This is a genomic window from Tistrella arctica, from assembly GCF_039630945.1.
GTDB classification, from domain to species: Bacteria; Pseudomonadota; Alphaproteobacteria; order Tistrellales; family Tistrellaceae; genus Tistrella; species Tistrella bauzanensis.
The window spans coordinates 338,324-395,994 of record NZ_JBBKTV010000006.1 but is presented as its reverse complement, the minus strand read 5'-3'; the positions used below and the strand labels follow the sequence as shown (position 1 = coordinate 395,994).

Sequence of the window (57,671 nt, the reverse complement as noted above, 5' to 3'; positions counted from 1 at the left end):
GATGGCGGCCAGCGGCGTGCCCGGGCGCGCGGCATCGGGAGGCAGCCCCAGCAGGTCCAGATATTGGCGGTTGCAGGCGATCAGGAACAGGTCCGGATCGAAGATCGCGATGCCCTGACCCAGTGCCGAAAACGCACTGTCGAGCAGCGCGCCGCGGGCGGTGGCCTCGGCGGTGCGCAGCGCGACTTCGTCTTCCAGGCTGCGGGTGTTGCGATCGAGCGCCGCACGCATCGCCTCGATGCCCGCGGCCAGTTCCACAATCTCACGCGCCCCCCCCACCATGGGCAGGGGGGCGGTGATCCGCCCCGGCCCCAGATCGGCGACCGCCGCATGCAATCGCGCGACCGGCGCCACGATGCGCGTGCGGAGGAAGGCGAGCGTCAGCGCCAGCACCAGAACCATCGCCGCCAGCAGGGCAAGGTCGGTTGCCCGCCCGGCCGCCCAGTCGGTGCGGATGTCGGCGACGCTCAGGCCCGCCGCCACCACCAGCGGCCGCCCGGGCACATCGGCGGTGCCATAGATCCGTGCCACCCCGTCATCGGGATCGGTCATCGCCACGGCCGGGTCGATGCGTGCCGGATCGACCCAGGCGCGCCCAAGGCCGGCGGGATTGGCCGCCGCCACCGGCGGGGCGCCGCTGGCCGGGATCGCGTCGGGGGCGAGCGGCAGATCCTCGTCGGCGCGCGGCGGATTCTCGTCGTCGCGCGGCGGGCGCCCATCGGGCACGGCGCCCAGCTTGCGGCCGTCGCCATCCAGCAGCAGCAGCCGGCCGGCATCGCCCACATCGACCGAGCGATAGACCCGGATGAAATAGGCGGGATCGACCGCCGCCCCGACCACACCGATCAGCCGGCCATCCGTGCCGCGAACCGCGCGGGCCGTCGGCACATACCAGGCCCCGGTGACCTCGCCCAGAACCGGCGGATCCATCAGCAGCCCGCCGGTGCCGGCAATGGCGCGGGCGAAATAGGTGCGGTCGGCGACCGAAATCAGGGGTGCCGGAAAGCCATGGGTGAGCTGGACGACCTGGCCCGCGGGATCGACCAGCCACAAGGCCTTGATCTGCGGCGTGTCGGCGGCGATGCGGGTCAGCCGGTCGAACCATGTCCGGCTCCGGCGGTCGGGCAGGCTGTCCTGCGCGCGGATCTGGTCTTCCACCCGCGCCATTTCGATGTCCACCGCATCCATGGAGCGGGCGGCATGTTCGGCCAGCAGCAGGGCGAGCCCGGTGGCGCGGCGGCCGGCATCATGCATCGCGGCGGTATGCGAGCGCCATCCCTGCATCATCACCAGCCCCGCCAGGATCGCCCCCACCACCACGGCCGCGACGGTCAGCGATCGAACAAGGGTTGCCGGGCGGTCGTGGTGCATGGCGGGTTCGGGGTCCGATGGCGGATGAGCGGTGGCACGGGGCGGTTGCGGGCGGTTCCGGGGTGGCTCTGTCGCGCGACAAGTGTGGCATGTAAAATCGCAGGGCGCGAGTGGCGGCAACGTCACACGGCAGCCCTGCCCCCCAGGATGGCGTCAGCCTGTCGGGACGGGGCGTCGGGACGGGCCGCTCGCCACAGCGCGCGAGCTCAATGCATGCAGGCACTTGACCCGGAGGCGCCTGCGCACGATATCTGGAACCAGACGCCTGAGAACGCGCCGGGCATTGATTGAGCGCGTCCCGTTGACGGGAGGTCGATCGCCATGCAGGTGTCGCCGAACGCCGCCTTTCTGAACGCCCAGACCGTGGCGCCGATGCAGGTCGCGGGCTATGCCGACCGCGATGGCCGCCAGACGATCGAGGCCGTCCCCGCCGCGGGCAAGGTCGAGGCCGATGCCGAGCGCAACCGCCCGCCACTGCCGACCAGCGGCCGCGGACAGGTGGTCGACATCATCGCCTGACCAACCCCGGTTGCACCTGACGGACCGGTCATGGCCGGCCTGGACCACGCATGTCGACAACGCCGCCATCCATCCGGATGGCGGCGTTGTCGTATGACGCGCATGGCCGCCTGTGGCGCTGTCGCGGGCGGGGCCATGCCGGGTGCGCTTGACCGGCCGCGCGGGCCGTGGTCATCCTTGTGCCAGCACGCGCGTGGCCGGCTGTGGCCCCGCGCCCGCCATGCCGGCGCCCATCGCGGGGAGACCCGTCGCGGGGAGAGTGGGGCGACCGGCCGAACCGTCACCGGATGGCGGCATCAACGATATCAGGGAAGGGCGTCAGTTCATGACCAGTCTCACTCGTCTGCGCAGCCTGCGCGGCACCCGTGTCGCGGCATCGCTTGCCGCGCTGGCCATTGCGGGTCTGGCCGCCGGCTCCGGCGTCGCCGCCGAGACCAAATCGGTCGCGATCACCCAGATCGTCGAGCATCCGGCGCTGGATGCGACCCGCCAGGGTGTGCAGGACGCGCTGAAGGCGGCCGGCTGGGAGGTCGGCAAAAACCTGGAATGGGATTATCAGAACGCCCAGGGCAATGTGGCGACCGCCGGCCAGATCGCGCGCAAATTCGTGGGCGACGGCCCGGACGCCATCGTTGCCATCGCAACCCCCTCGGCCCAGGCAGTGGCGGCCGCCACCCGCGACATCCCGCTGGTGTTCTCGGCCGTGACCGACCCGGTCGGCGCCAAGCTGATCAGCAACATGGAGAAGCCCGGCGGCAATGTCACCGGCGTCTCCGACCTGTCGCCGATGGGCAAGCATCTGGAACTGATCACCCGCATCACCCCCAATGCCAAGCGGCTGGGCGTGATCTACAACCCCGGCGAAGCCAATGCCGTGGCGCTGGTCGATCTGATCGAGAAGACCGCCGGCGATTACGGCATGACCGTGTCGAAGGCGGCCGCCACCAAGTCGAGTGACGTGCTGACTGCGGCCCGCTCGCTGGTCGGCAAGGTCGACGTCATCTATGTGCCCACCGACAACACCGTGGTCTCGGCGATCGAGAGTGTGGTGAAGGTGGGCCAGGATGCCGACATTCCGGTCTATGCCGGCGATACCAATTCGGTCGGCCGTGGCGCCATCGCGGCGGTGGGCTTCAATTATTACGATGTCGGCTACCAGACCGGCGAGATGGTCGCCAGGATTCTGGGCGGCGCCAATCCGGGCGACATTCCGGCCTCGACGGTCGAGAAGCTGGAACTGTATCTGAACCCCGGTTCGGCCAAGGAGATGGGTGTCACCATCCCCGAGGCGGTGATCGCCGATGCCAAGGAAGTCGTGAAGTAAGCGACGCCCGACAACAGGCATGCCGGCCGAACGCCGCCATGGAGGCTCCATGGCGGCGTTCGCGGTTGGGGGCCGGCGATGGCCGCGGCAATCGCGGAGGTTTCATCATTGGATGACGCATCGGCGAATTGGTTTCATTCGTTCTACAGTTCTGGTATGGGTTTCGCGGGCGGCTTGCGGTGGTTCGGGGGATCGGCTACCACTGCCTGAAGCGCCGCCCCGGATCGGAGCGAGACGCGGAGATCGGGGGATATCCGCGCCGGGGCGTGTTCTGTTCCGGAAAACATGGCAGACGGGAATGCCTGCAACATGGTGCATGTGAGCTATCCGGTGCGGATCTGCGCCGGCAGCCCCGGGGGAGGGGTGCTATGAGCATGATCGCCTGGATGGGCGCGATCGAGACCGGTTTCGTCTTTGGGCTGGTCGCTCTGGGCGTGTATCTGTCCTTTCGCATCCTGGATTTTCCCGACCTCACGGTCGATGGCAGCTTCCCGCTGGGGGCGGCGGTTTCGGCGACGGCGATCGTCAATGGCTGGGATCCGTTTCTGGCGACGGCGATGGCGTTCCTGGCCGGCTGCGTCGCGGGGTCGATCACCGCCTGGCTGAACGTCAAGCTGAAGATCCTGAACCTGCTGGCCAGCATCCTGATGATGATCGCGCTGTATTCGATCAATCTCAGGATCATGGGCCGTCCGAATGTGGCGCTGTTGGGCGAGACCACGGTGTTGACGCCGTTCGAGGCGCTGGGCCTGCCCTATTACCTGATGACACCGCTGGTCTTCGGCGTGGTGGTGATCATCGCCATGCTGCTGCTGGTGCGGTTCCTGAACAGCGAGATGGGCCTGGCGATGCGCGCCACCGGCGCCAATGCCCGCATGGCCCGTGCGCAAGGCATCAACACCGCCGCCATGACCCTGACCGGCATGGCGCTGTCGAACGGGCTGGTCGCCATCGGCGGCGCGCTGTTCGCCCAGTCGCAGGGCAGCGCCGACGTCACCATGGGTGTGGGCACCATCGTGGTCGGGCTGGCATCGGTGATCGGCGGCGAGGCGGTGATGTCGACCCGCACCATCGGCCGGGCGGTGCTGGCCTGCATCGTCGGCGCCATCCTGTATCGGGTGGCGGTGGCGCTGGCGCTGAATGCGGGCTTCCTGGGGCTGACCGCATCCGATCTCAATCTGGTCACCGCCGTGCTGGTGGCCGCGGCCATGGTGCTGCCAAGGATGCTGGCCCAGCGCCGGCGTCCGGCTGCGCGCGGGAGATCCTGATCATGATCGAGGCACGCGGCCTGCACGTGACCTTCAACCCCGGCACGCCGCTGGAAACCCGCGCTCTGCGCGGGCTGGACCTGACCATGGCCGAGGGCGAATTCGTCTGCGTGATCGGATCGAACGGCGCCGGCAAATCCACCTTCCTGAACGCATTGTCGGGCGAGGCCTCGGTTGATGAGGGCCGGATCGTCATCGACGGCACCGACGTCACCCGCTGGCCGGCGCGACGCCGCGCCGGGCTGATGGCGCGGGTGTTTCAGGACCCGATGGCCGGCACCTGCGAAAAGCTGTCGATCGAGGAAAATCTGGCGCTGGCCTTCGCGCGTGGCACGACGCGCGGCTTGGGCCGCGCGGTGCGCGCCGACCGCCGCGACCGGTTCCGCGCCGCCCTGAAGCGGCTGGATCTGGGCCTGGACAAGCGGCTCGGCGACCGGATGGGGCTGTTGTCGGGTGGTCAGCGCCAGGCGGTCAGCCTGCTGATGGCGACCTTGCAGCCGATGAAGATCCTGCTGCTGGATGAACACACGGCGGCCCTTGATCCGCGCACCGCCGATTTCGTGCTGGGGCTGACCCGCGACATCGTGGCGGAGGGCCGGTTGACCACGCTGATGGTGACCCACAGCATGAAGCAGGCGCTGGAGATCGGCTCGCGGACCGTGATGCTGCATGAGGGCCGGGTGGTGTTCGACGTCTCAGGGCCTGAGCGCGAGGGCCTGAAAGTCGAGGATCTGCTGGAGATGTTCAAGCGGGTGCGCGGCGAGGAACTGTCGGACGACGCGCTGCTGTTGGGCTGAACACTTGAACCGCCCCGGCGGCGCTGTCACTGTTGTTGTCTGATCGTCCGTTACCGTTCCGCCCGCCGGAGGCACCGTCCCTTGGAATTCTGCTCAGCCTGCGGCGGCCGCATCGCCCGGCGTATCCCGCAGGGCGACAGCCGCCCGCGCCATGTCTGCACCGCTTGTGGCACGATCCATTACCGCAACCCCAACATGGTGGTGGGGGCGGTGTGCGTGTGGGACGACCGGGTGCTGCTGGCCCGGCGGTCGATCGCCCCGCGCGAGGGTTTCTGGACCGTGCCGGCGGGCTTTCTGGAGCTTGAGGAAAGCACCGCAGATGGCGCGCTGCGCGAGGTGTTCGAGGAAGCCGGCGCGCGCTGCACGGTCGACCGGCTGCTGGCGGTGTATGACATCCCGGAAATCCATCAGGTCCAGATCTTCTATCTGGCGACCATGACCCGCCCTGAGATTTCGGCCGGGATCGAGAGCGTCGAGGTGGGGCTGTTCACCTGGGACGAGATCCCGTGGGACGAGTTGGCCTTCCCGACGGTGAAGGCGGTGCTGAAGGACTGGCAGCGCCTGCGTCATGGCGAGGCCGTGGGCCGGCGCGATTTCATCCGCCCGAAGCCCCCGGTGACCCTGCCTGACGATCAGAAAACCCCCGAGCAGGCCACCGACCCCGAACGCCCCAGTGAGCCGGTCGCAGAGACCGAGACACCGCCGGCGATGGCGTGAACCGCCCGCGGTTGAAACGCTACATCAATCGAACGCTTTATCAAAACAGAGTTTCAGACAAGCCACTGTCTGGCCGGGTGAGACAAATCCTGTGCATGATCCAGAGGTGGAGAAGCGGGTGGCATTGACCGCCCGCCCCGGATCACCCGCGGAGGAAATGTCTGATGTCTTGTTATACGAAACAGTTGCGGCGGCTTGGCCGCGGCGTGTCGCTGGCCGTGCTTGCCCTGGCGGCACCCGGCGTGGCAGCGGCGCAGAGTGGTGCGGCGCCGATCGCCGAATGGCAGCTTGATACCGTTATCCAGCCCTCGCCCTTCCGGGGCGTGCACGGGCTGGCGGTGGCGCCCGACGGATCGGTGCTGGGTGGCAGCGTCGTCGGGCAGCAGATCATTGCCATCGACCCCAAGACCGGCGCCAGCCGGGTGATCGTCGACCGGCCGGCCGGTCAGGCCGACGACATCGTGATCGGGCCGGATGGCCGGATCGTGTGGACCGCTTTCCTGTCGGGCGAGGTGCGCGCGACGCCGGGCTCGGCACTCACCGGCGGCGGCGCGCCGATCCAGGTACTGGCGACCGGCCTGCCGGGGATCAACTCGCTGGATTTCGATGATGGCGGGCGGTTGTATGCGACCCGGGTGTTCCTGGGCGACGCGCTGTACGAGATCGACCCGACCGGCGCCACGCCCGCGAAACAGCTTCTGGAGGGCATGGGCGGGCTGAACGGCTTCGAGATCCAGGGCCGCACCCTGCGTGGGCCGCTGTGGTTCAAGGGCGATCTGGCGGAGGTGAACCTGGACGCGCCGGCGGTGACGGTGATCGCCAGCGGCTTCAAGGTGCCCGCGGCCGCCAATCTTGAGGCCGACGGCCACCTTCTGGCGCTGGACACGGTGACCGGCGAGGTGAAGCGGGTCGACGCGGCCACCGGCACCGCCACCGTGCTGACCACGCTGAACCCGGCGCTGGACAATCTGGCGGTGGCGCCCGACGGCACGATCTATGTATCGAACATGGCCGAAGGCGTGATCTATGCCATCGATCCCAAGACCGGCAACCACAAGCCGATCAACACCGGCGGTCTGGCGGTGCCCGGCGGTCTGGTGGCGGTGACCACGCCCGGTGGCGGCACGGTGCTGCATCTGGCCGATCTGTTCGCCTATCGGACCATCGACGGCGACAGCGGCAAGGTGGCCGATGTGGCGCGCGCCTATGCCAGCAACCTTGAGAACCCGATGAACGCCAATGCCGATATGGGCCGCATCCTGCTGTCGAGCTGGTTCGCTGGCGGCGTGCAGATGTTCGATCCCGCGACCGGGGCGGAGCTTGGCCATGTCAACGGGCTGGCGGCGCCGATGGACGCGCTGATGGCCGATGACGGGCACCTGCTGGTGCTGACCGCCGGTGGTACCATTCAGCGCGTGGCCCTGGATGGCGGCGCCGCACCGGCCGATCAGGCGCCGGTGGTGGAGCATCTGGCGATGCCGACGCGGATGATCTGGTCCGGTCCGGAGCGCAGGTCGGTCTATGTGGTCGAAACCGGCGCTGGCCGGATCGTGGAAGTGCCGGTCGACGGGCAGGCGCTGCGGGCGGTGGCCGGTGGGCTGGATGCGCCCGAGGGCCTGGCCATGCTGCCCGATGGCCGGCTGGTGACGGTGGAAACCACCACCGGCCGGGTGCTGGCGCTGGACCCGGCCACCGCCACCGGCGAGTTGATCTCGACCGGGTTGAAGGGCCGCGTGGGGCTGATGGGCACCGCCGGCATGCCGCCCGCCTATATCCCCACCGGCATCGCGGTTGACGACAAGGGCCGGGTGTTCATCGCCGGCGACAATGACGGCAGCCTGACGCGCCTGACGCCGCGCTGACCAGCCGCCGCCGCGCCCCGACAGCGGGCGCGGCGCTCAATCCTGGCCGTCGGCGATATCGCCGGCGGCCACACTGTGCCGCTGGATCAGCGGCACCTGCGACATGCTGAACACCAGCGTCAGCGGCATGATGCCGAACAGCTTGAACCCGACCCAGAAATCGGTGGAGTAGTTCCGCCACACGACTTCGTTGATGATCGCCAGCAGCAGGAAGAACAGCCCCCAATTGCGGGTGATCTTCAGCCAGCCGGCATGGTCGAGCAGGAAAGCCCAGCCGACCAGCGGCTTCAGCAGCGGCCGGCCGAAGGCGAGCCCGGCCAGCAGGATCACGCCGAACAGGGTGTTGACCACGGTCGGCTTGATCTTGATGAACAACTCGTCGTCGAAGGCCAGCGCCAGGCCGCCGAAGCCCAGCACGAACACGCCCGAGACCAGCGGCAGGATCGGCACCCGCCGCTCACGCAGCCACGACACGGTCAGCGCGATGGCGGTGGCGGCCATCCAGCCGGCGGTGCCATACATCAACCCGAAGCGGGCATTGAGCACGAAAAACACCACCAGCGGCCCGGCTTCCAGCGCCAGCCGGGTCAGCCCGGCGCCGGCGCCGACCGGGGCCTGCTGCTGCGTTGTCTTGGGCTCGGTCATCGCTCCGGTCCTTCCAGTCCGACCAGGGCGCGGGCGAAGGCGCGGGCCTCGAACGGCTTCAGATCGTCGATCCCCTCACCCACGCCCACGGCATGCACCGGCAGGCCGAACCGATCGGCCAGCGCCACCAGAACGCCACCCTTGGCGGTGCCGTCCAGCTTGGTCAGCACCAGCCCCGACAGCGGCACCATCGACTTGAAGGTCTCGACCTGATTGATCGCGTTCTGGCCGGTGGTGGCATCCAGCGCCAGCACGATATCGTGCGGCGCACTGGCGTCGACCTTGCCGATCACCCGGATGATCTTCTGCAACTCGGCCATCAGCCCGGCCTTGTTGTGCAGCCGGCCGGCGGTGTCGATGAACACGATGTCGGCACCCTCGCGCCGGGCACGCTCCACGGCATCATAGGCAAGCCCGGCCGCATCGGCGCCGGTCTCACGTTTGAACACCGGCACGCCGGCGCGCTGACCCCAGATTTCAAGCTGTTCGACCGCAGCGGCACGGAAGGTGTCGCCGGCGGCCAGCAGCACGCGGCGCCGGTCGGCGACCGCGGCGGCGGCCATCTTGCCCAGCGTGGTGGTCTTGCCGGTGCCGTTGACGCCAACCATCACCACCACCCGCGGTCCGCTTTCGGCACGGCTGAAGGCGAGCGGGACGGCCACCGGTTCCAGAATCTTGGTGATCTCGTCGGCGAGCAGCCCCTTGATCTCGTCGAGCCCCAGATCCTGACCATAGCGGCCCTTGCCCATCGCCGCCGTGACCTTGGCGGCGGTGACGGGGCCCAGATCGGCCTGGATCAACAGCTCTTCCAGCTCTTCCAGGGTCTCGGCGTCGAGCTTGCGCTTGGTGAAGATCCCGGCCAGACCGTCGCCGATCCGGCTGCTGGTCTTGCGCAAGCCCGCCTTCAGGCGCGAAAGCCAGCCGCCCTTGCCCGTCTGCTCCTCGCTCAAGCGGTTGCCCTCCCTGGGATGTGCCGGTCCGTGGCATGGTGGTGGTCGGGGTGGCCGGCGCCAAGGATGTCACCGGCCAGGGTTTCGGTATCGGCGCCGGTGACGCGGATGGTGGTGATGCTGCCGGCCAATGCCGGGTCGACCGGCCGGTTCAGCCGCACCAGGGCGAAGCCCTCGCTGCGGGCGGTCGCCGGGGTTTCGATCAGCACCGGCAGGTCGTGGCCGATCTGGCCGTCCAGCCAGCGGGCAAGGCCCCTGGCGCCGGCTTCACGCAGCAGGCGGGCGCGATCGCGCCGGATGGCCACCGGCACCTGCGGCATGCGCGCGGCCGGGGTGCCGTTGCGGGCGGAATAGGGGAAGACGTGCAGATGCACCAGCCCCATATCGTCGATCAGCGTCAGGCTGTTCTCGAACATGGCGTCGGTTTCGGTGGGGAAGCCGGCGATCAGGTCGGCGCCGAACACGGCATCGGGGCGGATGCGGCGGACCGCGTCGGCGAAGGCGACCGCCTGGGCACGGCTGTGGCGGCGCTTCATCCGCTTCAGGATCATGTCGTCGCCGGCCTGCAGCGACAGATGCAGATGCGGCATCAGCCGGGGCTCTTCGGCCAGCGCCTGCATCAATTCCGGGTCGATCTCGGCTGAATCGATCGACGACAGCCTGAGCCGCGCCAGATCGGGCACCAGCCGCAACACCCGGCGCACCAGATTGCCCAGGCTGGGCCGCCCGGGCAGATCGGCGCCATAGGAGGTGATGTCGACCCCGGTCAGCACGATTTCGGCATAACCGCGCGCCACCAGCTCGCGCACCTGCGCCACCACCTCGCCCACGGCCACCGAACGGCTGTTGCCGCGGCCATAGGGGATGATGCAGAAGGTGCAGCGATGATCGCAGCCGTTCTGGACCTGCACGAAGGCCCGCGCGCGGCCGTCCAGCCCCTCGACCAGATGGCCGGCGGTGTCGCGCACGGCCATGATGTCGTCGACGAAGATCCGGGCCGGTTCGGTGCGGCCGATGAAGGCCGGCACCGGCGTGGCCGTGGCGCCGGGGATGGCGGCGGCTGTGGGCACAGGTGCCGCGCCGGCCGCCGTCAGGGCCTGATTGAAGCGCTCGGGCTTCAGCTTGTCGTCGTTGCCGAGCACGGCATCGACCTCGGGCATGCCGGCCCAGGCGTCGGGGGCGATCTGGGCGGCGCAGCCGGTGACGATGATCCGGGCATCCGGATCGTCGCGGCGCGCGCGGCGGATCGCCTGTCGGGCCTGACGCTCGGCCTCGGCGGTGACCGCACAGGTGTTGAACACGATCGTCCGCCGGCCATCGGCCGCGTCGTCACCGGCGGCGGCACTGCCATCCTCTGCCGATATCCGGGCATGACCGCGCATCACCTCGCTTTCATAAGCGTTGAGGCGGCAGCCGAAGGTGATGATCCGCAGCGGATCGTCGGTCTGGTCGGTCATGACGGCAAGCGATCGGAAGCGTGTGGGGGGCGGAAGGTGCGCGGGGGATCGGACATCCGCGGGAGATCAGGCGAGCAGCGACGGGTCGAGTGTCCCCTCGAAGCTGGTCGCGACCGGCCCCGACATCAAGACGCGATTGTCATCGGTCCAGGTGATGGAAAGCGGGCCCCCATCCAGCACCACCTGAACCGTGCGGCCGGTGAGGCCGCGGCGGATGGCGGCGATGGCCGCGGCACAGGCACCGGTACCGCAGGCGGCGGTGATGCCGACGCCGCGTTCCCACACCCGCATGCGGATACGGTCGGGGCCGATCAGGTGCGCCACCTCGACATTGGTGCGCCGGGGGAAAGCCGGGTGATGTTCCAATGGCGGGCCCAGCCGTTCAAGATCGACGGCTTCGGCATCGTCGACGAAGAACACCACATGCGGATTGCCGACATTCACCGCCACCGGATCGGTCAGCGGACCTTCCGACACGCCGTCAAGATGCAGGGTATCGGCCGGCCCGGATAACGGGATCTGCTGCCAGTCGAGCCGCGCCGGCCCCATATCGACCGTGATCAGCCCTGCCGCCGTGCCTTCGCTGTCGGCACTGGCCAGAAGATGGCCGGCGGCGGTGGCGATGGTGGCGCGGGCAAGTCCGGTTTCGGCCATCAGCAGAAAGCCCACGCAGCGCGTGGCATTGCCGCAGGCCTCGACCTCGCCGCCATCGGCATTGTGGATGCGCATCACCGCATCGGCGCCACCCGCGGCGAGCGGGTCACCCTCGGCCGGATCGATCAGGATGAACTGGTCGCAGCCGACCCCCAGCCGCCGGTCGCTGATCCGGCGGATCTGGCGGGCGTCGAGCACTAGGCCGCGGGCGGGGCCGCTCCGCCGGTCGATGACCACGAAGTCGTTGCCGAGCCCGTGCATCTTGAGGAACGGGATCCTGTTCATGACTGCGATCTTATAGGACCGCCCCGAAAGCGCGTCCAATCAATTCGGGCCATGGATTTCAGCCGCTTGACCGGTGATTTCATCGGGAACGGCCCCGGCTTGCGGCTCCACCGGCTCCTCGGCCGGCAGCAGGCAGGTGACTTCGGCGCCGCCACCCGCGGCATCGCCGATCAGGATATGGCCGCCGTGAAGCTCGATCAGGCTGCGCGCCAGCGGCAGGCCCAGCCCGACGCCGGCCTTGCGCTCGCCCCGCCGCCGGCGCCAGAAGCGCTCGAACACCTGCTCGCGTTCGTTCTCAGGGATGCCCGGGCCTTCATCGGCGATGGTGATGGCAACCATCACGGGTGCATCGGTGTCGGCAACGGCCTCAGCAACGGAACCGGGCGCCGGTTCGGTGCCGGGGGCGACGAGCCGGGCCTGTATCCGCACATGGCTGTCGGATGGCGTGAAACGCAGGGCGTTGCCCAGCAGATTGTACAGCGCCTGACGCAGCCGGAGCCCGTCGGCCATGATGACACCGGTCTGCGCCGGACAATCGAGGTCGATGGTGACCGAGGCGGCGCGGGCGCGCTGGCGGGCCAGATCGGCCACCGATCGCAGCAACTGGCAGACATCGACCGGGCGGCGGGTGAGGGTGACGTCGCCGGCATCGATCGAGGCCAGATCGATCATGTCGTTGATCAGCACCAGCAGGTGTTCCGAGGCATGAACGATGTCTTCGGCATAGCCGCGCTGGCGCAGGTTCAGGGTGCCGGCCATCTCGCTGGCCAGAAGCTGGGCGAAGCCGATCACCGAATTCAATGGTGTGCGCAACTCATACGAGACATGGGCCACGAATTCCGATTTCAGCCGGTCGGCTTCCGCCAGGGCGGTGGCGCGATCCCGCAAGGCCCGTTCCACCCGGATGGTATCGGTGACATCGTCGATTGAAATCAGCGCCGCGCCATCGGGCAGCGGCGTGCCGGCGACCAGGAAGAAGCGGTCGCCCTTGAGTTCCAGCATGACCTCGCCACGCTTGCGTTCAGCCAGGGCGTCGGTGACCACGCCGCGCAGCAGGCTCACATCTTCCGCGCGCGCCATCAGCGGCCGCGCCGCCTGGGCCACCCGTTCCAGCGGCGCCTCGGCCAATCCACGCCCGGGATCATGGCCACGCCCGGGATCATGGCCACGCCCGGGATCAAGGCCACGCCCGGGATCCAGCCCGCGCCCGGGGTCAAGATCCAGCAGCCGGCTGAAGGTGGGGTTGACCAGACCCAGCCGGCCATCGGCACCGATCACCGCCAGGCCTTCGGCCAGACTGTCGATGGTGGCGCGCTGGACCGCGATCAGGGTGTTGTACGACCGCTCCAGCGCCAGCCGGTCGCTGACATCCTCGTAGATATGCACCAGACCGCCCTGGCGATGGGGGGCGATGATCACATGCAGGGTGCGGCCGTCGGGCAGATGGACCAGTTCCTCCATCGGCGCGAACAGGCTGGTATAGAAGGCCAGACGCTCGCGTTTCCAGGCAGGGAAATTGACCACTTCCGGCAGGCGTCGGGCTTCCCGCAGCCGCTCCAGCACCTCGGCCTCACGCGGGCGCTGGTCAAGGAAGGCGGCATCCATCTGCCACAGCCGGGCAAAGGCGCCGTTCCAGAAATTCAGCCGGGTGTCGGCGCCATAGACGGCGATCCCACTGGTGACGCTTTCGAACGCCTCGATATAGCCGGCCTCGGCGCGTTCGAGCTCGGCTTCGGCTTCGGCGAGGGCGGTGGTGTCGAGGGCGAGACCCACGGCCGGACGCTCGCCCGCGGGCGGCAGTTCGATCACCTCGAACACCCGGCGGTTGCCATGGGTGACCAGGGCACGGCGTTCGCGCAGCGGCTTGCCGCGATCGCGGGCGTTGCGCGCCAGGGCGCGGGCCTGGCCGATCAGGGCGCGGGTGGCAAGCTCGGGCCCGCCGCCATCATCGTCCATCGGCCCCAGGCTGTTGAACGCGGCATTATGGCCGGCGATCTCGTTGCCGACCCCGCGCCACCAGACCGGCAGCGGCAGCGCATCGAACACATGGGTCAGCAGGTCCGCGCGGGTCGACGCGGCGTGGAATTCAAGCCGGGTGATTGAATGCAGGCGGCGCTCCGCGGCGAGTTCTGCCTCGGCGCGGTGGGCCCGGTCAGACATCTGGCGGAAGCGGGCCCGGGTTCTGAACACGATCATGACGAGACCGGCACAGAGGACGACGAGCGGTGCTATGACGATCAGATCCATGGGCCAGAGTGTAGGCCATGCGCGCGCACGGCCGCAATCACGGCCACGATGGCCATGGCAGATCGGGAACCTGAACGCAGATCGCCGCCGCGGGGGCGATCCCCGCGGCGGCGAACTGGCTGGAGTGACGGGTGCCCGACCCGGGCTGCGGCGGTCAGTAGCGATAATATTCCGGCTTGAACGGGCCCTCGGCGGGAATGCCGATATAGGCGGCCTGTTCGGCCGACAGCTTGGTCAGCTTCACGCCCAGCTTTTCCAGATGCAGCGCCGCGACCTTCTCGTCGAGATGCTTGGGCAGGGTGTAGACCTTCTTGTCATAGGCGGCGGCGTTGGTCCACAGCTCGATCTGGGCCAGCACCTGGTTGGTGAAGGACGCGCTCATCACGAAGCTGGGATGGCCGGTGGCGCAACCCAGGTTCACCAGCCGGCCCTTGGCCAGCAGGATCAGGCGCTTGCCGTCGGGGAAGCTGATCTCGTCGACCTGCGGCTTGATCTCGTTCCACTCGTAATTCCGCAGCGCCGAGACCTGAATCTCGCTGTCGAAATGACCGATATTGCAGACAATCGCCCGATCCTTCATGTCACGCATGTGATCGAGGGTGATGATGTCGAGATTGCCGGTGGCGGTGACGAAGATATCGCCCTGAGGGGCGGCCTCTTCCATGGTGGTGACCTGATAGCCGTCCATGGCGGCCTGAAGCGCGCAGATCGGATCGATCTCGGTGATCAGCACCCGGGCGCCCTGGCCGCTCAGCGCCTCGGCCGAGCCCTTGCCGACATCGCCATAGCCGGCCACGACCGCGACCTTGCCGGCCAGCATCACGTCGGTGGCGCGCTTGATGCCGTCGATCAGGCTTTCGCGGCAGCCATAAAGGTTGTCGAATTTCGACTTGGTGACGCTGTCATTCACGTTGATCGCCGGGCAGGCCAGCTTGCCGGCCTTGGCCATCTCATAGAGACGCAGCACGCCGGTGGTGGTCTCTTCCGAGATGCCACGGACGTCCTTGATCAGATCGGGATACTTGTTGTGCATGATCAGGGTCAGGTCGCCGCCATCGTCCAGGATCATGTTGGGCGACCAGCCGTCGGGCCCCTGAATGGTCTGCTCGACGCACCACTCATATTCCTCTTCCGTCTCGCCCTTCCAGGCGAAGACCGGAATGCTGGCCGCGGCGATGGCGGCCGCGGCCTGATCCTGGGTCGAGAAAATGTTGCACGACGACCAGCGGACCTCGGCGCCCAGCGCGATCAGGGTCTCGATCAGCACGGCGGTCTGGATGGTCATGTGCAGGCAGCCGGCGATGCGGGCGCCGGCCAGCGGCTGGGCCGCGCCATATTCGTCGCGCAGCGCCATCAGGCCCGGCATCTCGGTTTCAGCCAGCGAGATTTCCTTGCGGCCCCACTCGGCGAGGCTGATGTCCTTGACCTTGTAGTCGGCGAACGTGGTCATCGAGGGCGCTCCATAAATGCGGGCGGTGCAGGGGTCATTCGGGCGGTGCCGGGTCATTCGGGCGATGTCGGGCCAGATGCGGCTGCTGGCAAACCGAAATCCGGACGCACGGAGCCTCCCGCACGACCATCAGGTGCATCCGTTATAGCCCCGACCACCGCCTGGCGGCAAGGGAATATAAAGCTATCTTTATATGGTAATATGCGAGACGTGCGGTTGCATGCGGCGGGTGCTGATGCCGCTCCCTGCGGGATAAGGCTATTCGTCTTCCTCGAACCGTGCGGCGACCAGGGCGACCAGGGTGTCCATGGCGCGGGCGGCATCCGGGCCGCTGATCGCGATGTCGATGGTGCAGCCGGGGCTGGCGGCCAGCATCATCAGGCCCATGATCGACCGGCCCGACACGGTCTGGCCGCAGCGGGTGACCTGGATGTCGGAGGTAAAGCTGTCGGCCGTCTTGACGAATTTGGCCGCGGCGCGGGCGTGCAGCCCACGGCGGTTGACGATTTCAACCGTGCGGGTCAGCGGCGCACCGGTGCTTTCCGCCGGCGCGCCGGACCCATCGGTCCCCTGTCCCCCGATCCCCACCGGCATGGCTCAGCGACCATCGCCGGCGAGCAGGGTGCTCGCGACATTGATGTATTTGCGCCCGGCATCCTGGGCGCTGACCACGGCCTTGGCCAGCGGCTCGGTCTCGCGGACGCTGGCGAGCTTGATCAGCATCGGCAGGTTCACACCCGCGATCACCTCGACATGCGCCCGGTCCAGGATCGAGATCGCGAGGTTCGATGGCGTGCCACCGAACATGTCGGTCAGCACGATCACCCCGTCACCGCCATCCACTGCCGCCACGGCATCGATGATGTCCTGGCGGCGCTTCTCCATGTCGTCATCGGGGCCGATGCAGATGGCACGCATGGCTTTCTGATGGCCGACAACATGTTCAGTGGCGGCCACGAACTCATCCGCAAGCCGGCCATGCGTCACCAGTACCAGACCGATCATCGGTTCTGTCGTCACCTTGGTTGCGGAGGGTGCTGTGGCGGGGATCCCCCCGGCGCCAGACGGCCCCGGGCCACGGCCCCTCGTTTCAGGATCGATGCTGCGTCCCAGGCGGCACCGGCCGCAATCCGCCGGGTTCCGGCAGGTCGCGATGGCGTACTGTAACCCGCCACCCGTCCCGCCTCAATTGCTCTGCGAGACGTTCGGTCACGAACACTGATCTATGCTGGCCGCCGGTGCAACCGATGGCGATGGTGAGATAGGATTTACCCTCGCGGGCATAGGCCGGCAGCAGCAGGCGGATCAGATCGAGGCTGCGATCAAAAAACGCCCCGAACAGCGGATCGGCCGCCACATGGGCACCGACGGCGGCATCGAGGCCGGTGAGCGGGCGGAGCAACGGATCGTAATGCGGATTGGACAGAAACCGCACGTCGAGCACCAGATCGGCATCGCGGGGCAGGCCGCGACGGAAGCCGAACGAGGTGACGGCAAGCTGCAGACCGGGCGAGCCGCCGAAGGCGAACAGTTCCGCCGCCCGGCGCCGGAGGTCGGTGAGGCTGAATTCGCTGGTGTCGAGCACGACATCGGCGCGATCGCGCAAGGGCTGGATCAGCGCGCGTTCGTCGCGGATGCCATCCTCGACCGGCCGGTCATCGGCCGCCGACAGCGGATGACGGCGGCGGGTTTCGGTATAGCGGCGATAGAGCACCTCGTCGTCGCAGTCCAGATAGACCATGGTGGTGACGAGGCCCGGCACACGGGCGATCTGCGCCAGCGACTGTTCGACCGCCGCCACATCGAAGCCGCGGGTGCGGACATCGATGCCGATGGCCAGCGCATCGCCCGGGGCCATCGCCTCCACCGCCGGCGCCACCAGCCGCACCGGCATGTTGTCGATGGTCTCGTAGCCCAGATCCTCGACCGATTTCAGCAGCGAGGTGCGCCCGGCGCCCGACAGCCCGGTGATGATCAGCAGCCGGGCCGTGGAGGCCGCCGCAAAGGCGGATGAGGCGGCAGGATCCGGACGGCTGTCGATGGTCATGCATGCCTCCGCGCGGGGTCGATCTCGGCTGAGAGTGCCGCGCGCAACCGGGCGGGGGCCGATGCCTCCACCGCCACCAGGTCGATCACCGGCACCGCGATGCCGGCCAGATCCAGATGGCGCCGGCCGGGCAGGCGCTCGATCGGGTGGCCGGGCCGCCGCAGTAGCGCCACCAGCCGCACCGATGCCTGATCGGCAGCACCGACCCTGAGGATGCCGACGCCCCGGACCTCGATCAACCCGAAAAGCGCACGTGGCGCGCGCGCGACCGGCCAGCGTGCCTCATCCGCCGCATCCGTCGCGGGCGGGCGGATGATCACGCGGTCGTCGGCGACGAGTTCGGCGCCGGCATCGATCAGCCGCAGGGCCAGATCGGATTTACCGACACCACTGTCGCCGATCAGCAGCACACCGGCGCCGGCGATCCGCACGCAGGTGGCATGGATGCTGGGAACGGGTGGCTCTGGCGGGATGGCTGAAGGCTGCCCGGTTCCGGTCAACATGGGCGGCGCTGTCCGATATGGATGGGCCGTTGCGGGGGCGATCCGCCGGGCGCCGGGATGCCGGGCGCCGGGATCAGGCGGCCTTGCTGGAGGCGTCGTCGATCAGCAGTGCATAGAGGGCATCGGCGGTGTCGGAGCCGCGCAGCTTGTCGCAGACCCGTTCGTCGCGCAGCAGCCGCGATACCCGCGCCAGCGCTTTCAGATGATCGGCCCCGGCCGATTCCGGGGCCAGCAACAGAAAGATCAGGTCGACCGGCTGGTCGTCGACGGCATCGAAATCGATCGGCCGTTCCAGCCGGGCGAACAACCCCTGAACCCGTTCCAGCCCGGCAAGCCGGCCATGGGGAATCGCGACGCCGTTGCCGACACCCGTGGTTCCCAGCCGCTCGCGTTCGAGCAGGGTTTCAAAGATGGTCCGCTCGTCGATGCCGGTAAGTTCCGCCGCACGCTGCGACAGATCCTGAAGAACCTGCTTCTTGCTGCTGGACTTCAGGGATGCGAAAACCCCTTCGGCGCGCAGCAGATCCGCGATCTCCATGACAACAACCTCTTGTCGGAAAGCCCGTGGCCCTGGTCTGAAGATGCGCCGGGGCTCAACAGTGCCTGGGCTCCGAAGTGATTGGCGCCGGGGAACGGTCCCATGTCTGGTCCCTGCCCCCCGGTTGCCGCGCTCCGGGGCAACCTGCCCCGAAGCGGTGGCCGGGACGGTCAATCCGGAATGCGCGGATCCACCCAGCCGATATTCCCGTCGTCGCGCCGATATACAAGATTGAGGCCGCCATGTGCCTTGTTCCGGAACAGCAGCGCGCTCTGATCGGCGAGGTCCATGTGCATCACCGCCTCGCCCACCGTCAGCGACAGGATCGCGGTGTCGGTTTCGGCGATGACCACCGGGTGGCCGGTGGTCGCGTCCTCACGCTCGACCGGCTCGTCCTCCTCGGCGGCCAGAACGTAGGCGCGGGCCGGGATGGATGCAAATGAATTCTGTGCAGCCTCGGTCCGGCCGTCGTTGCGGTGATGATCCCTGAGCCGGCGCTTATAGCGTCGAAGCTGCTTTTCTGCGCGATTCAGCGCCTGATCGAAGGCGACATAGATCTCGTCGGACTGACCCGATGCCTTCATCATCACGCCACGCCGGGCATGAACGGAAATATCGCAACGGAACAGGTGCGCATCGCGACCGAAGGCGACCTGGGCATCGATGGCGTCGTCGAAATACTTGCTGACACCGCGATCCAGTTCTTCGGCGACGTGGCTGCGCAAGGCATCGCCGACGTCGATCTGCTTGCCTGAAACGGTAAGCTGCATGGTCCCTCGCCTGTCGCTTGTCCGCGTGCCGGTCACAGGGGGCCATGACGGATGGCAGGCCGCCGACCGTTGTGGCCGATCCGGCGCGGATCGTTGACGGAGGTCCGCGGCCGGTCTCCCCTCCGGACGCGGCCCCTTCCATGGGGGCGCGGTTGCGATCGGCTCAGCGCTTGGCCATCTTGGCGCGACGCCGCTGGACCGACGATCCGATCCCCATCCCCTCCCGATACTTTGCGACAGTTCTGCGCGCGATGTCGATGCCATCCGCCGACAGAAGCTCAACGAGCTTGTCGTCGGACAGGATCGCCGTGCCGCTTTCGCTGTCGATCATTTCCTTGATCCGGTGACGCACCGCCTCGGCCGACACCGATCCCTGGCCGTCGGCGGTGGCGATGGCGGCGGTGAAGAAGAATTTCAGCTCGAACAGCCCGCGTGGGGTGGTCATGTATTTGTTCGCGGTCACCCGGCTGACGGTGCTCTCGTGCATGCCGATCGCGTCGGCGATGTCACGCAGGGTCAGCGGCCGGAGATGGCGGATGCCATGGGCGAAGAACCCGTCCTGCTGGCGGACCAGTTCGCCCGCCACCTTCAGGATGGTGCGCGCCCGCTGGTCCAGCGCCTTGACCAGCCAGCTCGCGGTCTGCATCCGCTCCGAAACGTAATCGCGCTCCACCTTCGACTTCACCTGCGACGAGATGACGGTCGCATAGGCATGATCGATCAGCACCCGCGGCAGGGTTTCGGGGTTCAGCTCGATCTGCCAGCCGCCATCCGGGCGCGGTTTCAGCAGGATATCGGGCACCACGGTCTGCATCGGCTCGGCGCCGTAGCAGAGCCCCGGGCGCGGGTCCAGGGCCCGGATCTCGCGGACCATGTCGTCGAGGTCGTCGTCATCGACCCCGGTCACCCGCCGGAGCCGCGCGCGGTCGCCCTGAGCCAGCAGGTCCAGATGCGCGAGCAGGGCCTGCATCGCCGGGTCCAGGCGGTCGCGCTCGGCAAGCTGCAGCGCCAGGCATTCGGCCAGATCGCGGGCGAACACGCCGGTCGGGTCCAGCCCCTTCAGCCGGACAAGCACCGCCTCCACCCGTTCGGGCTCGACGCCCATCATCTGGGCGGCCTCGGCGGGGCTCGCGGTCAGATAGCCGTTTTCGTCCAGCAGGCCGATCAGCACGGTGGCGATCGCCCGGTCGATGCCGTGCGGGATCTCGACCGCGACCTGGTCTTCCAGATGGCGCGACAGGGTGATCGACTGGCTGGTGCGGGCCTCGAAGCCCTCGTCGTCGCCATCGAAATTCATGTCGCCGCCGCGACCGGCCGGGCCGCCGGCATCGAAGCCCAGCCCGGGATCCATGTCCATCTCGCGCTGGGCGGCGGTTTCCTGCCCCGGCGGCGGGCCGTCGCTTTCGAACATGCCGGACAGGTCGGTGTCGAGCGGTGCATGATCGGCGTCGGGCATCATCCCGCTTGCCACCAGATCGCTGATATCGGTGCGGTCCTCGGCATTGAAGACGGTGTCGAAATCATCGCCGCCGCCGGGTGTCCCGTCGCCACCCGCGCCATCACCGCCGGCCCCCTCGCCGGCGGGGCCGTCGCCGCCGAAGCGCTCGCCCCCGGGATCGCCCCCCACCGTGATGGCGGCGGGCTCGTCGCGATCGTCGGCGCGCACCAGCAGCGGGTTCTGGAGCAATTCGTCGTCAACGAAAGCAGTCAGTTCAATATTATTCAACTGCAACAGCTTGATGGCCTGCTGCAACTGGGGTGTCATCACCAGCGCCTGAGAGAGCTTTATGTCCAGTCTCTGGCTGAGCGCCATGCACGTGTGATCCCTAGAGGCTGAAACGGTCGCCGAGATAGACCCGACGCACGTCGTCATTGGCGACGATGTCCTCGGGCGACCCCTCCATCAGCACCGTTCCGTCGTGCAGGATGTAGGCACGATCGATGATGTCGAGGGTTTCGCGGACATTGTGGTCGGTGATCAGCACGCCGATGCCGCGATGTTTCAGATGCGACACCAGTTCGCGGATGTCGGCGACCGCGATCGGATCGATACCGGCCAGCGGCTCGTCGAGCAGGATGAAGCCGGGGTTGGTGGCGAGCGCCCGGGCAATCTCCACCCGCCGCCGTTCACCGCCCGACAGCGCGATGGCCGGCGTGCGCCTCAGATGGCTGATCGAGAACTCGGCCAGAAGCTCGTCGAGCATGGTCTCGCGCTTGTCGCGCACCGGCTCGGCGACTTCGAGGGTCGCCCGGATGTTGTCTTCCACCGTCAGTCCCCGGAAGATCGAGGCCTCCTGTGGCAGATAGCCGATGCCGAGCCGCGCGCGGCGATACATCGGCAGGGCGGTCATGTCGTCGCCATCGAGCAGGATGCGGCCGTAATCGGCCGAAATCAGCCCGGTGATGATGTAGAAGCAGGTGGTCTTGCCGGCGCCGTTGGGGCCAAGCAGCCCCACCGCCTCGCCGCGCGCCACGTTGAGCGACACGTCGCGCAGAACCGGACGCTTCTTGTAATGCTTGCCCAGCGACTGCGCGACCAGCCCCGGCGGCACGGGGGCGGCCGGGTTGATCGGTGTGACGGGCATGGTCGCGGTCTGGCTGGAGGCGGTCACGATGTCGCGGCTCTCGATCCGTGGATGGCAATGGCGGCAACGGATGCGCCGCCGTTGTGGGCGTCGTTCCGGTCCGGTTGGCTTCAGTTCCTCTTCTCGGGCACGAACAGGCCGCGGACCGGGCCCTTGCGGCCACTTTCCAGCGTGCTGTTGCCTTTGTTCAGGTCCAGCACCAGCCGTTCGCCTTCAAGCTGGCTGCGGCCCTGGGTCAGCTTGACCGCGCCGGTGAGGGTGACCACACCACGTGAGACGTCATAGATGCCCACGCCGCCCCGGGCGCTTTCGTTCGGGGTGATGATCTGGACGTTGCCCTCGGCCTCGATCTTCGAGATCTCGCCCGCGGCATCGGCCAGACCGCCACCGCCGGGCGAGGCGGGGGCATCCGACCCGCCGGTGCCTGCAGTGTCGGCGGGCGGCGCCTGATTGGTCTCGCCGGACACATGGACCTTCAGCACGTCGGCATAGAGCGTCATGGTGCCCTGGACCGCCTTCACGTCGCCGCGGAAGGTGGCGACCCGGTCGACATCCGACCATTCCAGCGACTGCTGGGCGGTGATCTCGATCGGCTGGGTGGTGTCGATGCTGCTGGTGCGCAGCGCGCTCTGTGCCCGGGCGATACCGGGGGCCAGGATGGTGCCGGCCGTGAGCGCGATCATGGCGGCCAGCGCCGCCATGATCAGGGGCAGAGGCCGCCTGCCGGCGCGGTGGGGCGCCGGGCCGGTTTCGGCCGGATGGCTCAACGTCATGCTCGCTCTCAAGGTCATCTGTCCACGCCTGGGTAGCCCGTGACCCGCACGGGGCCGTCGAAGGTGATGGTCTCATGTTCCCGCCGGACGGTGAAGCCGGCGGCGTCGATCGTGCCCACGGGACCGTGGGCCACCACCGCATGGTCGCCACGGATCGTGCCACTGTCGAGGTCGGCGGCCACATGTTCCGTCTGCATCGCATAGCCGGTCTCGGCGATCACCTCGACCTGGCCTTCCAGTTCCAGCCGCTCGTCGTCGCGGTTGAACGTGCCGCTTTTCGCCCGGATCGCGAGCCAGGTGCCGTCGGAGGCGGTCATATCGGCACGGATGACCTTCAGCGTCACCTCCGGGCTGTCGACCGCCGGCTGTGTCGCCTCGTCGGCCTCGACCCGGAACGGCTTGCCCTCGCCATCGACGCCGGTGAACCGGGGCGAGACCATCCGCAGGGCGTCGACATCGTCGCGGATGATTCCAGAATATCCTATATGGCTGTCGCCGCCGACGCCCGTCAATTGCGACCACACGAGCACGAGCACGATCAAACCCGCGCCCAGCGCCGGCAGCAGGATGCGCGACAGGCGCACGAACCGGCTGTAGCGGCTGCGCCGGCGCGGGCCCGCGGGTGCCGCCGGTGGCGTCATGGTCTTGCGTGGCTGTGCCGGATCGGGCGCGGGCGGGGTCTGGCGGAGATCGTCACCGGCCATGGCTCAGGCCACCCCGGCGCGCAGGCAGTCGTGGACATGCAGGATGCCGGCCGGGCGGCCCTCGTCATCGACCGCGAACAGGGCGGTGATCTTGAAATCGTTCATGATCGCCAGCGCTTCGGCGGCCAGCGCCCGCACCCGGATGGTTTTCGGGTCGGCGGTCATCACCTCGCCCACCGGCCGCGCGGTCAGGTCGGGGCCCATATGGCGGCGCAGATCGCCGTCGGTGACGATGCCGGCAAGCCGCCCCTGGCCATCGATCACGCCGACGCAGCCGAAGCTTCGGGCGCTGATCTCGATCAGGGCCTCAGACATCGGCCGGTCGGGGGTGATCAGCGGCAGCGCCTCTGGCCCGTGCATGATGTCGGCGACCTTGATCAGCCGCGCGCCCAGCTTGCCGCCCGGATGAAACACCCGGAAATCCTCGGCGGTGAAGCCGCGCCGGTCGAGCAGCGCCATCGCCAGCGCATCGCCCAGCGCCAGCGTCATGGTCGTCGAGGTGGTGGGTGCCAGCCTGAGCGGGCAGGCCTCGGGCACCGCCGGCAGGATCAGTGCCACATCGGCCGCTTCGGCAAGCGGGCTGCCGGCGCGGGCGGTGATGCCGACCAGCGGGATCGCGAAGCGCCGGGTATGGGCCAGGATGTCGGACAATTCGGGCGTCGCCCCGGAATTCGACAGCGCCAGAACCGCATCGCTGCGGGTGATCATGCCCAGGTCGCCATGGCTGGCCTCGGCCGGGTGCACGAACTGCGCCGGTGTGCCGGTGGAGGCGAGGGTGGCGGCGATCTTGGCCCCGACATGGCCGCTCTTGCCCATGCCGGTGACGATCACCCGGCCGGTGGTGGCGTGGAGCCGGTCGACCGCGCGGCCGAATTCCACGCCCAGCCCCGCGCGCAACGCCTCAAGCCCGGCCGCTTCCAGCGCCAGGGTCTGCTCACCGGCGGCGATCGCCCGGCGGGTCGCATCGGCCATGGGCTCGGTATCGGGCATCGGCTCGGTATCGGGCATGGGCTCGGCGTCGGTCATGGAAGCGGCTTCCGGATGTGGCGACGGGCGGGGCACGTCGTTTCGACAACCAATATGGCGCCGCCGGCCCGGCCATACCAGCCCGCCCCCTGCCGCGCGCCCGGCTCGGAAATGGGGCGGCTCGGAAATGGGGCGGCCCGGGAGGGGGCGCCTGGGAGGGGGCCGGCAGAGCGGGGCCGGGTCAGTGCGAGAAGATGTCGGGCTCGTCCCAGCCCATCAGGTCCAGGCGCGCGCGGGCCGGCAGGAAATCGAAGCAGGCCTGGGCCAGCCCGGTGCGTCCCTCGCGCGCGAGCATGTCGTCCAGCACCCGCTTCGCCGCATGCAGGTGCAGCACGTCGCCGGCGGCATAGGTCTGCTGTTCCGGGGTCAGCGTGTCGGCGCCCCAGTCGGACGACTGCTGCTGCTTGGAAATCTCGGCACCGATGGTCTCGCGCAGCAGGTCGCGCAGACCATGGCGGTCGGTATAGGTGCGGATCAGCTTCGAGGCGATCTTGGTGCAATAGACCGGGCGGCAGTCGATGCCGAGCCGTTCATGCAGCACCGCCAGATCGAAGCGCGCGAAATGGAAGATCTTCAGCACGTCTGGCGACGACAGCAGGGCGGCCAGCCGCGGCGCCGTGGTCTGGCCGCGGGCGACGCGCACCAGATGAGCATCGCCGTCGCCCACCGATAACTGTACCAGACACAGCCGGTCGCGACGCGGCTTCAGGCCCATGGTCTCGGTATCGATGGCAACCGATGCCGGCAGCCCGAACCCCTCGGGCAGATCGCCCTCGTGCAGATGGATGGTCATCCGGCCGTCGCTCCTTCAGATGGCTGTCGCACGGGGCAGATGGCTGTCGCATCGGGTGGCCGTGCCGCGTGGTGTCGCAGGGTTTTAGCGCATGCGCCCCCCATGCGCCAAGCCCGCAGGCCATCTGACCGCCCTGCTGCGTTTTTGTCACCGGCCGGCATGGGGCGGCCGGTTTCCCGGCGGCTGCGCGGTTGCGGCGTTGCGTCATCGGCGCCCGCGGATTATGTGTAAGCCTGCATTGACGTGTCCGGCCATGGGACACGGAGGCCCACGGATCGCCGGCGCCCCTCGACGCCGCCGGACCAGACAGGGAGAGGGGTTGAGAGCCCATGAAAGATCGTCTCGTCACGGTATTCGGCGGCTCGGGCTTTCTTGGCCGCTATGTGGTCCGCCGGCTGGCGCAGACCGGCGTGCGGCTGCGCGTTGCGGTGCGGGATGCCGATCGCGCCCTGTTCCTGAAGCCGGCCGGCGATATCGGCCAGATCGCCATCGTCACCTGCGACGTCACCGATCCGGCGCAGGTGCGCGCGGCGCTGGCCGATGCGACCGACGCGGTCAACCTGGTCGGCATTCTGGCGGAAGGCGGCGGTGCCCGTTTCGACCGGGTGCATGCCGACGGTGCCGGCAATATCGCGCGGGCCGCCGCCGATCTGGGGCTGACCTCGCTGGTTCATGTCTCGGCGATCGGTGCCGACCCCGACAGCCCGTCTGCCTATGGCCGCAGCAAGGCCGCGGGCGAGGCGGCGGTGCGGGCGGCTTTCCCCAAGGCCGTGATCCTGCGGCCCAGCATCATTTTCGGCCCCGAGGATGATTTCTTCAACCGCTTCGCCGGCATGACCCGGATCTCGCCGGCGCTGCCGCTGATCGGCGGCGGCACCAGCCGCTTTCAGCCGGTCTGGGTGGTGGATGTGGCCGAGGTGGCAGGCCGCGGTGTGGAAGAGCCGGCCCTGGCCGGGCGGACCTTCGAACTGGGCGGCCCCCGGGTCTATACCTTCGGCCAGATCCTGGAATACATCCTGACCGTGATCCGCAAGCATCGGGGGCTGATCCCGATGCCCTGGCCGCTGGCCGGGCTGGTGGCGAAATTCGGCGACCTGCTGCCGGCCGGCATCGCGCCGCTGACCACCGACCAGTTGAAGATGCTGAAGCAGGACAATGTGGTGGCCGAGGGCGCCGAGGGCTTCGCCGCTCTGGGCCTCCGCCCGACCCCGATCGAGGCGGTCGTGCCCGAATATCTTATCCGCTATCGCGCCTGGATCCACCGCCCGCGCGACGGTGCCGCCGAAAGCTGAGACCGCGGCAGCCGGTGTGAGCCGGCGGCCAGACATGTCCAGCACGCAGAACCGGCCGGCCCCGCATGGGACCGGCCGGTTTTTTTATGGGAATTTTCGTGAGGACGCGCGCGCCGGCCGGCTTTGGTCGGGTCAGGCCGCCAGCGACACCCCGACCAGGATCAGGCCGAGGAGAACGCGATAGACCACGAAGATGGTGAAGCTGGCCCGTTTCAGCCAGCCCATCAGGGCGGCGATGGCAACGAGCGCGGTGACGCAGGCCAGCAGGGCTGCAAGACCGGTATCGGCGGTGAGCACCGGCACCTTGGCCTCGGCGATTTCCAGGCCCAGCAGCAGGCCGGCGGCCAGGATGGTCGGGATCGAGATCAGCATCGAGAACCGGGCCGAGGCCTCGCGGTCGAAGCCGAGCAGGCGGCCGGCGGTCATGGTGATGCCTGAACGGCTGGTGCCGGGGATGATGGCGACGATCTGCGCCAGACCGAAGATCAGCGCGTCGCGGAAACCGAGGCCTCGGCCGTCGGTGCCCATGGCGCGGGCCTGCGGGCAGCGCTGGTCGACGACATAGAGCGCCACACCCCAGATGATCGACGACAGGCCCAGCACCATCAGCGACCGGCCGCCATGTTCCACCCAATCCTTCAGGAAGGGGGCGACGATCACGATCGGGATCGTGGCGATGATCACGTTCAGCGTCATCCGCGCGCCGGGATCGGCAAGGTCGCCGCGGACCAGCCGGGCCAGCCCGCCCAGCATCAGGATGACGTCGGCGCGGAAATAGATCATCACCGCGACCAGCGTGCCGATATGGACCGCGATATCGGCCGCCAGCCCCTGATCGGGCACGTCCAGCACCAGCGGCACCAGGATCAGATGCGCCGATGACGAGATCGGCAGGAATTCTGTGATGCCCTGGACGACCGCCAGAACGATGATGTGAAGAAGGGTCACGGGCGAGCCTCGGTCCTCTGGAGCGGAAAGAGCCGGCCTCTGGAACGGAAAGAGCCGGTATATAATGGCCGGGTCGTCGTCGACATGGCGGCGGCCGCGCCTCATATACCATGGCAGAGATGGCTGCGGCCAGATGCCGCGCTGCAACAGCCTGACGGGGGCTGCGCGGTTAGAATTCCGCAATCGCAAAGGCTTGACGGCATATAGGTCAGGAAATGCGACCATTATTCCGTTATCCGGCCGCTGGCCACCTGCGAATCGCTCGCAATTGGTCGGCGGCATCATAAAAATAGTCTCGTATCGGTCCTATTGGTCGGTTTTTGCTCGCCAGCCGGTTTCGGATGGCGTATATGACCTACGAAGGCCTCTGTGTGCGCGGGGTCGGGGCATCGCCATGTTCGGTCCGCCCCGCCAGCGCGCCCGGCGTCTTCCGTCCGCCCCCGGGGCGGACCCTGACGCCGCGGCCAAGACCGACCCCGCTGCCGGAGCATGGTTCTCCGTTCAGCCGGTCGACCGGACGACGCCGCTGTCAGGGTCGGCACCGGGACGCCCGCCACCGGCATCGTTTCCGTCACCGGCGCCACGTCCTCTGTGGGTCAAGGCCACCGTGGCGGCGGATCGCCTGCTTCGGATGTGTCGACAGCGCGGACGACTTCTGAACGACAGGCTGCAGAACCACCCACCGGGTGCATGGCATGGTCCTGAAAGGGCGTGCCCGCACCCCAATGGACTTGCTTCACGAGCCGCACACCCGCGCCATCCGGGCGGATCAGTGCGGACACCCGAACCCCTGCCGGGCCCGATGGCCCGGCCCACGGTCGAAGGACGAGGACCATGGCGCGCAAGCTGATGCAGTTCACCCGTATCGAGCAGAAAATGCCCGAGAAGCGGACCGCACAAACCCGCGCGCGTGATTTCGACGAGATCTACAAGGGTTTCGTGCCGGAACAGGCGGCGACGCAGGCGTCGCGGTGCTCGCAGTGCGGCATTCCGTTCTGCCAGATCCACTGCCCGCTGCAGAACAACATCCCCGACTGGCTGAAGCTGACCGCCGAGGGCCGGCTTGAGGAAGCCTATGCCATCTCGTCGGCGACCAACACCTTCCCTGAGATCTGCGGCCGCATCTGCCCGCAGGACCGGCTGTGCGAAGGCAATTGCGTCATCGAGAAGGGCTTCAACTCGGTCACTATCGGCTCGGTCGAGAAGTACATCACCGAAACCGCGTTCGAGAACGGCTGGGTCAAGGCGCCGGCGCCGGCGCGCGAGCTTGGCCTGTCGGTGGGCATCATCGGTGCCGGTCCGGCCGGGCTTGCCGCCGCCGAGGCGCTGCGCAGCCGTGGCTATGAGATCCATGTCTACGACCGCTATGACCGCGCCGGCGGACTGATGATCTATGGCATCCCGAATTTCAAGCTCGACAAATCGGTGGTGACGCGGCGCTGGAAACTGTTCGAAGAGGGCGGCATCCAGTTCCATATGGGCGTGGATATCGGCCGCGACGTGACCATCGCCGAGCTGCGCCAGCGCCATGACGCGGTGCTGATCGCGACCGGCGTCTATCAGTCGCGCGAGATCAAGGTGCCGGGCGTGGGGCTGGACGGCGTGGTCAAGGCGCTGGATTTCCTGACCGCGTCCGACCGCATCCATCTGGGTGACGATCTGCCCGCGGCCGACCGTCAGGCGCTGACCGCGAAGGACAAGCACGTGGTGGTGGTGGGTGGCGGCGACACCGCCATGGATTGCGTGCGCACCTCGATCCGCCAGGGTGCCGCCTCGGTGACCTGCCTCTATCGCCGCAACCGGCAGAACATGCCCGGTTCGCAGCGCGAGGTGGCGAACGCGACCGAAGAGGGCGTCACCTTCGAATGGCTGTCGAACCCCGAGGCCTTCCTTGGCAACGAGCGGGTCGAGGCGGTGCGCGCCGTGCGCATGCGCCTGGGCGCGCCCGACCCGTCGGGCCGGCAGTCGCCGGTGGTGGTCGAGGGCAGCCAGTTCACGCTGAAGGCCGATCTGGTGATCAAGGCGCTGGGCTTCGACCCCGAGGATCTGCCGGTGCTGTTCAACACGCCCGAGCTTGCCACCACCCGTTGGGGCACGCTGAAGACCGACATCCGCAGCTTCATGACCAATATCGAGGGTGTGTTCGCCGCCGGCGACATCGTGCGCGGCGCCTCTCTGGTGGTCTGGGCGATCCGCGACGGCCGCGATGCCGCCGAGCAGGTCGACCGCTATATCCGCAACCGCATCACCGCGGCCGAGCAGTCGGCAGCGGCCAGTTGAGCGCCTTGACGGGAGTCCGAGACATGTCCGAGATCAACCGTTCCTCCGCCGAGGCCTTCGTTGCCGATTATCGCCGCAACAAGGCGATGCTGGAAGCGGCCCATGCCTATAACCCCGCCGACGAGCACGATGCCTGCGGTGTGGGGCTGGTCGCGTCGATCGACGGCACGCCGCAGCGGCGCGTGGTCGAGGCCGGCATCACCGCGCTGTCGAACCTGATGCATCGCGGCGCGGTGGACGCCGACGGCAAGACCGGCGACGGCGCCGGCATCCATCTGCAGATCCCCAAGGATTTCTTCCGCGAGCATATCGAGCGCACCGGGCACAAGATGCGCGAGGGCAGCGAGCTGGCCGTGGGCCAGGTGTTCCTGCCGCGCAACGACTTCGCCGCCCAGGAACTGTGCCGGACGATCGTGGAAAGCGAGATCCTGGAGCTCGGCTACACGATCTATGGCTGGCGCCAGGTGCCGGTGAACACCCGCGCGATCGGCGAGAAGGCAGCGGCGACGCGGCCCGAGATCGAGCAGATCATGATCGCCAACGACAAGGGCAATGACGTCGACGCCTTCGAGCGCGACCTCTATGTCATCCGGCGGCGGGTCGAGAAGAAGGCGCGCGAGGCCAGTGTCGCCGACTTCTATATGTGCTCGCTGTCCAGCCGCTCGATCATCTACAAGGGCATGTTCCTGGGCGAACAGTTGACGGTGTTCTATCCCGATCTGCTCGACGAGCGGTTCGTGTCGAATTTCGTCGTCTATCACCAGCGCTATTCCACCAACACCTTCCCGACCTGGTCGCTGGCCCAGCCCTTCCGGATGCTCGCTCATAACGGCGAGATCAACACGGTGCGCGGCAACAGCAACTGGATGAAGAGCCACGAGACGCTGATGGTCTCGGAGACCTTCGGTGCCGCGGGCGAGGACATCAAGCCGCTGATCCCGCAGGGCAGCTCCGACTCGGCCGCGCTGGACGCGGTGTTCGAGGCGCTGTGCCGCGCCGGTCGCTCGGCGCCGCTGGTGAAGCTGATGCTGGTGCCGCCGGCATGGTCGAAGGTGCCGGATGTGCCGGAAGCGCACCGCTCGCTCTATGCCTATCTGAACACGGTGATGGAGCCCTGGGACGGCCCGGCGGCGCTGGCGGTCTATGACGGCCGCTGGGTCGCGGCCGGCATGGACCGCAACGGCCTGCGCCCGATGCGCTATGCGATCACCGGCGACGGGCTGCTGGTGGTGGGCTCGGAAGCCGGCATGGTGCCGATCACCGATCAGGAGATCGTGCAGAAGGGCCGCGTCGGCCCCGGCGAGATCCTGGGCGTGGATCTTCAGGAGGGGCGGCTGTATCACGACCGCGCGCTGAAGGACAAGCTGGCGGGCGAGCATGATTATGCGTCCTGGGTGGGCAAGACCACCCGGCTCAACAGCCTGATCGATCAGGTGCCGGTGCCGCAGCCGCGGTTCACGGCCGATGAGCTGCGCCGCCGTCAGTTGGCGGTGGGGCTGACCATCGAGGATCTGGAACTGATCCTTCATCCGATGGTGGAAGAGGGCAAGGAGGCCGTGGGCTCCATGGGCGACGACGCGCCGATCGCGGTGCTGTCGAGCCACTACCGTGGCCTGCACAATTTCTTCCGGCAGGAATTCAGCCAGGTCACCAACCCGCCGATCGACCCGCTCCGCGAGGAGATGGTCATGACGCTGGACACGCGCCTGGGCAATCTGAGCAACGTCTTCGCCCATGACGAAAGCCAGATGAAGATCTTGCTGCTCGACAGCCCGGTGGTGACCAACCGCGCCTATGCGGCGATGCGCCGCTATATGAAGGATCGCGCGGTCGAGATCGACTGCACCATGTCCGCCGAGGGCGGCGAGGGCGTGCTGAAGAAGGCGTTGGAGCGGATCCGCCGTGAGGCGGAGGATGCCGTGCGCGGTGGCGCCGAGCACGTGATCCTGACCGACGAGCGCATGGACGACGCCAATGTCGCGGTGCCGATGATCCTGGCCGCCGGCGGCGTGCACACCCATCTGGTCCGCCAGAAGCTGCGCACCTTCTGTGCGGTGAACATCCGCTCGGCCGAATGCCTTGATGTGCATTACATGGCGGTGCTGATCGGTGTCGGCGCCACCACGGTCAATGCCTATCTGGCGGAAGAGGCGATCTATGACCGCCATCGCCGGGGCCTGTTCGGCGACATGTCGCTGGATCAGGCGCTGGAGAACTTCAAGCATGCCGCCGATCTGGGCCTGCTGAAGGTGCTGTCGAAGATGGGCATCTCGGTGATCAGCAGCTATCGCGGCGCCTATAACTTCGAGGCGGTGGGGCTGTCGCGGTCGCTGGTGGCTGAATTCTTCCCCGGCATGTCGTCGCGCGTCTCTGGGATCGGGCTTGCCGGCATCGAGCGCAAAACCCTGCGCCAGCATGGCCGCGGCTTCACCGGCAGCACGTCGATCCTGCCGATCGGCGGCTTCTATCGCTATCGCGCCAAGGGCGAGGCTCATGGTCATGACGGCCGGCTGATCCACATGCTGCAGACGGCGGTCGCGAGCGACAGCTATACCCTCTACAAGAAGTACAGCGACGGCGTGCACGCGCTGGCGCCGATCCATCTGCGCGACCTGCTGGACTTCAAGACCAACCGCAAGCCGGTGCCGCTGGACGATGTCGAGAGCATCACCTCGATCCGCAAGCGCTTCGAGACCCCGGCCATGTCGCTGGGCGCGCTGAGCCCCGAGGCGCATGAGACGCTGACCATCGCCATGAACCGGATCGGCGCCCATTCCAACTCGGGCGAGGGCGGTGAGAGCCGCGACCGTTTCCAGCCGCGTCCGAATGGCGACAACGCCAATTCCGGCACCAAGCAGGTGGCCTCCGGCCGGTTCGGTGTGACCGCCGAATACCTGAACAACTGCCGCGAAATCCAGATCAAGGTGGCGCAGGGCGCCAAGCCCGGCGAAGGTGGGCAGTTGCCCGGCTTCAAGGTGACGGTCGAGATTGCCAAGCTCCGGCATTCCACGCCCGGCGTGATGCTGATCTCGCCGCCGCCGCATCACGACATCTATTCGATCGAGGATCTGGCCCAGCTCATCTATGACCTGAAGCAGATCAATCCGGATGCCGAGGTGTCGGTGAAGCTGGTGGCCCGGTCGGGTATCGGCACCATCGCCGCCGGCGTCGCCAAGGCCAATGCCGATGTGATCGTGATCTCGGGCCATAATGGCGGCACCGGCGCCTCGCCGCAGACCTCGATCAAATATGCCGGCGTGCCCTGGGAAATGGGCCTGTCGGAAGCCAACCAGGTGCTGACGCTGAACCGTCTGCGCCACCGGGTGCGGCTGCGCACCGATGGCGGCATCAAGACCGGCCGGGATGTGGTGATCGCGGCCATGCTGGGCGCCGAGGAATTCGGCATCGGCACCACCTCGCTGGTGGCGATGGGCTGCATCATGGTCCGCCAGTGCCACAGCAACACCTGCCCGGTGGGCGTGTGCACGCAGGATCCGGCGCTGCGCGCCAAGTTCGACGGCACGCCTGAGAAAGTCGTGAACCTGTTCACCTTCATCGCCGAGGAGGTGCGCGAGATTCTGGCGCAACTGGGCGCGCGGTCGCTGAACGACATCATCGGCCGTTCGGATCTGCTGTCGCAGGTCAGTCGTGGCAGTGCTCATCTGGACGATCTGGACCTGAACCCGATTCTGGCCCAGGCCGATCCGGGCGAGCTGCCGCGCTATTTCTCGCTGCCCGGCCGCAACCCGGTGCCCGACACGCTGGACGCGCAGATGATCGTCGATGCCGCCCCGGCATTGAACGAGGGTGAGAAGATGCAGCTCACCTATAACGTCCGCAACACCCACCGTTCGGTCGGCACGCGGTTGACCTCGAAGATCGTGCGCCGCTTCGGCATGGACGGGTTGCAGCCCGGCCATATCACCGTGCGGCTGCGCGGCTCCGCCGGCCAGTCGCTCGGCGCCTTCGCGGTACAGGGCCTGAAGCTGGAGGTGATCGGCGATTCGAACGACTATGTCGGCAAGGGCCTGTCGGGTGGCACCATCGTGGTGCGTCCGCCCTTCGTGACCAACCGCAAAAGCAACGAGAACGTCATCATCGGCAACACCGTGCTGTATGGGGCGACCTCGGGCGAGCTGTTCGCGGGCGGCCAGGCCGGTGAACGCTTCTGCGTGCGCAATTCGGGCGCCGAGGCGGTGGTCGAGGGCTGCGGTGCCAATGGCTGCGAGTACATGACAGGCGGTACTGTGGTCGTCCTGGGGGCTGTGGGCCACAATTTCGGTGCCGGCATGACCGGCGGCATGGCCTTCATCCTGGATCGCGACGGCTCTTTCGAGCGCCGGGTGAACCCGGAAACCCTGGTCTGGCAGCGCATCGCCACGCCCCACTGGGAAACGGTGCTGCGCCGGCTGATCGAACGCCATGTCGAGGAAACCAAGTCGGCTTTCGCCCAGAACCTGCTGGACGATTGGGACCGCACGCTGGACCGGCTCTGGCAGGTGGTGCCGAAGGAGATGGTCTCGCGCCTGGAACACCCGCTGAACCCGGAAGAGGTGGAGGCGGTGACCGCCTGAGCGGGTGCCCGTCAAGGGCGCGTGATCTGACGCGTGTGGCCTTGAGGACGAGGCCGGACGACGGACCGGGAAGCGGCGGGCATCGGCAACGATGCCCGCCGTTTTTGTGTGGACGCATCGGCTGATGCCGGTATGGCAGACGGGCGCCTGTTCCATATGTGATGTATTCGTTTCTTATGGTGAGAATAAACCCATTTTTGGGCTGATTAGGTGACGGAATCTTCCGCTTGCGGATTTACACCGGGAAAATGTTCCAATAAGTTGATGTTCGCGTAGAAAAAACGCGCAACCAGACAGATCCCAAGCCATGGCGGGTCAATCCTGCTAAGCGGCCGGCACTGCCACAGGCATGCCGGAATGCGCTGGTGCGCCCAGACGAGGACACATGCAGATGCGGACTCTGAGAACCGGCATGGCCGCCAGTCTTTTCAGGCGGGCAGGCGGAGATGTCTGGACAGGCCAGGTCCATTCCCTGTCACGGCACCATGAATGCGTGCCACTTCAGGTCGGGGGGGAGCGGTTCGTGGTGGAATTCCGCACACCCCATTTCCTGACCCAGACACAGCTTCATCAGGACATCCAGTACACCACCATCGATGGCGGCACGTTCCTGCCCAAGCTGGATCATCGGGTGATCAATGTGGCGCGTCATGCCGATGACGATGGCCTGCGCAATCTGTGCACGATGGCGGATGGTGGCGCGCCCGCCGATTGGGATGGCTTCGCCAGAGCGGTTCGCGCCGCGGTGGTGACCTATTACCGGCAGGCCCCTCATGCGGGCCAGTATTTCTGCCGGACCGACGCGGACAGCCGGGCCATGGTGCTGTCGATTTTCTATCCGGTGCCCGATGACGTCGGGGATCGATATCTGCTCGACCTCCACGACGAACTTGCCGATCCGTTCATCGGCTTCACGCTGGTCTCGAAGGCCCTTTGAGCGGAGACGCCACCATGACGACATCCATGAGCATCTTCACGATCACCATCGTCGGCCCCAACGAAGCCTTCACCAACCAGCTCTATGCCAATGGAAACCAGCAGGTCACGGTAACGGTCAATGTGACCAAGACGGTTGACGGTGTGGCGACCCCGCTGTCGCAGTCCGAAATGAACAGCGTCACCGTTGCTGAATATTCGTCGAATGTCTGGCAGTCAATGCCGACCGGCTGGTCCTGTGATACCAGCCAGAATCAGTATGACCAGGGCCTGCGCGGTGGCACCAGCTTCGCCGCCAGACAATCGGACAGCAAGAATGATGCCACGAATGTGATCTACCGATATCTGCGTGCCAATAATGGTGTTCCGCCGCTTCAGAACTATCAATTCATGGCGCGCATCACGCTGGATAACGGCACGACCTATACAACGCATTACGACACCGGCGACGTCGCTTTCGAGTCGAAGATCACGATCTCGCCGCAGCGACCCTATGTCATCAATGTCAGTGAGCTGGCATTTTCGCGTGAGGATGCCTATCATTCTGAGTATTCAAAGGGAAATGCGATCGACGTCGACACATATTACTGGACGCTGCCCAGCAGTCTGCGGGTGATGTCAGACTATTTTGAAGGTCAGGGGTATTCTACCAGCAAGCTGGTCTATGCCTATGCCATCAACAATGATGGAAACACCTTTCTTGGCATGGCGATCCACAACTACGTGACCTCTCTGACCCTTGGCGACATCGGTAACCTGCCGAATGACAGCTATTATGGGACCACCGTGCCGCTGATCAACAGCGACCGGATGATGCGCGGCGCCCGTTATCTGTGCAACGACCACAATTGTTCGCCCACCTATGACAATTATCTCTACTGGTCGATCACCGACAATCTGGGCTGTGTCAGCCGCTTCATCCTGAAGAGCAACAGTGGCGACCATGGCAACACGATGGAATTGAGCAACGCCTGACCCATAGGCGGATAGGCGGAGGAGGGGAGATACGGCCTCCTCCGCCCATTTTCACCAGGCGTTCCACCGAGCGACGAGGGCCGGGCATGACCGACAATATCTATTCGAATGCGTTCAACTTCTCATCCTATCAGGATGGCAAGGTCGACATGCGCACCGGCCAGTTCAGCGCCGTGGTGACGTTGGTGACGCTGCGGCCGGAGGGTGGTGGTGCAACGGGAACTCGTGACCTCACGCTGACATTCTCCACAGCCAAGACGACGAATGATGGGTATGGCATTGGCTGGTCGCTTAATGTGACCAGTTTTGATCCGGTTAATCTGATCCTGCGCCTGGCGACCGGCGAGCAGTACAACGCCAATCCGCTGCCGGCGGTGGGCAGCCTGCTGACCTTCCAGGATCTGAAACTTCAGAACGTCGCGGTCCGCCGGACCGGCTCAACCGTGCTGACCGTGTACTGCGCCGACGGCATTATCGAGACGCTGACCCGGCCGACCGGCAGCGGCAATTATCGCACGACCGCGCTGAGCTTCGAGAATGGCGAGAGTCTGACTTACAGTTATACGTCGAGCGGCTGGCTGTCGCGGGTCGCGGCCAATCAGACCGGCACGCTGTTTCTGGACGCCAGCTATCTGTCGGGCACGATCTCGCGGGTGACCACGGTCGCGACCGCCGGGCGGCGGGCGGCGGTCGGCTTCGTGTCGCAGAACGGCCTGCTGACCAGCATCTCGATGCCCTATGACGCCTCGGGCTCATCCGGCGCCGCGCGGCTCTATAGCTACAAGAAATTCGCCAACGGTATGTACGGGATCACCCAGATCCGCAATCCGATGGGCGGCGTTGATCTGGTGACCTATCAGGAACGCGCCTTGCCCTATGGCAACAACGCCTATCTCCCGGCCGTGCAGATCTGGGAGCGTCAGCCACAGGCGGGGCAGCCGTCGATCGTGACCCGCTATGCCTATAGCCCGACCAAGAATTTCACCGGCAATCCGATTCCGGGCGGGTTTACGCCTGGTGTCGACAATCTCTACAAAAATTCAGGTGCTTACGAATATTGGTCCGAAGCCCGGACCCTCGATCCAGACAATGGCAACGCGACCCTGGCCGTCACCACCACCACCTATAACAAGTTTCACCTGATGACCCGTCAGGTTCGTCAGCAGGGCACCGCGACCAAGACCACGACCATTCTCTATAATGATCAGCCCAATGTCGGGTTCTCGGCCCAGCCGGCCAATCTCCAGATCCCGCGCCAGGTGACCAATGTCTATACGACGTCCGGATCATCGGGGAGCCGCCAGGAGGTGACCACCACCACCTCGGACGGCTATGGCAACATCCTGTCGCAGATCGACCCCTCGGGCCTGCGGATGGATTACGACTATTATCCGGTGGCCGGTCAGAGCGGCGCCTGCCCGGCCGAGCCGAACGGCCTGTTCGTCCGGTTCCGCAAGACCGAGCGGGCGACGCCCGCCGGTGGCAACGGCACGACCCGGCAGGTGGGCACGGTGTATATCCAGGTGCCGCGGCTCGACGGCGCCGGCTATTTCGTGCAGCCGCGCACCGATACGGTCAGCAACGGCTCCGTGACGAATTATGTGGTCGGCATCGATTCCGGCCGACCGACGACCTATGGCCGGCTTTCCAGTCTGACGGTCGTTCAGGACGGCCTGACGACCACCACCGGCTTCAGCTATACCACCACCGCCTATGATCTGACCGAGACCCGCACCATCACCGGCGCCGACCGCACCACCAGTGTGGCGATCCGCCGCTTCCAGCCGGCCACCAACCAGTTGCTGGAGGTGCAGTCGAGCAATGGCAATCCGATCGTCTATGATCATGACGTCGCCGGCCGGGTGACGGCTGAAACCGTGGCGCCGGGGACCGCCGGGCAGGCGCGCCGCGCCTATGCCTACAGCTTCTCGCAAGGCGGCACGCCGGCGCAGATGCGGACCACCGACGCCCAGGGCAAGGTGTATGCCACCAGCTATGACGGCCTGGGCCGGATGGTGGCCTCGGTGGAAGTGCTGAACGGATCGACCCAGCGCCAGATCAGCACCACCAGCTATGACCGCATGGGCCGCAAGGTCACCGATACCAAACGCGATGAGGCGGGCGGCACCTCGCTGGTGCTGACCACCCGCTATGCCTATAGCGACTGGGACGACGTCGCGCGGACCACCAACCCCGATGGCAGTGTCACCCTGTCGCTGCGCGACCGGGTGGCGAACACCATGACCACCGGCACCCAGGGGCTGAACACCACCATCACCAGCTTCAATGCCTTCGACAAGCCGGTGACGGTGGTTCAGGTCGACAGCAATGGCGGCCGGATACAGACCCTGACCCGCAGTTATGACGGCTTCGGCCGGTGCACGGCGCTGACCGATGTCGATGGCAATGTCACCCAGTACAGCTATGACGCCTTCGACCGCGTGACCGCGATGCAGGCCCACCCGGCCGACCGGACGGCGCCGCGCAGCGTGATCATCAGCTATGCCCCCGGCACCAGCGCCGACCTGCGCACCGGCATCACCGTGAACGGCCGCTCGCTCGGCAGCCGCGGCTATGACGGCGTCGGGCGTCTGGTCAGTGAGAGTCTGGGTGAGGGCGTCACCACCTACAGCTATCAGGGCAGCGCCACCCGGCCTGCCACCAAGGTGACCCCACGGGGGATCCGGCAGACCTTCAGCTATGACACCGCCAACGACTCCATCGCCGCTGTGGCACTCAACGGCGTGTCGGCCGCCAGTTTCTCGTATATCGGGACAAGTGGCCAGATCTCGGCCGCGAACAATACCACGGCGACCCGCGCCCGGACCTATGACGGCTATCAGTTCCCCAGCACCGATGTGCTGACCGCCGAGGGCACGCCGGCCACCACCCGCTATACCCATTCACCGGCGGGACGGCTGACCCGGCTGGATGCCCCGACCGGCGACGCCGAGACCCGCAGCTATGACGGCGTCGGGCGGCTGTCGCGGATCAGCAATGGCAGTTGCACCATCAATCACGGCTATGACGGCTATGGCCGGCTCGTGTCCACGACGGTTTCGGATGGCGGCATCTCGCTGAGCACGACCGTCACCTTCGACAGCTATGGCCGCGAGGCCACGCGCAGCTTCAGGGTTGGCGGCAGCATGATGCGGTCGGTCACCCGCAGCTATGCCCGCAACGGCAACCTCGTCAGGCGCCTGACCACCGATGGCGGCGGCGGCACGCTGAGCGATGAACGCTTCACCTATGACGCCTATTCCCGGCTGATCAGCTATAGCTGTTCGGGCAGCCAGCATCCTTGCGACAATCTGGGCCGCGCGCTGGCGGCACAGACCTATGTCTATGACGCCTTCGACAATCTGACCCAGTGCACCAGCACCTTCACCACCGGCCAGAGCGATGTGTGCACCCGCAGCTTCGGCGCCGCGAACCCGACCCGGCTGACCGCGATCGCGACCAGCAACCCGTCCAGCTATCGCGTGCCGGTCTATGACCAGAGCGGCAATCTGGTCGACGATCAGGCCGGCCGCAGCTTCACCTATGATGGCCTCGACCGCCTGACCGCCTGCTCCACGACCGGCGGCTATGGCTATGACGCCGAAGGGCGGCTGGTCGTTCAGACGGCCACGGCGGCCACGCCGCTGCGGCTGCATTATGCCGATGGCAGCGGGTTGATCGCCGAGACCCAGGGCGATGCGGCGATCCGCTATCGGCGCGACGGCGCCCAGACCCAGGGTCGAAGCCGGCGGCCATCCGGCGGTGCCGCGACCTCTGAGGCCGATCTTCTGGACGCGGCCGGCAGTGTCATCGGGGTTCTGGGGGCATCCGGCGCGCCCAGCAACCTGCTCTACACCCCCTATGGCCAGTCCGGCCCGGCGGGTGTGGGACCGGGAACCCCGCTGATCGATCAGGGGCGGATCGGCTTCAATGGCGAACGGCTGGACGCGATGGCGGGCCTGTATCATCTGGGCAATGGCCGCCGGCCCTATAGCCCTGATCTGATGATGTTCCTGACCCCCGACCCGATGGCGGTGTTCGGTGGCGCCGGCTACAACGCCTATGGTTATTGCCGTGGCGACCCGGTGAACCTGTCGGACCCGAGCGGGCTGCTCAGCAGCGGCTGGAGCCTGGGCCTTGCGATCCTGGGCTTCGTGCTGGCGGTGGCGCTGGTGGTGGCGGCGATCCCGACCGGGGGTGCCTCGCTGAGCGGCCTGGCGCTGGTCGGCATGATCGGCGCGTCGCTGGGCGTGGTCAGCGCCGAGCTTGGGCTTGCAAGCGCGATCATGGGTGTGGTTGACGAGAAGAACGGCTGGGACCGGTCGGATACCATCCGCAAGCTGAACATCGCCTCGCTGGCCTTCGGTGTGGCCTCGATGGCGACATCCGGCTTCGCCGCCGCGGCCAATGCCTATAAGGCCGCCCGCACCACGACCCTGACCCTGGCCACCGCCGAAGAGGCGGCGGGCATCACCGCCCGTGATATCCAACTGGCCGATCTGACCGGTGCTGCGGTGTTCAACAGCGTCACCACCAATGCTGAGCGGGTGGCCGCGGCCGGGGGCGCCGCGGCCAAGACCTTTTTCGGCATCGACAGCCGGATCTGGGCCACCGGGATCGGGGTTTCCAACGTGCTGCTCGGCAGTTATTTCGTGGTGTCGGGCAGCATCGATCTGGCCAATCCCAGCGGTGGTGCCGCCACCTCGGGCGGCGCCAACGGCAATGGCCAGACCGAGGCGGCGCTCAGGGCGCCATCAGGCAATGCGCCGGCATCGATGGAGCCCTATCGTCCGGCGGTGCGGGTCTATGAGGACTCCCTCGCCAGCCGGCAGGACTATGACCAGGAGTTCCAGCGCCAGGCCCACCGGGTGCGGCGAAGCTTCTCGGCCGATCTCGGCATGGCCGGCTGAGGCCGGCGGCGCGAACATGCGCCGGTGATTTAAGAACAGCCACTGGCGGTGGCGGGCGGGCGGGTCTAGGATCGCGCTGACGCCCGCCGCCGCCGATATCCGGGCGTCGACCATTTCCCCCCGCCGCCGGACCCCGCCGCCTCATGTCGTCTCGCCAGTCGGACCAGACCGCCTCGATAACCACGCCCTCGGCAACGCCGGCCAGCCTGGGGCGGCCGATCGCGGCAGCGCTGGGTGCCTATGTCACCTGGGGGCTGTTTCCGCTGTACTTCGCGGCGCTGTCGACGGTGCCGGCATCGGAGGTGCTGGCCAACCGCATCCTGTGGTCGCTGCTTCTGGTGGGGCTGATCGCCATGGCCGGCCGCCACCGGGCCGAAATCCGTTCGATCATCGTCCGGCGGCGCATATTGGGATTGCTGTGCCTGAGCGCGCTGGCGATCGCCTGCAACTGGCTGGTCTATATCCATGCGGCGCAAAGCGGTCATGCGGTGGATGGCAGCCTGGGCTATTACATCAACCCGCTGGTCTCGGTGGTGCTGGGGGTGGTGTTTCTGGGCGAACGGCCGCGCGCCGCCCAGATCGTGGCCTTCCTGCTGGCACTTGCCGGCGTCGTCTGGATCGCGGCCGCCGGCCAGGGGCTGCCCTGGATCGCGATCGCGCTGGCCTTGAGCTTCGGCGCCTATGGCCTGTTGCGCAAGATCGCGGCGGTGGGCGCCCTGGCCGGGCTGCTGATCGAAACCCTGGTGCTGGCGCCGCTGGCGCTGATCTGGCTGGCGGTGCTGTGGGGGCGAAGCGAGATGGCGATGCCCGTGGCCGACCCGCTTGTCGTGGTGCTGCTGGTCGCGACCGGCGCCGTCACGGCGGTGCCGCTGCTGATGTTCGGCTTCGCGGCCCCGCGTCTGCCACTGGGCTTGCTGGGCTTTCTGCAGTATGTAAACCCCACCTGCCAGCTAGCCGTCGCCGTTTTCCTGCTGGGGGAAACGGTCTCCGACGCCCATGGCGTCGCCTTCGTGCTGATCTGGATCGCACTCGCCTTGTATACCGGCGACGCGGTTCTGGCCCGGCGCCGATCTCTGCGCTAAAGTCCGCCCCATGCGCACACTTTATCATCACTGGCTGAACCCTGGTTGCCGCGCCGTTCGACTGGCGCTCGGCGAAAAGCAGCTCGACCACGACCTGCAGCTTGAAAAGGCTTGGGAACGCCGGACCGAGTTTCTGAGGTTGAATCCGGCCGGGGTGCTGCCGGTGCTGGTCGAGGCCGACGACACCGTCGTGGCCGGCCATCGCACCGTGCTGGAATATCTGGAAGAGGCCTATCCCGACCTGCCCCTGCTGCCCCGGCGGCCGGCCGAGCGGGCGGAGGTCCGCCGGCTGATCGACTGGTTCGATTATAAGTTCTCGGACGAGGTCACCCGCAACCTGGTGGGCGAGAAGGTCGACAAGCGGCTGGCGGGGCTGGGGCAGCCGACCTCGGCCGCGATCCGTGCCGGGCTCGCCAATATCAATTACCACCTGGAATATGTGGCCTATCTGACCGAGCGCCGCCGCTGGCTGGCCGGCGACCAGTTGTCGCTGGCCGATATCGCCGCCGCCGCCCATCTGTCGGCGATCGATTATCTGGGCGACGTGCCCTGGGTCCGCCATCCGGTGGCCAAGGAATGGTATGTCCGCATCAAGTCGCGCCCCGGCTTCCGGTCGATGCTGAAGGACCGGATCATCGGGATCGCGCCCTCGGCGCATTATGGCGATCTCGACTTCTGATCAGCCGCGGCCGCGCCGCAAGGGGCCGCCGCGCGATCTTGACGCCGCCGGCTGGAGTGCCGCGATCCGCGCCGAGGCGCTGGCCCTGGGCTTCGATGCGGTGGGCTTCGCGCCGGCGCGCCTGCCCGATGCGGCCGGGGCGGCGCTGGACCGGTTCATCGATCTGGGCCGCCATGGCGAGATGGCCTGGCTGGCCGATCGTCGGGCGTGGCGGCATGACCCGACCGCGATGTGGCCCGATGCCCGAAGCGCCATCGTGGTGGCGCAGGCCTATACCCCGGCGCTGGACCCCGATGCCGCTCCACTTGCCAATCTGGCCCGCCCCGATCGGGGCAATATCTCGGTCTATGCCCGTGGCGACGACTATCATGAGGTGGTCAAGGCCCGGATGAAACGGCTGGGGCGCTGGCTGTGGGATGAAAGCGCCCTGCCGCTGAAGGTGTTCGTCGACACGGCGCCGGTGATGGAAAAGCCGCTGGCGGCGCTGGCCGGCCTGGGCTGGCAGGGCCGCCACACCAATCTGGTCTCGCGGCGGCTGGGATCGTGGAGCTTCCTCGGCGTGGTGCTGACCGCGCTGGACGTGGCCCACGACCAGCCCCATGCCGACCGCTGCGGCAGTTGCCATGCCTGTCTGGACGCCTGCCCCACCGCCGCCTTCCCGGCGCCCTATCAGATCGATGCCCGGCGCTGCATCTCCTATCTGACCATCGAGCTGGACGGGCCGCTGCCGGTGGAATTCCGCCATGCCATGGGCAATCGCATCTATGGCTGCGATGATTGCCTGGCGGTCTGCCCGTGGAACAAATTCGCGGCGGCGGCGTCCGAGATGCGGTTGCAGGCACGCCCGGCCCTGACCGCGCCGGCGCTGGCCGATCTGGCCGGGCTGGATGACGCGGCCTTCCGTGCCCTGTTCGCGAAGACCGCGATCAAGCGCATCGGCCGCGACCGCTTCGTGCGTAACGTGGCCATCGCCATCGGCAACAGCGGCGATGCCACCCTGGTGCCGGCGCTGATGGCGTTGCTGGACGATCCGGCGGCACAGGTGCGGGCAATGGCGGTCTGGGCGGCGGCGCGGCTGCTGCCGGCACCGGCCCTGCGGGCCGAGGCCGCGCGTCGCGCCCCCGCCGAACCCGACGATGACGTGCTGGCCGAATGGCGCCGCGCCGTTGCCGCTGACAAGGAGCCTGATGCATGACGACCGATGAGCCCGCCGATGAGCCGACCGATGAGTCGACCGATCCTGTGGCCCTGCTGGCCCCTGTGGCACAGGGTGGCGCCCTGCTGTTCTGCTTCGGGCTGGGGTTCTCGGCGCGGGCGCTGGCGGCGGCCTGGATGGCGGCGGGGGGGCGGGTTGCCGGCACCTGCCGGGGGCCGGAGAAGCAGGCGGTGTTGCGCGATGCCGGCATCGCCGCCCATCTGATGACCGGCGACCGGCCGATGGATGCGGCGGGTGTGGCCGATCTGGGCCGGGCCGTGGCGATCCTGTCGTCGGTGGGGCCCTCATCGGTGGAGGGAGCGCGAGAGGATGGCGGCCCGGCTGATGGTGCGGCCGATGGCGCGGCCGACCCGGTGCTGCGGCTGCATGGCGCCGATATCGCGGCGGCGGCCGCGGCGGGTCTGGCACGGGGGGCGGCACCCTGGATCGGCTATCTGTCGACCACCGGGGTCTATGGCGATCATGGCGGCGGCTGGGTGGATGAAGACACGCCCACGGTCGATGCGGGCGGGCGCGGCGGCCGGCGGGTGGCGGCGGAACGGGCATGGGCGGCGCTGGCCCCGGCCGCCCCGGCACATCTGTTCCGGCTGGCCGGGATCTATGGCCCCGGCCGTTCGGCGCTGGATACGGTGCGGGCCGGCCGCGCGCATCGCGTGGTCAAGCCCGGTCAGGTGTTCTCGCGCATTCATGTGGCGGATATCGCGGCCGTGCTGGCGGCATCGATCGCGGCCCCGGCGCCGGGGCGCGCGTATAATGTCTGCGACAACGAGGCGGCACCACCGCAGGACGTGATCCTGCATGCCTGCCAGCTTCTGGAGGTGACGCCACCGCCGGAGGTGCCGTTCGAACAGGCCACCCTGTCGCCGATGGCGCGCAGCTTCTATGCCGACAACAAGCGGGTCCGCAACACCCGCATCCGCGAGGAGCTGGGCGTGCGGCTGCGCTATCCGGATTATCGGGCCGGATTGGCGGCACAGCTTGCGGCCGAACGGTCGCAGACGATCGGGCCATCGCCGGCTTAACAAAACGACATCTATTCGGGCGAGACCGCGATTGCCGGCTCGTGCAGGATGGCGGTATGTCGATCATCCATGACCCCGCAGATCCGGCCCCGCATGGTCCTCTGCCGGATGCCCCTGAACCGGGCATCCTGCTGGTCGAGGACGATCCGGGCATCGCGCGGCTTGTGGTTGATATGCTGACGACAAACGGGTTCCGGGCGGGGGCGGTGGGATCGGCCACGGCGATGGACGCGGTTCTGGCCGGTGGTGGCATCGATCTGATCGTGCTGGATGTGATGCTGCCGGGCGAAGATGGGTTCAGCATCTGCGCGCGGCTGCGCGCGCAGTCGGCGATGCCGATCATCATGGTGACCGCGCGTGGCGAAGACGGCGACCGCATCGCCGGGCTGGATATCGGCGCCGACGACTATGTTACCAAGCCGTTCAATTCCGGCGAACTGGTGGCGCGGATCCGCGCCTTGCTGCGCCGCAGCCGGATGACGGCGGCGATGGCGGCGGGGCAGGAGGCGACCGTCTTGCGCCCGCCGCCGCTCGGCTTCGCCGGCTGGCGGATCGATCTCGCCGCCCGGGTGCTGGAAGATCCCGATGGCGTGCGGGTGGCGCTGACCAGCGTTGAATTCGATATCCTGGCCGCCTTCTGCCGTCATCCCGGCCAGGTGTTGTCGCGCGATTTCCTGATCGAGCGGGCCAATGGCCGGCTGGCCGGAGCCGAGACCCGGACCGTCGACGTTCATGTCAGCCGCATCCGGCAGAAGATCGAGCCGGTGCCGCATGAGCCTGAATTCATCCGCACCGTGCGGCTGGGCGGATATGTGTTCACGCCGATGGTGCGGCCGTGCTGAGCCGCCGGCCGGCCTGGTCGCGATGCCTTGCCCGGTATCTGGTTCCGCGCGGCATGACCGCGCAGATCACCGCGATCGTGACCGTGGCGGTGGTGGCGGGCGCCGTGTTGGCAACCACCATCATGATGCTGTTGTGGGAAAGCGGTCCGGACGCGAGCCGGTCGGTGATTTCGGCGCGGGTCGCGATGATCATTCAGTTGGTGGAGGCATCGCCAAATCGCGACGACGCCATGCGGATTGTCGAGGCAGCCCGCGGCCATGGCATGGAGGTGGCACTGGTCGACGGGCCCCCGCCACCGGGGCGTCGCGACAGCCCGCCGCTGCGCTCCGTGACGTTCCGGTTGGCGTATGGCTGGGGAATGGACGTGGCGGTGTGGGACCAGTCCTGGGGAGACGATGTGGAGACCGTGATGGTTCCGGTCGCGGAGGATGCGCATCTGGTATTCCGGATCCCGCTGCAGATGGTGTTGTGGCGCGAGGTGGTCAAAATCGGTGGCGGGACGCTGATCATCGTGACGCTGTTCGTGGTTCTGCTGCAGGCCTATGCCCGCCGCTGGATCGCGAGGCCCCTGGATGCGCTGGCCGATGCGGCGGTGTCGTTCGGGCAGTCGCCATCGGATGACCGCCTGCTGAGCCGGCCGGCCCCGCGCGAGATCGTGAGGGTCGCGGCGGCGCTCGACGGCATGCGCACGCGCATCCGGAACCTGATCGATGACCGCACCCGCATGCTGGTGGCGATCAGCCACGATCTGCGCACACCGCTGACCCGGCTGGGCCTGCGGGCCGAGCAGATCGCCGATCCGGCGATCCGATCGGCCATGCTGACCGATCTGGACCAGATCGGCCGGATGTTGAACGAGACCCTGGATTATCTGCGGGATGATGCCCGGACCGGCCAGATGATCCGCTGCGACCTGCCGAGCCTGATCACCACCATCTGTTCGGGCTTCGCCGATGTCGGCCATGGCGTGCGCTATGACGGGCCGGCCCGCCTGACCTGGACCTGCCGACCCGGCGCCGTTTCCCGCGCGATCGGCAATCTGGTCGAGAACGGCGTGAAACACGGTGGCAGGACCGTGGTGGTCGGCCTGCGCAGCGTGGATGGCGGGATCGAGATCGTGGTCGCCGATGACGGGCCGGGCGTTCCGGCGGATCTGCGCGAACGGGTGTTCGAGCCGTTCTTCAAGGGCAACAGTGCCCGGGGCGGCGCCGGCCAGGACGGCTTCGGCCTGGGCTTGTCGATCGCCCGCGATGCGGCGAGGCTGCATGGCGGCGACATCGCCCTGAACGACCGGCCGGAAGGCGGGCTGGTGGCAAGGCTGTTTCTGCCGGCCGCAGCGCAACATTTCTTAACATCATAGCAAGGTGCGGACGGGCTTCGTTCGGCCGTATTCTGCAGGCCGTACATGCAGGACATGGAGCTTCAGATGAACGAGACCCTGCCGTTGGTTGTGACAACTATCACGCGCCGTTCTGCCGGGCAAAATTATTTACGCGGTGCTGTGGTTCCAGCCCTGCTGGTGATGGCGGTGCCGGTTTGCGCCGCCGGAGCGGAGCCTGAGCGGCGCGGCAATTGGAGTGTCACGCTTGGTGCCGGTGCCCTGCTGACGCCCGAATACGAGGGCAGCGACGAGATGACGGTGGAGCCGATCCCCTTCGTCTCGGTGGAGTGGAAGGACCGGGTGTTCTTCGACGTCCGGCGCGGGCTCGGCGTCAACGTCATCCGCACCGACCGGTTCACCATGGGGCTGGCGCTGGGTTATCGTCCGGGCCGGGACGAGGATGACAACGACCGGCTGCGCGGGCTGGGCGATATCGACGATGCCGCCCAGGGCAATCTGTTCGCGAGCTATGAACTGGGGCGGTACCGTGGCCTGGGGACGGTCAGCATCGGCGCCGAACTGGAGCAGGATTTCGGTGGTGGTGACGGCATGACCATCAGCCCCGGCATCGCGTTCGACCATCAGCTCTCGAACAGCGTGAGCCTGTCGACCGAGCTGTCGGCGACCTGGGCCAGCGACGACGAGATGTCGACCTATTTCGGCATCACGCCCGAACAGGCCGCCCGGTCCGGTCTGCAGGCCTATGAGGCCGAAGCCGGCTTCAAGCGCGCCGACCTCGATCTGGCGCTGACCTGGCGGATCTCGGACCGCTGGTTCACCCGAACCCATGCCGGGGTGGGATATCTGATGGGCGATGCCGCCGACAGCCCGATCACCGTGGAAAAGGTGCAGCCGCAAGTCGGCTTCTTCGTCGGCTACCGGTTCTGACCCCTCGGCGCCGTCGTTCAAGCCGGCGGCATCGCTCAGTCGGCCTCCACCACCAGGCGGGCGACCTCGTCGATGGTGCGGGTCAGCATGGCGATGTCGCCTGGTTCCGACAGGCGGTGATCGCCGCCCTTGACCAGCTCGACCCGGACATCGCGCGCGGTCAGCGCCTGGGCCGTATCCAGCGACAGCCGCCAGGGCACGTCCGGGTCGTCGAGGCCGTGAAGCAGGCGCACCGGGCCGTCGAAGCGGATCGGGCCATCGAGCAGCAGGTTGTCGCGGCCGTCCTCGATCAGCCGCCGGGTGATGACGGTGGGCTCGGGATCATAGGCCGACGGGATCTCGATCCGGCCATCTCGGAGCAGGGCCGCCTGCTGGTCGGCGGTCATGTCGGGCCACATCAGGCGCTGGGTGAAATCGGGGGCGGCGGCGATGCCGATCACCGCCTTGACCCGATCGGGTCGGGCCAGCGCCACGCGCAGCATGATCCAGCCGCCCATGCTGGAGCCCACCAGCACCAGCGGCCCGTCGGTCAGCCGGTCGATCATCACCAGCGCGTCATCGACCCAGCGGCTGATGCAGCCATCCTCGAAAGCGCCGTCCGACGCGCCGTGGCCGGAATAGTCGAAGCGCAGATAGGGCCGACCGGTGCGGGCGCAGAACGTGTCGAGCGCCATGGCCTTGGTGCCGGTCATGTCCGAGCGGAAACCGCCCAGGAAGACGATGCCGGGGCCGGGCGCCCACATCTTGGGCAGATGGCGGTGATAGGCCAGGGCGACGCCGTCGCCGCGATCGATGCGGCCCTCGTCCTGGCCGGCGGGATGAGGCGCGGCGCCGGCCGGCGTGGCGGGCCAGGTGGCGGGGGGCAGTCTGTCGGGCACGCTATCCTCCGTGATGGCGTTGGGTGTGTGACGGGCGGGCGGCGTGACGGGTGGGCGGCGGATGTGCGCCGGCGCCGCGCATGTGAGGCGATGTCATGCCATGCTTCTGCCGGCCGGCCGCCTCGTGTAGTCTGTGAGCGCGGTGGGCGATGACGGCCACCGGCCAGCCCATGGAGACTGTGATCCGGTGCAATCGGACGATCCTAGCAGCAAGAGCGCCCCAATCCCAAACGACCGTCCGATGACGGTGCCCGATCCCGCGGCAACGCCAGCCATTGCCGGCATCCCCGGCGGGGGGCGATTGCCACGGACCGTGCTGCAGGTTCTGCCGGCACTGGGGCCGGGAGGCGTGGAACGCGGGACGGTCGATATCGCGGCCGGGCTGGTGGCGTCGGGCTGGCGGGCGATCGTGGCCTCGGAGGGCGGGCCGCTTGTGGCGGAGCTCGAACGGCTGGGCGGCCGGCATGTCACCCTGCCGCTGGCGTCGAAGCGTCCCTGGACGATCCGCGCCAATGCCGCCCGGCTGGCGGCGCTGGCGGCGGCGGAAGGGGTGGACATCATCCATGCCCGGTCACGCGCGCCGGCCTGGAGCGCCGAGATGGCGGCAGCACGCATGGGCGCCGCCTTCGTCACCACCTTTCACGGCACCTATGGCCATGGGAGCTGGCTGAAGCGCCGCTATAACGCGGTGATGACCCGCGGCCGGCCGCTGATCGCGATTTCAGGCTTCATCGCCGATCATCTGCGCCAGGTTTATGACGTCGACCCGGCGGTGATCCGCACCATTCCGCGCGGTGTGGACATCGCCCGATTTCATCCGGCGTCGGTGCCGGCCGACCGGATCATCGCGCTCGCCCGCCGCTGGCGGTTGGACGAGACCCGCGCCCTGGTGCTGATGCCCGGCCGGCTGAGCCGCTGGAAGGGGCATATGGTGATGCTGGACGCGCTGGCGGCGCTGGGCCGGCGCGACATTCAATGCGTCATGGTGGGGGCGGCCCCCGGCACCGCAAGCTATCGCGCCGAAATCGAGCAGGGGATCCGCGCCCGCGGGCTTCAGGATGTGGTGGGCATCGCCGAGGCCGAACGCGACATGCCGGCCGCCTATATGCTGGCCGATGTGGTGGTGTCGCCGGCCACCGAGCCGGAAGCGTTCGGCCGCATTCCGGTGGAGGCCCAGGCGATGGGCCGCTGGATCATCGCCACCGATCATGGCGGTGCGCGTGAAACCGTTGATGCGCGCAATGTCGGTGGCGCGCTGGTGCCGCCGGGCGATGCCGGTGCGCTGGCCCAGGCACTGGCGGCGGCGCTGGACATGCCCGGCGAGGTGCGCGCGCGCGCCGCGCGTGCCATGATCGCCCATGTCGACCGCCACTTCACCCTGGCGCGGATGCAGGCGGCAACACGGGCCGTGTATGACGAGGCGCTGCTGACACGTGCCGCCGTACCACGGATCGCCGGCGTAGCACGGATCGAAGAGGCGGCCGGACGATGACCATGACCAGCGGGCCTGAAACGCCGGTGGCCCAGCCGGTGCTGCCGGCGCTGCCCGGCATCGACCCGGCGGCGCGGGTGCTGGTGATCAAGCATTCGGCCTTTGGCGACGTGATCCTGGCGCTGGGGCCGATGAAGGCCATCCGGCTGGCGCATCCGCTGGGCCGCGTCACCCTGCTGACGACGAAACCCTATGCCGGGCTGCTGGAGGCGAGCGGCCTGTTCGACGAGATCTGGATCGACGACCGGCCGCGCCTGTTTCAACTGGGCGCGATCGGGCGCTTGCGCCGGCGCCTGAACGATGCCGGCTTCGACCGCGTCTATGACCTTCAGACCAGCGATCGCAGCAGCCGCTATTACCGGCTGTTCCGCAAGCCACGGCCCGACTGGTCGGGCATCGCCCCGGGCTGTTCCCACCCCCATGCCAACCCCGGCCGCGACCACATGCACACGGTGGAGCGGCAGGCGGAACAACTGGCCATGGCCGGCATTCCACGGGTGCCGGCGCCGGACCTGTCGTTCCTGCGGGCCGATCTGACGTCGTTCGACCTGCCGATGCGCTTCGCGCTGCTGGTGCCGGGCGGTGCCGCCCACCGCCCCGGCAAGCGCTGGCCGCCACAGCAATACGCCGAAACCGCGCGCCTGCTTGCAGATCAGGGGATCGTCCCCATCTTGTTAGGCACGCGGGCGGAAGCCGACGCGATCAGGGCCGTGACCGCGGCCGAGCCCCGGGCCATGTCGTTTGAAGGCCGGACCAGCTTCGCCGAAATCGCGGCACTTGCGCGGCGGGCGGCGGTGGCCGTGGGCAACGACACCGGCCCGATGCACCTGATCGCGGCGGTCGGCTGCCCGTCGCTCAGCCTGTTCTCGGCGGAAAGCGACCCGGTCCTCACCCGGCCACGGGGGCCGCGGGCATCGTGGCTGCGGGCCGATCGGCTTGCCGATCTGCCGGTCAGCGACGTCTCGAAGGCGATCCGCCGCCTGCTTGACCTGTGATGGTCGGAAGTCGTCCGCGAAGAAAGACTTGCGCGACATCCGACCGTGACTATCCTTCTGTCATATCGGCGACGCGCCGGTGCGCGTCGACCCCGCACCAGACCCCGTGACCTGCCTCCCCCCGGCAGTCCGTTTTCCGTTATCCGCATCGGTGGCCCGCCACCTGCTGGTGACGCATCGGATGAAGGGGGGGAGCGACGGCTCACCCGGGTCACGCGGGATACATCCGGTCGGCAATCGAAAGGGGACTGACCATCGCTAGAAGACCAATGCCGGTGGCGCCGAACGCGAATCGCGACGCCCATCGCATCAATGAAGCCATCCGCGTGCCGCAAGTGCGTCTGGTCGACGCCGACGGCACCATGATCGGAATCGTCACCCGTGACGAGGCCCTGACCCGAGCTGCTGACTCAGGTCTGGATCTTGTCGAGGTTGCGGCGACGGCCGAGCCTCCGGTGTGCAAACTTCTCGACTACGGCAAGTTCAAGTACGAGTCGCAGAAGAAGGCACAGGAAGCCCGGAAGAAGCACAAGACGATCGAGATCAAGGAACTCAAGTTCCGGCCGAACATCGACGACAATGACTACAACGTCAAGATGAAGCATGCCGTGAAGTTCCTGACCGAGGGCGACAAGGTGAAAATCACCATGCGCTTCCGTGGTCGTGAGGTGACTCACCAGGATCTTGGCATGCGGGTTCTGATGCGGGTGTCGGGTGATCTTGTCGAATTGGGCAAGATCGAACAGCGCCCGACCCTGGAAGGTCGTCAGATGACCATGGTGCTCGCACCGCTCGTCCAGCCGGGCGAGAAGGCCGAAACTGCGGAGAAGACCGCGGAGAAGGCATGAACTGACCGATTTTCCGGAGACATCCGGCTTGCGCCGGCATCGGGACCATGATGGCCCCGGTGCCGGCCCGCGCGTGTTTTTGCGACCCATGCCCGGAAGATTGGCATGCGGCCGCCGTGGCGCTTGCCAAGTGCCGGCCACGTCGCTATAAAGCCGGCTTCGATCACGCGGCCGGACCGGTCTCTGTACCGGTTCGACGTGTCGTGGTGGCCGTGGCTTCTGGCATGCCCGTCCGCCACCCCTGCTCCGCCTTGCCGCCGGCCGGTCCTTCGTTCCTTGAGGGATCCGGGCGCGATCGGCATCGCGACCTGACCCCACGGAGAGCAAAATGCCAAAGATGAAGACCAAGAGCGGCGCCAAGAAGCGGTTCCGCCTGACGGCGTCCGGCAAGGTCCGTCACTCCAGCGCCTTCCATCGTCACTGCATGTCGTCGAAGACGCAGAAGCAGAAGCGCAACAGCCGCAAGACCCAGATCCTGACGGCGGCCGATGCGCGGATTGTGAAGCAGTTCCTGCCCTATGCCTGAGTATTCGGGCGCCTGATCATTCGGGCAGCAGCGAATTCCGACGAGAGCAGCCGGTCCCGCAGTGATGCGGCCGGCCCCCATGATTTCCATCGGGAGTAATTGACGATGGCCCGTGTAAAGCGCGGCGTGACGTCTCATGCACGCCACAAGAAGGTTCTGAAGCTTGCCGAGGGCGCCCGCGGCCGCTCGTCCAAGACGATCCGCGCCGCGAAGCAGCGCGTCGACAAGAACCTGCAATACGCCTATCGCGACCGCCGCGTCCGCAAGCGCCAGTTCCGCGCGCTGTGGATTCAGCGGATCAACGCAGGCGCCCGCGAACTGGGTGTGACCTACAGCCAGTTCATCGCCGGCCTGAAGGCCGCCGAGATCGAGATGGACCGCAAGGTGCTGTCGGATCTGGCGGTCAATGAGCCTGCGGCGTTTAAGAGCCTTGTCGAGCAGGCGCAGAGCGCTCTCGCCAAGGCCGCTGCCTGAGACCAGAACCCCGCCCGGCGCCATTGTCCGGGCGCGGGTGACCGGTTCCAGGTCATCACGCAGCCGATCGAAGCGAGGGGGCCCGCGTCTGCGGGGCCCCTCGTTTTGCGTTCAGCCCCAGGCGTGAACGGCGTGAACCGGCGCCTGTGTCATTGAACCGCAACCGGTCATCGCGCATGCTGCCGCCGGCCGGAGGCAAACATGCCCGCGACCCATCCGCCGCCCCCCTGGCCCAGAGACCCACGACTTCCGAGGCATCCATGACCGATATCGACCGCCTGAAGGACGAGATCGGCGCGCGCATCGCCGCTGCCGCCGATCTTGACGCGCTGGAAGAGGTGCGCGTCCAGGCTTTCGGCCGCAAGGGCCGCATCACCGAGATGCTGAAGGGCCTGGGTGCCCTGGAGCCCGAGGCGCGCAAGGCGGCGGGGCAGGCATTGAACCAGTTGCGCGACGCCCTGCAGGGCGAGCTGGATGCACGCCGCGACGGGCTGAAGGCGGCGGCACTGGATGCGCGCCTGGCCGCCGAGCGGATCGATGTGACCCTGCCCGCGCGCCCCGAGCCGCAGGGCCGCATCCATCCGATCTCGCAGGTGATCGACGAGCTGACCGCGATTTTTGCCGATATGGGCTTCCAGGTCGCCGAAGGTCCGCAGATCGAGACCGATTATTACAACTTCACCGCGCTGAATATTCCGCCGGAGCATCCCGCGCGGCAGATGCACGATACCTTCTATGTGCGCGGCACGGCCGATGACGGTGCCAATCTGGTGCTGCGCACCCATACCTCGCCGGTACAGATCCGGACCATGGAGGGCGGGCGCCCGCCTTATCGGATCATCGCGCCGGGGCGGACCTATCGCAGCGACAGCGACATGACCCATACCCCGATGTTCCATCAGGTCGAAGGGCTGGTGATCGATCGCGGCATCACCATGGCGCATCTGAAGGGCTGCCTGATCGAGTTCGCCAAGGCGTTCTTCGAGGTCGACGATCTGCCGGTGCGCTTCCGCCCCAGCTATTTCCCGTTCACGGAACCCTCGGCCGAGATGGATATCGGCTGCGGGCGCGGCGGCGGCGAGCTGAAGATCGGCAATTTCGGCGACTGGCTGGAAATCCTGGGCTGCGGCATGGTGCATCCCAAGGTGCTGACCATGGCCGGCATCGATCCGGCGGAGTATCAGGGCTTCGCCTTCGGCATGGGGATCGAGCGCATCGCGATGCTGAAATACGGGGTGCCGGATCTGCGCACCTTCTTCGACAGCGATCCGCGCTGGCTGAAGCATTACGGCTTCGCCGCCGCCGATCTGCCGACGCTTGCCGGCGGGCTGACGCGCTAATTCAGAGGGGCACCCCGCGATGAAATTCACCCTGTCCTGGTTGAAGGACCATCTCGACACCGATGCCGATCTGGACCGGATCGCGCTGGCGCTGACCGCGGTCGGCCTGGAGGTGGAAGAGATCACCGATCGTGGCGCGGCGCTGGCGCCGTTCACGGTCGCCCATGTGATATCGGCCGAACCCCACCCCGATGCCGACAAGCTGCGCGTCTGCCGGGTTGACACGGGCGACGGTGAGCCGCAGCAGGTTGTCTGCGGCGCGCCCAACGCCCGCACCGGCATGAAGGCGGTGTTCGCGCGCTCGGGCCTGACGGTGCCTGGCACCGGTCTGGTGCTGAAGCCGTCGAAGATCCGCGGCGTCGAGAGCAACGGCATGCTGGTGTCGATGCGCGAGATGGGCCTGTCGGACGAGCATGACGGCATCATCGAGATGCCGGCCGACGCACCGGTGGGCGTGCCCTTCGCATCGCTGATGGGCCTGGACGATCCGGTCATCGAGATCGCGATCACCCCCAATCGCGGCGACTGCCTGGGCGTGCGCGGCGTTGCCCGCGACCTCGCCGCCGCCGGCCTTGGCGCCCTGAAGCCGCTGACGGTCGATCCGGTGCCCGGCGCCTTCCCCTGTCCGGTCGATATCCGGATCGAGGATGGCGATGGCTGCCCGGTCTTCGCCGGCCGGCTGATCCGCGGCGTCACCAATGGCGCGTCGCCCGACTGGATGGTGCGCCGGCTGATGGCGGTGGGTCTGCGGCCGATTTCGGTGCTGGTGGATATCACCAATTACGTGTCGCAGGATCTGGGCCGGCCGCTGCATGTCTTCGATGCGAACAAGCTGGCCGGCAATCTGGTGATCCGCGCCGCCGCGGAAGGCGAGACCCTGGCGGCGCTGGACGAGCGCAGCTATACGCTCGCCGCCGGCCGCGACGTGGTGATCGCCGATGACGCCGGCGTGCAGAGCCTGGGCGGCATCATGGGCGGCGCGCTGTCGGGCGTGGACGAGACCACGACCGACGTGCTGCTGGAATGCGCCTGGTTCGACCCGAAGCGGGTGGCGGAAACCGGCCGCGCGCTGAGCATCCTGAGCGACGCCCGTTATCGGTTCGAGCGCTGGGTCGACCCGGCATCGGTGCTGCCCGGCACCGAGATCGCGACCGCGATGATCCTGACCCTGGCCGGCGGCACGGCAAGCGAGATCCGGCTGGCCGGCACCGTGCCGGCTTTCGATCGGGTGATCGGCTATCGCCCGGCGCGGGTGACCTCGCTTGGCGGTATCACCGTGGCCACGGACCAGCAGGCGGCGATTCTGGACAAGCTGGGCTTCGCCGTCGACCGCAGCGCTGGTGATGTCTGGCAGGTGACCGTGCCGGGCTGGCGCCAGGATGTGGAAGGCGAGGCCGATCTGGTCGAGGAGGTGCTGCGCATCACCGGCTATGACAGCGTGCCGGCGCTGCCGCTGCCGCGCACCGATGTCGTGACCCGCACCGCCGCGTCGGGCCGGCGTCTGCGCGCCGGCTGGGTGCGGCGCGATCTGGCGGCGCGCGGCCTGACCGAGACCGTGAACTATTCCTTCCTGACCGAAGCCGATGCCCGCCGTTTCGGTGGCGGCGATGATGCCCTGTTCCTGTTGAACCCGATTTCGGCCGATCTGGCGGTGATGCGGCCGACGCCGCTGGCCTCGCTGGTGATGGCGGCGGGGCGCGCCGCGGCACGCGGCGAGACCGACAGCCGCTGGTTCGAAGTGGGGCCGGGCTGGCGCGGTGTCGCACCCGACGATCAGCGGACCATGGCCTGTGGTCTGCGCACCGGCCGCACCGGCCCGCGCAACTGGGCCGAGCGGCCGCGCGCGGTGGATGTGTTCGACGCCAAGGCCGATATCCTGGCGGCGCTGGCTGCCGCCGGGCTGGATGCCGACAAGGTGCAGGTGGTGCAGGGGCAGGCGCCGGCTCACTACCATCCCGGCCGGTCTGCCGTGATCCGGCTGGGGCCCAAGCTGACGCTGGGCGCCTTTGGCGAGCTGCATCCGCTGATCCTGGACGCCCATGACATCAAGGGCGCGGCGGTTGGGTTCGAGCTGGACCTGGACGCGCTGCCCGAGCCGAAGCGCAAGCCCGGCCGGGCGCGGCCGGCGCTGGTGCTGCACGATTTCCAGGCTGTCGAGCGCGACTTCGCCTTCGTGGTTGACGAGGGGGTTGCCGCCGACCAGCTGGTCAAGGCGGTGCGGGGCGCCGACCGCAAGCTGATCAGCGATGTTGCGGTGTTCGACCGCTTCGCGGGCGAACGGCTTGGCGCCGGCAAGGTGTCGCTGGCGGTCTCGGTCACGCTCCAGCCGGCTGACCGCACGCTGACCGATGCCGAGATCCAGGCGGTGTCGGACCGGATCGTGGCGGCGGTGACCAAGGCGACCGGGGCGGCGCTGCGCAGCTAAGCATCGGCAATGGCCATCAATGGCCGGACGGACGCCAAGGGTGAGGCTCTGTGGATCAGGGCCTCACCCTTGCGTTTTTCACGCATCGGAAACCGGCGGCGGTCTCGTATAACGTCATGAACCCGTCATGCATCGGCCATGTGCGGCGCGATGGCGGGATTGATGCCTGCCGTGCCGGCCCCCATATGCCAGTCACCTCCGCCAGTTGGTTCAAGCCGCTGTTTTCCGTTCTGCACCGCCCGGCAAAGGCGTTCCGGCGCATGTCCGAAGTCGATCAACTGCTTCTCGCGCGCGAGAAGCGCGGCGTGCGCTTTGCGCTGGTCGCGCGGCTGGGTATGCTTGCAATCGTGTTCGCGCTGCATGTGCTGCTGTATCACTCGGT

The 57,671-nt window shown here is 67.6% G+C and carries 48 protein-coding genes (2 of these 48 running past the window's edge); 27 read left to right on the top strand and 21 right to left on the bottom strand.

Annotated features, from left to right (window positions below):
- A protein-coding gene (locus WG924_RS15845; protein ID WP_345934038.1) for a PAS-domain containing protein crosses the window boundary here: on the bottom strand, positions 1–1,371 show its 5' portion. The gene continues 2,820 nt to the left of window position 1, outside the view; the window shows 1,371 of its 4,191 coding nt (coding positions 1–1,371); the start codon lies at positions 1,369–1,371; the stop codon falls past the left edge of the window.
- Positions 1,372–1,692: 321 nt separating this feature from the next.
- On the opposite strand from WG924_RS15845, the gene WG924_RS15840 reads away from it, so the two are divergent.
- From WG924_RS15840 to WG924_RS15815, 6 genes are all read left to right on the top strand, one after another.
- Positions 1,693–1,890 carry a hypothetical protein gene (locus WG924_RS15840; RefSeq protein WP_188576549.1) on the top strand — a complete coding sequence of 66 codons (198 nt, stop codon included), beginning with the start codon at positions 1,693–1,695 and terminating at the stop codon, positions 1,888–1,890.
- A 325-nt stretch (positions 1,891–2,215) separates the two neighbouring features.
- On the top strand, positions 2,216–3,214 hold the full coding sequence (locus WG924_RS15835; RefSeq protein WP_345934037.1) for an ABC transporter substrate-binding protein: 999 nt from the start codon (positions 2,216–2,218) through the stop codon (positions 3,212–3,214).
- A gap of 368 nt (positions 3,215–3,582) precedes the next feature.
- Positions 3,583–4,482: an ABC transporter permease gene (locus WG924_RS15830; RefSeq protein WP_345934036.1), complete on the top strand. Its 900-nt coding sequence runs from the start codon at positions 3,583–3,585 to the stop codon at positions 4,480–4,482.
- 2 nt (positions 4,483–4,484) lie between these two features.
- Positions 4,485–5,279, top strand: a complete 795-nt coding sequence (locus tag WG924_RS15825) for an ABC transporter ATP-binding protein (protein ID WP_345934035.1) — start codon at positions 4,485–4,487, stop codon at positions 5,277–5,279.
- 81 nt (positions 5,280–5,360) lie between these two features.
- Positions 5,361–5,996 carry an NUDIX hydrolase gene (locus tag WG924_RS15820; protein ID WP_345934034.1) on the top strand — a complete coding sequence of 212 codons (636 nt, stop codon included), beginning with the start codon at positions 5,361–5,363 and terminating at the stop codon, positions 5,994–5,996.
- Positions 5,997–6,160: 164 nt separating this feature from the next.
- The gene (locus WG924_RS15815) at positions 6,161–7,858 is read left to right on the top strand and encodes an NHL repeat-containing protein (RefSeq protein ID WP_345934033.1); all 1,698 of its coding nucleotides are present in this window, start codon (positions 6,161–6,163) and stop codon (positions 7,856–7,858) included.
- A gap of 36 nt (positions 7,859–7,894) precedes the next feature.
- On the opposite strand, the gene WG924_RS15810 is transcribed toward WG924_RS15815, so the two are convergent.
- The 18 genes from WG924_RS15810 to WG924_RS15725 all read right to left on the bottom strand — a co-directional run bounded on the left by WG924_RS15810 (position 7,895) and on the right by WG924_RS15725 (position 25,285).
- Complete coding sequence (locus WG924_RS15810; RefSeq protein ID WP_345934032.1) at positions 7,895–8,503, bottom strand: septation protein A; 609 nt, start codon at positions 8,501–8,503, stop codon at positions 7,895–7,897.
- Positions 8,500–9,453, bottom strand: a complete 954-nt coding sequence (gene ftsY, locus WG924_RS15805; RefSeq protein WP_345934031.1) for a signal recognition particle-docking protein FtsY — start codon at positions 9,451–9,453, stop codon at positions 8,500–8,502. The genes WG924_RS15810 and ftsY overlap by 4 nt, the downstream gene beginning before the upstream one ends.
- Positions 9,450–10,910 (bottom strand): tRNA (N(6)-L-threonylcarbamoyladenosine(37)-C(2))-methylthiotransferase MtaB, encoded by a 1,461-nt coding sequence (gene mtaB, locus WG924_RS15800; RefSeq protein ID WP_345934030.1) that lies wholly within the window; start codon positions 10,908–10,910, stop codon positions 9,450–9,452. The genes ftsY and mtaB overlap by 4 nt, the downstream gene beginning before the upstream one ends.
- 66 nt (positions 10,911–10,976) lie before the next feature.
- The gene (dapF, locus tag WG924_RS15795) at positions 10,977–11,849 is read right to left on the bottom strand and encodes a diaminopimelate epimerase (RefSeq protein WP_345934029.1); all 873 of its coding nucleotides are present in this window, start codon (positions 11,847–11,849) and stop codon (positions 10,977–10,979) included.
- Between the two features lie 39 nt (positions 11,850–11,888).
- Positions 11,889–14,009: a sensor histidine kinase gene (locus tag WG924_RS15790; protein ID WP_345934028.1), complete on the bottom strand. Its 2,121-nt coding sequence runs from the start codon at positions 14,007–14,009 to the stop codon at positions 11,889–11,891.
- Between the two features lie 241 nt (positions 14,010–14,250).
- Entirely contained in the window at positions 14,251–15,546 is a 1,296-nt protein-coding gene (gene ahcY / locus WG924_RS15785) for an adenosylhomocysteinase (RefSeq protein WP_345934027.1), read from the bottom strand.
- Between the two features lie 258 nt (positions 15,547–15,804).
- A complete protein-coding gene (locus WG924_RS15780; RefSeq protein WP_345934026.1) occupies positions 15,805–16,140 on the bottom strand; it encodes an HPr family phosphocarrier protein in 336 nt (111 codons plus the stop codon).
- A 3-nt stretch (positions 16,141–16,143) separates the two neighbouring features.
- Positions 16,144–16,551 (bottom strand): PTS sugar transporter subunit IIA, encoded by a 408-nt coding sequence (locus WG924_RS15775; RefSeq protein WP_188576524.1) that lies wholly within the window; start codon positions 16,549–16,551, stop codon positions 16,144–16,146.
- Between the two features lie 85 nt (positions 16,552–16,636).
- On the bottom strand, positions 16,637–17,593 hold the full coding sequence (gene rapZ, locus WG924_RS15770) for an RNase adapter RapZ (RefSeq protein WP_188576522.1): 957 nt from the start codon (positions 17,591–17,593) through the stop codon (positions 16,637–16,639).
- The gene (locus WG924_RS15765; protein WP_345934025.1) at positions 17,590–18,096 is read right to left on the bottom strand and encodes an HPr kinase/phosphorylase; all 507 of its coding nucleotides are present in this window, start codon (positions 18,094–18,096) and stop codon (positions 17,590–17,592) included. The genes rapZ and WG924_RS15765 overlap by 4 nt, the downstream gene beginning before the upstream one ends.
- A gap of 73 nt (positions 18,097–18,169) precedes the next feature.
- Positions 18,170–18,634: a PTS IIA-like nitrogen regulatory protein PtsN gene (gene ptsN / locus WG924_RS15760; protein WP_188576518.1), complete on the bottom strand. Its 465-nt coding sequence runs from the start codon at positions 18,632–18,634 to the stop codon at positions 18,170–18,172.
- Between the two features lie 170 nt (positions 18,635–18,804).
- Positions 18,805–19,404, bottom strand: a complete 600-nt coding sequence (hpf, locus tag WG924_RS15755; protein WP_345934024.1) for a ribosome hibernation-promoting factor, HPF/YfiA family — start codon at positions 19,402–19,404, stop codon at positions 18,805–18,807.
- Positions 19,405–19,567: 163 nt separating this feature from the next.
- Complete coding sequence (gene rpoN, locus WG924_RS15750; protein WP_345934023.1) at positions 19,568–21,217, bottom strand: RNA polymerase factor sigma-54; 1,650 nt, start codon at positions 21,215–21,217, stop codon at positions 19,568–19,570.
- Positions 21,218–21,230: 13 nt separating this feature from the next.
- Positions 21,231–21,989: an LPS export ABC transporter ATP-binding protein gene (lptB, locus tag WG924_RS15745; RefSeq protein ID WP_345934142.1), complete on the bottom strand. Its 759-nt coding sequence runs from the start codon at positions 21,987–21,989 to the stop codon at positions 21,231–21,233.
- Positions 21,990–22,099: 110 nt separating this feature from the next.
- Positions 22,100–22,762 carry an LptA/OstA family protein gene (locus WG924_RS15740; protein ID WP_345934021.1) on the bottom strand — a complete coding sequence of 221 codons (663 nt, stop codon included), beginning with the start codon at positions 22,760–22,762 and terminating at the stop codon, positions 22,100–22,102.
- A 14-nt stretch (positions 22,763–22,776) separates the two neighbouring features.
- Complete coding sequence (lptC, locus tag WG924_RS15735; RefSeq protein ID WP_345934019.1) at positions 22,777–23,466, bottom strand: LPS export ABC transporter periplasmic protein LptC; 690 nt, start codon at positions 23,464–23,466, stop codon at positions 22,777–22,779.
- A gap of 3 nt (positions 23,467–23,469) precedes the next feature.
- Complete coding sequence (locus WG924_RS15730; protein ID WP_372044860.1) at positions 23,470–24,492, bottom strand: KpsF/GutQ family sugar-phosphate isomerase; 1,023 nt, start codon at positions 24,490–24,492, stop codon at positions 23,470–23,472.
- A 181-nt stretch (positions 24,493–24,673) separates the two neighbouring features.
- Complete coding sequence (locus WG924_RS15725) at positions 24,674–25,285, bottom strand: ribonuclease D (protein ID WP_345934018.1); 612 nt, start codon at positions 25,283–25,285, stop codon at positions 24,674–24,676.
- 329 nt (positions 25,286–25,614) lie between these two features.
- On the opposite strand from WG924_RS15725, the gene WG924_RS15720 reads away from it, so the two are divergent.
- Entirely contained in the window at positions 25,615–26,577 is a 963-nt protein-coding gene (locus WG924_RS15720) for a complex I NDUFA9 subunit family protein (protein WP_345934017.1), read from the top strand.
- Positions 26,578–26,709: 132 nt separating this feature from the next.
- On the opposite strand, the gene WG924_RS15715 is transcribed toward WG924_RS15720, so the two are convergent.
- The gene (locus WG924_RS15715; protein ID WP_345934016.1) at positions 26,710–27,525 is read right to left on the bottom strand and encodes an undecaprenyl-diphosphate phosphatase; all 816 of its coding nucleotides are present in this window, start codon (positions 27,523–27,525) and stop codon (positions 26,710–26,712) included.
- Between the two features lie 834 nt (positions 27,526–28,359).
- Between WG924_RS15715 and WG924_RS15710 the strand changes: the two genes are divergently transcribed.
- The 12 genes from WG924_RS15710 (at position 28,360) to WG924_RS15655 (ending at position 48,311) form a co-directional block, all read left to right on the top strand.
- Complete coding sequence (locus tag WG924_RS15710; protein ID WP_345934015.1) at positions 28,360–29,805, top strand: NAD(P)-dependent oxidoreductase; 1,446 nt, start codon at positions 28,360–28,362, stop codon at positions 29,803–29,805.
- A gap of 23 nt (positions 29,806–29,828) precedes the next feature.
- Positions 29,829–34,379, top strand: coding sequence for a glutamate synthase large subunit (gene gltB / locus WG924_RS15705; RefSeq protein ID WP_345934014.1), 4,551 nt, complete (start codon positions 29,829–29,831; stop codon positions 34,377–34,379).
- Between the two features lie 412 nt (positions 34,380–34,791).
- A complete protein-coding gene (locus WG924_RS15700; protein ID WP_345934013.1) occupies positions 34,792–35,316 on the top strand; it encodes a hypothetical protein in 525 nt (174 codons plus the stop codon).
- A gap of 14 nt (positions 35,317–35,330) precedes the next feature.
- Positions 35,331–36,290: a hypothetical protein gene (locus WG924_RS15695; protein WP_345934012.1), complete on the top strand. Its 960-nt coding sequence runs from the start codon at positions 35,331–35,333 to the stop codon at positions 36,288–36,290.
- Between the two features lie 86 nt (positions 36,291–36,376).
- Positions 36,377–41,200, top strand: coding sequence for an RHS repeat-associated core domain-containing protein (locus WG924_RS15690; RefSeq protein ID WP_345934011.1), 4,824 nt, complete (start codon positions 36,377–36,379; stop codon positions 41,198–41,200).
- A 143-nt stretch (positions 41,201–41,343) separates the two neighbouring features.
- The gene (gene rarD / locus WG924_RS15685) at positions 41,344–42,282 is read left to right on the top strand and encodes an EamA family transporter RarD (protein ID WP_345934010.1); all 939 of its coding nucleotides are present in this window, start codon (positions 41,344–41,346) and stop codon (positions 42,280–42,282) included.
- Positions 42,283–42,292: 10 nt separating this feature from the next.
- A complete protein-coding gene (fzlA, locus tag WG924_RS15680) occupies positions 42,293–42,961 on the top strand; it encodes an FtsZ-binding protein FzlA (RefSeq protein ID WP_188576497.1) in 669 nt (222 codons plus the stop codon).
- Positions 42,942–44,156 carry a tRNA epoxyqueuosine(34) reductase QueG gene (queG, locus tag WG924_RS15675; protein WP_345934009.1) on the top strand — a complete coding sequence of 405 codons (1,215 nt, stop codon included), beginning with the start codon at positions 42,942–42,944 and terminating at the stop codon, positions 44,154–44,156. Before fzlA ends, queG begins: the two co-directional genes overlap by 20 nt.
- Positions 44,153–45,199 (top strand): Rossmann-fold NAD(P)-binding domain-containing protein, encoded by a 1,047-nt coding sequence (locus tag WG924_RS15670; RefSeq protein WP_345934008.1) that lies wholly within the window; start codon positions 44,153–44,155, stop codon positions 45,197–45,199. Before queG ends, WG924_RS15670 begins: the two co-directional genes overlap by 4 nt.
- A gap of 56 nt (positions 45,200–45,255) precedes the next feature.
- Positions 45,256–46,041, top strand: coding sequence for a response regulator (locus tag WG924_RS15665; RefSeq protein ID WP_345934007.1), 786 nt, complete (start codon positions 45,256–45,258; stop codon positions 46,039–46,041).
- A gap of 53 nt (positions 46,042–46,094) precedes the next feature.
- Positions 46,095–47,402 (top strand): sensor histidine kinase, encoded by a 1,308-nt coding sequence (locus tag WG924_RS15660; RefSeq protein ID WP_345934006.1) that lies wholly within the window; start codon positions 46,095–46,097, stop codon positions 47,400–47,402.
- A 141-nt stretch (positions 47,403–47,543) separates the two neighbouring features.
- Entirely contained in the window at positions 47,544–48,311 is a 768-nt protein-coding gene (locus WG924_RS15655; protein WP_345934005.1) for a MipA/OmpV family protein, read from the top strand.
- Positions 48,312–48,346: 35 nt separating this feature from the next.
- Here WG924_RS15655 and WG924_RS15650 read toward each other — a convergent pair whose 3' ends face one another.
- Positions 48,347–49,189: an alpha/beta hydrolase family protein gene (locus WG924_RS15650; RefSeq protein ID WP_345934004.1), complete on the bottom strand. Its 843-nt coding sequence runs from the start codon at positions 49,187–49,189 to the stop codon at positions 48,347–48,349.
- A gap of 241 nt (positions 49,190–49,430) precedes the next feature.
- Between WG924_RS15650 and WG924_RS15645 the strand changes: the two genes are divergently transcribed.
- The 8 genes from WG924_RS15645 to WG924_RS15610 form a co-directional block, all read left to right on the top strand.
- The gene (locus tag WG924_RS15645) at positions 49,431–50,681 is read left to right on the top strand and encodes a glycosyltransferase family 4 protein (RefSeq protein ID WP_345934003.1); all 1,251 of its coding nucleotides are present in this window, start codon (positions 49,431–49,433) and stop codon (positions 50,679–50,681) included.
- Positions 50,678–51,676, top strand: coding sequence for a glycosyltransferase family 9 protein (locus WG924_RS15640; RefSeq protein WP_345934002.1), 999 nt, complete (start codon positions 50,678–50,680; stop codon positions 51,674–51,676). The genes WG924_RS15645 and WG924_RS15640 overlap by 4 nt, the downstream gene beginning before the upstream one ends.
- Before the next feature lie 269 nt (positions 51,677–51,945).
- A complete protein-coding gene (infC, locus tag WG924_RS15635) occupies positions 51,946–52,524 on the top strand; it encodes a translation initiation factor IF-3 (RefSeq protein ID WP_188576484.1) in 579 nt (192 codons plus the stop codon).
- A 328-nt stretch (positions 52,525–52,852) separates the two neighbouring features.
- The gene (gene rpmI, locus WG924_RS15630; RefSeq protein ID WP_188576482.1) at positions 52,853–53,050 is read left to right on the top strand and encodes a 50S ribosomal protein L35; all 198 of its coding nucleotides are present in this window, start codon (positions 52,853–52,855) and stop codon (positions 53,048–53,050) included.
- 105 nt (positions 53,051–53,155) lie between these two features.
- On the top strand, positions 53,156–53,524 hold the full coding sequence (gene rplT, locus WG924_RS15625) for a 50S ribosomal protein L20 (RefSeq protein ID WP_188576479.1): 369 nt from the start codon (positions 53,156–53,158) through the stop codon (positions 53,522–53,524).
- A 260-nt stretch (positions 53,525–53,784) separates the two neighbouring features.
- A complete protein-coding gene (gene pheS / locus WG924_RS15620; protein ID WP_345934001.1) occupies positions 53,785–54,864 on the top strand; it encodes a phenylalanine--tRNA ligase subunit alpha in 1,080 nt (359 codons plus the stop codon).
- 19 nt (positions 54,865–54,883) lie between these two features.
- On the top strand, positions 54,884–57,289 hold the full coding sequence (gene pheT / locus WG924_RS15615; RefSeq protein WP_345933998.1) for a phenylalanine--tRNA ligase subunit beta: 2,406 nt from the start codon (positions 54,884–54,886) through the stop codon (positions 57,287–57,289).
- A 260-nt stretch (positions 57,290–57,549) separates the two neighbouring features.
- On the top strand, positions 57,550–57,671 hold the start of the coding sequence (locus WG924_RS15610; RefSeq protein ID WP_345933997.1) for an adenylate/guanylate cyclase domain-containing protein. It continues 1,318 nt past the right edge of the window; 122 of the gene's 1,440 nt are visible here — the first part of the coding sequence; its start codon is at positions 57,550–57,552; its stop codon lies off the right edge, out of view.

Excerpts from the sequence above, each read along its gene's own strand:
- WG924_RS15840 (WP_188576549.1), top strand. The coding sequence starts at position 1,693 with ATGCAGGTGTCGCCGAACGCCGCCTTTCTGAACGCCCAGACCGTGGCG.
- WG924_RS15835 (WP_345934037.1), top strand. The coding sequence starts at position 2,216 with ATGACCAGTCTCACTCGTCTGCGCAGCCTGCGCGGCACCCGTGTCGCG.
- WG924_RS15830 (WP_345934036.1), top strand. The coding sequence starts at position 3,583 with ATGAGCATGATCGCCTGGATGGGCGCGATCGAGACCGGTTTCGTCTTT.
- WG924_RS15825 (WP_345934035.1), top strand. The coding sequence starts at position 4,485 with ATGATCGAGGCACGCGGCCTGCACGTGACCTTCAACCCCGGCACGCCG.
- WG924_RS15815 (WP_345934033.1), top strand. The coding sequence starts at position 6,161 with ATGTCTTGTTATACGAAACAGTTGCGGCGGCTTGGCCGCGGCGTGTCG.
- WG924_RS15810 (WP_345934032.1), bottom strand. The coding sequence starts at position 8,503 with ATGACCGAGCCCAAGACAACGCAGCAGCAGGCCCCGGTCGGCGCCGGC.
- mtaB (WP_345934030.1), bottom strand. The coding sequence starts at position 10,910 with ATGACCGACCAGACCGACGATCCGCTGCGGATCATCACCTTCGGCTGC.
- dapF (WP_345934029.1), bottom strand. The coding sequence starts at position 11,849 with ATGAACAGGATCCCGTTCCTCAAGATGCACGGGCTCGGCAACGACTTC.
- WG924_RS15790 (WP_345934028.1), bottom strand. The coding sequence starts at position 14,009 with ATGTCTGACCGGGCCCACCGCGCCGAGGCAGAACTCGCCGCGGAGCGC.
- ahcY (WP_345934027.1), bottom strand. The coding sequence starts at position 15,546 with ATGACCACGTTCGCCGACTACAAGGTCAAGGACATCAGCCTCGCCGAG.
- WG924_RS15780 (WP_345934026.1), bottom strand. The coding sequence starts at position 16,140 with ATGCCGGTGGGGATCGGGGGACAGGGGACCGATGGGTCCGGCGCGCCG.
- WG924_RS15775 (WP_188576524.1), bottom strand. The coding sequence starts at position 16,551 with ATGATCGGTCTGGTACTGGTGACGCATGGCCGGCTTGCGGATGAGTTC.
- rapZ (WP_188576522.1), bottom strand. The coding sequence starts at position 17,593 with ATGACCATCGACAGCCGTCCGGATCCTGCCGCCTCATCCGCCTTTGCG.
- WG924_RS15765 (WP_345934025.1), bottom strand. The coding sequence starts at position 18,096 with ATGTTGACCGGAACCGGGCAGCCTTCAGCCATCCCGCCAGAGCCACCC.
- ptsN (WP_188576518.1), bottom strand. The coding sequence starts at position 18,634 with ATGGAGATCGCGGATCTGCTGCGCGCCGAAGGGGTTTTCGCATCCCTG.
- hpf (WP_345934024.1), bottom strand. The coding sequence starts at position 19,404 with ATGCAGCTTACCGTTTCAGGCAAGCAGATCGACGTCGGCGATGCCTTG.
- rpoN (WP_345934023.1), bottom strand. The coding sequence starts at position 21,217 with ATGGCGCTCAGCCAGAGACTGGACATAAAGCTCTCTCAGGCGCTGGTG.
- lptB (WP_345934142.1), bottom strand. The coding sequence starts at position 21,989 with ATGCCCGTCACACCGATCAACCCGGCCGCCCCCGTGCCGCCGGGGCTG.
- WG924_RS15740 (WP_345934021.1), bottom strand. The coding sequence starts at position 22,762 with ATGACGTTGAGCCATCCGGCCGAAACCGGCCCGGCGCCCCACCGCGCC.
- lptC (WP_345934019.1), bottom strand. The coding sequence starts at position 23,466 with ATGGCCGGTGACGATCTCCGCCAGACCCCGCCCGCGCCCGATCCGGCA.
- WG924_RS15730 (WP_372044860.1), bottom strand. The coding sequence starts at position 24,492 with ATGACCGACGCCGAGCCCATGCCCGATACCGAGCCGATGCCCGATACC.
- WG924_RS15725 (WP_345934018.1), bottom strand. The coding sequence starts at position 25,285 with ATGACCATCCATCTGCACGAGGGCGATCTGCCCGAGGGGTTCGGGCTG.
- WG924_RS15720 (WP_345934017.1), top strand. The coding sequence starts at position 25,615 with ATGAAAGATCGTCTCGTCACGGTATTCGGCGGCTCGGGCTTTCTTGGC.
- WG924_RS15710 (WP_345934015.1), top strand. The coding sequence starts at position 28,360 with ATGGCGCGCAAGCTGATGCAGTTCACCCGTATCGAGCAGAAAATGCCC.
- gltB (WP_345934014.1), top strand. The coding sequence starts at position 29,829 with ATGTCCGAGATCAACCGTTCCTCCGCCGAGGCCTTCGTTGCCGATTAT.
- WG924_RS15700 (WP_345934013.1), top strand. The coding sequence starts at position 34,792 with ATGGCCGCCAGTCTTTTCAGGCGGGCAGGCGGAGATGTCTGGACAGGC.
- WG924_RS15695 (WP_345934012.1), top strand. The coding sequence starts at position 35,331 with ATGACGACATCCATGAGCATCTTCACGATCACCATCGTCGGCCCCAAC.
- WG924_RS15690 (WP_345934011.1), top strand. The coding sequence starts at position 36,377 with ATGACCGACAATATCTATTCGAATGCGTTCAACTTCTCATCCTATCAG.
- rarD (WP_345934010.1), top strand. The coding sequence starts at position 41,344 with ATGTCGTCTCGCCAGTCGGACCAGACCGCCTCGATAACCACGCCCTCG.
- fzlA (WP_188576497.1), top strand. The coding sequence starts at position 42,293 with ATGCGCACACTTTATCATCACTGGCTGAACCCTGGTTGCCGCGCCGTT.
- queG (WP_345934009.1), top strand. The coding sequence starts at position 42,942 with ATGGCGATCTCGACTTCTGATCAGCCGCGGCCGCGCCGCAAGGGGCCG.
- WG924_RS15670 (WP_345934008.1), top strand. The coding sequence starts at position 44,153 with ATGACGACCGATGAGCCCGCCGATGAGCCGACCGATGAGTCGACCGAT.
- WG924_RS15665 (WP_345934007.1), top strand. The coding sequence starts at position 45,256 with ATGTCGATCATCCATGACCCCGCAGATCCGGCCCCGCATGGTCCTCTG.
- WG924_RS15660 (WP_345934006.1), top strand. The coding sequence starts at position 46,095 with ATGACCGCGCAGATCACCGCGATCGTGACCGTGGCGGTGGTGGCGGGC.
- WG924_RS15645 (WP_345934003.1), top strand. The coding sequence starts at position 49,431 with ATGACGGTGCCCGATCCCGCGGCAACGCCAGCCATTGCCGGCATCCCC.
- WG924_RS15640 (WP_345934002.1), top strand. The coding sequence starts at position 50,678 with ATGACCATGACCAGCGGGCCTGAAACGCCGGTGGCCCAGCCGGTGCTG.
- infC (WP_188576484.1), top strand. The coding sequence starts at position 51,946 with ATGCCGGTGGCGCCGAACGCGAATCGCGACGCCCATCGCATCAATGAA.
- rpmI (WP_188576482.1), top strand. The coding sequence starts at position 52,853 with ATGCCAAAGATGAAGACCAAGAGCGGCGCCAAGAAGCGGTTCCGCCTG.
- rplT (WP_188576479.1), top strand. The coding sequence starts at position 53,156 with ATGGCCCGTGTAAAGCGCGGCGTGACGTCTCATGCACGCCACAAGAAG.
- pheS (WP_345934001.1), top strand. The coding sequence starts at position 53,785 with ATGACCGATATCGACCGCCTGAAGGACGAGATCGGCGCGCGCATCGCC.
- pheT (WP_345933998.1), top strand. The coding sequence starts at position 54,884 with ATGAAATTCACCCTGTCCTGGTTGAAGGACCATCTCGACACCGATGCC.